The organism is Streptomyces scabichelini, from assembly GCF_011045015.1.
Lineage (GTDB): Bacteria > Actinomycetota > Actinomycetes > Streptomycetales > Streptomycetaceae > Streptomyces > Streptomyces scabichelini.
The window spans coordinates 1-43,946 of sequence record NZ_JAAKZY010000077.1; the positions used below are offsets into that span (position 1 = coordinate 1).

A 43,946-nucleotide genomic window follows, 5' to 3' on the forward strand; every position below is an offset into this window, starting at 1 on the left:
CGCCGCCCTCTCCCTCGCCGAAGTCGAACCACACGGTGACGACGGCCCCGCGCGGCACCTCGGCGCCGGGCAGCGGGTACTGGCGTACGACGTAGTCGACGACGGTCAGATGGAAGTCGGGCCGGTCGGGCGCGGCGAGCAGCACGCCACGAGCCTCGGCCGTCTCGCGCGCGTCCACGGCCATCAGACCGACGAGCCGCGGCACACGCACATCGGGTGGTTTGCGCACAGACGTCACCCCCCAGCGGTACCGGAAGAGTAAGCCCTGCCGCGCGCCGCCGGAAGCGTCAGGGCTTCAGAGGTCGAGCCGGTAGCAGTGCCCCGTCTGCTCCGAGGCAGGCGAGGTGAACCTCTCGACCAGTGTCATGCCGAGCCGCCTGGTCACCGCTATGGAGCGTTCGTTGCGGGAGTTGACCATCGCCACGACGCTGGAGACGCCCGCCGCACGCAGCCGGTCGAGCGTGATCCGCGCGGCCGCCGTCACGTACCCCTTGCCCCAGTACGCCCGTCCGAGCCGCCAGCCGATCTCGATCTCGCCCTTGGGACCCCAGTCGTACGGCCACGGCTGGGCGCCCGTGAAGCCGATGGCCTCGCCCTCCTCGTCGAGCATGGTCCAGAAGCAGAACCCGCGCTCGGCGTCGTGCCGGCGCTGCCGCGCGGTCAGTTCCTCGTAGACGGACAGCTCGGCCGGCTTTCCGCCGTGGAACTCCATCACATCCGGGTCGTCGAACACCCGGTGCCAGGCGAAGGCGTCCTCTTCGGTGGGGACGCGCAGCCGTACCACGGGGAAAGGTCGGTTCATCGGGCAGCCCTTCAGCAGGGTGATCAGTACCGCTGAATAGACTGCCCATGTCCCGTGCCCGTCAGCACGCAGATTTCGAGACTTCGCGCCTTCGAGACTTGGGGAGAACCCGCCGTGACCGAACCCCAGCCCCTCTCCGAAAACACCGCCGATGTCATCGTCGTCGGGGCCGGGCCAGCCGGTTCGACCACCGCGTACTACCTGGCGAAGGCGGGACTGGACGTCCTGCTGCTGGAGAAGACCGCGTTCCCGCGCGAGAAGGTCTGCGGCGACGGGCTGACGCCCCGGGCGACCAAGCAGCTCGTCTCGATGGGCATCGACATCTCGGAGGAGGCCGGCTGGCTGCGGAACAAAGGCCTCCGCATCATCGGCGGCGGTGTCCGCCTCCAGCTGGACTGGCCGGATCTCGCCGCCTACCCCGACTACGGACTCGTACGAAAGCGGGACGACTTCGACGAGCAACTGGCCCGGCAGGCGCAGAAGGCGGGCGCGCGGCTGTACGAGCGGTGCAATGTGGGCGCCCCGGTCATCGACGACCGTACGGGCCGCATCACGGGCGTGCACGCCAAGCTCGGCGACTCCGGGGAGAAGCGGGACGTCACCTTCCACGCCCCGCTGGTCGTGGCGGCCGACGGCAACTCGACCCGGCTGTCCCTTGGCATGGGCCTGCACCGGCGCGACGACCGGCCGATGGGAGTGGCGGTGCGTACGTACTTCACGTCGCCGCGCCACGAAGACGACTACCTGGAGTCCTGGCTGGAGCTGTGGGACCGGCGCGGCCCCGGCGAGGACCGGCTGCTGCCCGGCTACGGCTGGATCTTCGGCATGGGCGACGGCACGAGCAACGTGGGCCTGGGCGTGCTGAACACCTCCACCTCCTTCAAGGAGCTGGACTGGCGCGAGGTCCTGAAAGCGTGGTGCGCCTCGATGCCCGAGGACTGGGGCTACACCCCGGACAACATGACGATCCCGATCCGCGGCGCCGCCCTCCCCATGGCCTTCAACCGCCAACCGCACTACACGAAGGGCCTGTTGCTCGTCGGCGACGCGGGCGGCATGGTGAACCCCTTCAACGGCGAGGGCATCGCGTACGCCATGGAGTCCGGCCAGATCGCCGCCGACGTCATCGTCCAGGCACACGCCCGCTCGACCCCCGCCCAGCGCGAACTCGCCCTCCAGCGCTATCCGAAGGTCCTCAAGGACACCTACGGCGGCTACTACAACCTCGGCCGCGCCTTCGTGAAGCTCATCGGCAACCCGAAGGTCATGAAGATCGCTACCCAGCGCGGCCTCACCCATCCGATCCTGATGAAGTTCACGCTGAAGATGCTCGCGAACCTGACCGACCCGACGGGCGGCGACGCGATGGACCGGATCATCAACGGGCTGAGCAAGGTGGCCCCGAAGGCGTAACTCCTGGAGTCGCTGAGCGCGCCTGAGGGCCGCCTCCCCGGTGGGGAGGCGGCCCTTTGAGCAAGCGCGGCGGAAAGCCGGTCAGAGGACGCGTACCGCGCCGTCCGCCGGGTAGCCCGACAGGTCCTGGATGACGACGCCCTTGCCGGGGTTCGCGGCGTCCAGGTACTGGCCGCCGCCGATGTAGACACCGGTGTGGTACGCCGAGCCCTTGCCACCCCAGTACAGGATGTCGCCGACCTGGATGTCGGACAGCGGGACGTCGGTGCCGACCGTCGACTGGTCCTGCGAGACGCGCGGCAGGTCGACGCCGACCTGCTTGAACGCGGCCTGGACCAGGCTGGAGCAGTCCCAGGCATTGGGGCCCGTGGCGCCCAGGACGTACGCGTCACCGACCTGCGCCTTGAGGAAGTTGATGACGGTGCCGACGCTGCCGCTCGCCGGAGCGGGGACGTCGGTGTCGGTGCTCGGGGCGGAGGCGGTGAGGGTGGTCCGCTCGGCGGACCGCGAGGCGGCGGACTCCGCGGCGGCCCTGCGCTCGGCCTCGGCCTTCTTCTTGGTCTCCGCCTTCTTCTTCGCCTCGGCGAGGTCGGCCTTGGCCTGCTTGGCGGCCTTGGCGGCGGCCGCGTCACGCTCGGCCAGCAGTTCGTAGTCGGCCGCGGCCTGCTGGGTGGCGGCTGCGGACTCGGCGACGGTGGCGGACAGGTCCGCCGTGAGCGCGGGCAGTTCCATGGTCTGGGTCACGGGCTCGGCCGCGTTCGCCGATCCGGCCGCAGCGCCCACTGCCAGGGTGCTGAGGACGCCACCGGCAACTCCGGCGCGCATCGCGAGCGTCGAGCTGCTGCGAGGCCGGGGTTTCCGGTGGCTGCGTATGTGAGCGGTGTGGGACATGAGTCCAACCGGTATCAGGGGCTCCTCCATATCTTCAAGAAACGTGTGGTGCGCCACAGTTGTTCAATGGGCTGCCCGAATCCCGGGCGTGGCGTTTCTTATTGACGCCGTATCGGGCATTGCGGACACCGCCCATCAGGCCTGTGAACAAGGCCTTTCCGTATTACGTCCGAATTGCCCGCCGCCTACCACCCGTTGGGACCGATGGCCAAGCCCTGCTTATGCGTGCCCGTTTTGGGTGTGACGCAGGTCACGGAACGGTCACTGTGGCGGACGCGTCGCGGGCGCGGGTCTCGTTCGTGTCTCGGTGCTGTGCGTCGCTCGTGAAGGCCGCGCCCCGCTCATGCCCTGCTCGTGAACGAATGCACGCGCTCGCGTCCGTCCACACCGGAGGCCCAACTCCCCCCGAAGTGTGAACGAGTTCCTCTATCAAGCGTGGGTGTCCAGCGCCAATTTGCCCGCGAGCGCCGCCTCTTGGTAAGGGGCCGCACTGCCGGACCTGCGTTAACGAGCGAAATTGTCACTTCTGGTGATCACTCGGACGCTTCCCGAGCGGAGATCACCGATCATTCGACTTCATGATCCTCAGCCGGGTGGTGGAGATCACAAAGTCGTTGTCGTACCCCGTGTCGCAGATCACAGACCGGCAGGCATAAGATGCGTGGCAGTTGGGCTTGTGACCTGCTTCACATGTACGCGATCTTCGTGAAGCCGCACGAGGCTTGTGAGCCTCGTAAGGCGTACGAAGCTTGCGGGCTTCGTGAGGCAGGAGTAGTCCGACGTAACCGCCAGCAGTCAATGCCGACTGAGAGGAGCGAGGAGCGGTGAACGCGTATGCGCCCATCCTCGTACTGGGAGCCCTCGGGGCAGGCTTTGCGATCTTCTCCGTGGTCATGGCCACGCTTACCGGTCCAAAGCGGTACAACCGGGCCAAGCTCGAAGCCTACGAGTGCGGTATCGAGCCGACCCCCACGCCGGCCGGCGGCGGGCGGTTCCCCATCAAGTACTACCTGACGGCGATGCTCTTCATCATTTTCGATATCGAGATCGTCTTCCTCTATCCCTGGGCCGTCACCTTCGACGCCCTTGGGGTATTCGGGCTCGTGGAGATGTTGCTCTTCGTGCTCACCGTCTTCGTCGCGTACGCGTACGTATGGCGGCGCGGCGGCCTGGAATGGGACTGAACCCCGGATGGGACTTAACCCCGGATAGGGGACAGAGGAGCCACTGAGCATGGGACTCGAAGAAAAGCTGCCGAGCGGTTTCCTGCTGACCACCGTCGAGCAGGCCGCGGGATGGGTGCGCAAGTCATCCGTCTTTCCCGCCACCTTCGGCCTCGCCTGCTGCGCCATCGAGATGATGACGACCGGCGCGGGCCGTTACGACCTGGCGCGCTTCGGCATGGAGGTCTTCCGCGGCTCGCCGCGTCAGGCAGACCTGATGATCGTCGCCGGACGCGTCAGCCAGAAGATGGCGCCGGTCCTGAGGCAGGTCTATGACCAGATGCCGAACCCCAAGTGGGTGATCTCCATGGGGGTCTGCGCGTCCTCGGGCGGGATGTTCAACAACTACGCGATCGTGCAGGGCGTCGATCACATCGTCCCTGTCGACATCTATCTGCCCGGCTGTCCGCCGCGGCCCGAAATGCTGATGGACGCCATTCTCAAGCTGCACCAGAAGATCCAGAGCTCGAAGCTCGGCGTGAACGCCGAGGAGGCGGCCCGCGAGGCGGAGGAAGCGGCGCTCAAGGCGCTCCCCACCATCGAGATGAAGGGCCTGCTGCAGTGAGCGACGCGAACGGCACGAACGGCAACGGCACGAACGGGGTCAACCCCGAGAAGGACCTCAGCGCCTCCAACCTCCCCGGTCGGCCGGGCGAGGCGGGCGAGGAGATCCGCGTCCAGCGCGGCATGTTCGGCGCCAACAACGGCGGCGACACTTCCGGCTACGGAGGCCTGGTCCGCTCGGTCCGGCTGCCCGGCCCTGCCACCCGCCCGTACGGCGGCTGGTTCGACGAGGTCGCCGACGAGCTGGAGGGCGCCCTGGAGGAACAGGGACTCGTCCCCGGGAACGCGATCGAGAAGACGGTCGTCGACCGCGACGAGATCACCTTCCACATCGAGCGCGAGTACCTGGTCCAGGTCGCCCGGACCCTGCGCGACGACCCGGCCCTCCGCTTCGAGCTGTGCACGGGGGTGAGCGGCGTCCACTACCTCGGCGACAAGGGCCGCGAGCTGCACGCCGTCTACCACCTGCGCTCGATCACGCACAACCGGCTGATCCGCCTGGAAGTCAGCGCCCCGGACGCCGATCGCCACATCCCGTCGCTGGTCTCCGTCTATCCGACGAACGACTGGCACGAGCGCGAGACGTACGACTTCTTCGGCATCGTCTTCGACGGTCACCCGGCCCTGACGCGGATCATGATGCCGGACGACTGGCAGGGCTTCCCGCAGCGCAAGGACTACCCCCTCGGCGGCATCCCCGTCGAGTACAAGGGCGCACAGATCCCGGCTCCGGACCAGCGGAGGTCCTACTCATGAGCACGCAGTCAGCATCCGCCCGCGAAACCACCGAGGGCACCGTCTACACGGTCACCGGTGGCGACTGGGACGAGGTCGTGCAGACCGCGGCCAGGGCCGACGACGAGCGCATCGTCGTCAACATGGGCCCGCAGCACCCGTCCACCCACGGCGTGCTCCGCCTGATCCTGGAGATCGAGGGCGAGACGGTCACCGAGGCCCGCTGCGGCATCGGCTATCTGCACACCGGTATCGAGAAGAACCTCGAGTTCCGTACGTGGACACAGGGCACGACCTTCGTGACGCGCATGGACTACCTGACGTCGTTCTTCAACGAGACGGCGTACTGCCTCGCCGTCGAGAAACTCCTCGGCATCGAGGACCAGGTCCCCGACCGCGCCTCCGTCATCCGCGTGCTCCTGATGGAGCTGAACCGGCTCTCCTCGCACCTGGTGTGCATCGCCACCGGCGGCATGGAGCTCGGCGCCACCACGATCATGATCTACGGCTTCCGTGATCGTGAACTCGTTCTCGACATCTACGAGTTGATCACCGGCCTGCGCATGAACCACGCGTACATCCGGCCCGGCGGTCTCGCCCAGGACCTGCCTCCGGGCGCGGTGGACCAGATCCGCGAGTTCGTGAAGAAGATGAAGAAGAACCTTCCCGAGTACGACAAGCTCGCCACCGGGAACCCCGTCTTCAAGGCCCGTATGCAGGACATCGGCTACCTCGACCTGGCCGGCTGCATGGCCCTCGGCGCCACCGGCCCGGTCCTCCGCTCGGCCGGTCTCCCGCACGACCTGCGTAAGGCGCAGCCGTACTGCGGCTACGAGACGTACGACTTCGACGTCCCGACCGCGGACACCTGCGACGCGTACGGCCGCTTCCTGATCCGCCTGGAGGAGATGCGCCAGTCGCTGCGGATCATCGAGCAGTGCCTGGACCGGCTGCGGCCCGGACCGGTCATGGTCGCCGACAAGAAGATCGCCTGGCCCGCCCAGCTCGCCCTCGGCCCGGACGGCCTCGGCAACTCCCTCGATCACATCAAGGAGATCATGGGCACCTCCATGGAGGCCCTGATCCACCACTTCAAGCTGGTGACCGAGGGCTTCAGGGTCCCGCCCGGCCAGACGTACGCCGCCGTCGAGTCGCCCAAGGGCGAGCTCGGGGTGCACGCCGTGTCCGACGGCGGCACCCGTCCCTACCGGGTCCACTTCCGCGACCCCTCGTTCACCAATCTGCAGGCCATGGCGGCGATGTGCGAGGGCGGCCAGGTCGCCGACGTCATCGTCGCCGTCGCGTCCATCGACCCCGTGATGGGAGGCGTCGACCGGTGACCACCACTCCTTCCGAGCAGGGCGTACAGGCACAGGGTGTACAGGCAAAGGGCGTCGGCCTTGGCATGCCCCAACTGCCCGCGCCCGACTACCCGGACGACGTTCGAGCCCGGCTCGAGACAGACGCGCGCGAGATCATCGCCCGCTACCCGGACTCCCGGTCCGCCCTCCTTCCGTTGCTGCATCTCGTGCAGTCGGAGGAGGGACATGTCACGCGCACCGGCATGCAGTTCTGCGCCGACATGCTGGACCTGACCACGGCCGAGGTCACCGCCGTCGCCACCTTCTACACGATGTACCGGCGCAAGCCCTCCGGTGACTACCAGGTGGGCGTCTGCACCAACACCCTGTGCGCGGTCATGGGCGGCGACGCGATCTTCGAGTCCCTCCAGGACCACCTCGGTGTCGGCAACGGCGAGACCACCGACGACGGCAAGGTCACCCTGGAGCACATCGAGTGCAACGCGGCCTGCGACTTCGCACCGGTCGTGATGGTCAACTGGGAGTTCTTCGACAACCAGACCGTGGAATCCGCGAAGCGCCTCGTGGACGACCTGCGCCGGGGAGCACAGGTCGCACCGACGCGCGGCGCCCCCTTGTGCACGTTCAAGGAGACCGCACGGGTCCTGGCCGGCTTCCCCGACGAGCGCCCCGGCGCCGTGGAGGCGGGCGGCAGCGCGGGCCCGGCCTCACTGACCGGCCTCCGGCTGGCGAAGGGCGAGATGACTCCCGCGCGCGTGGTGCACCCGCGGGGTTCCGGCGGTCCGCAGGACCAGCCGCCCGCCGAGCACCTCAGCTCGCACGACGCGCCGCAGCAGACCTCGGCCTCCGACCCCGCGCATCCCGCGGGCCCGGTTTCCGAGGAGGGGGAGTGATGACCTTGGCAGCCGAGATCAAAGACACCAGCCCGGAGAAGCTGCTCGCACCCGTGCTGTCGGCCTTCTGGGACGAGGACAAGTCCTGGACGCTGGACGTCTACCGAAGGCACGAGGGGTACGAGGGGCTCCGCAAGGCCCTCGCCATGTCGCCGGACGACCTCATCGCGTACGTGAAGGAATCCGGTCTGCGCGGGCGCGGCGGCGCGGGATTCCCCACGGGCATGAAATGGCAGTTCATCCCGCAGGGCGACGGCAAGCCTCACTATCTAGTTGTCAACGCCGACGAATCGGAACCGGGTACCTGCAAGGACATCCCGCTCCTCTTCGCGAACCCGCACAGCCTCATCGAGGGCATCGTGATCGCCTGTTACGCGATCCGCTCTTCGCATGCCTTCATCTATCTGCGTGGCGAAGTGGTCCCCGTACTGCGGCGGTTGCACGAGGCAGTCCGGGAGGCGTACGCGGCGGGATACCTCGGCGAGAACATCCTGGGCAGCGGACTCGACCTCCAGGTCACCGTGCACGCGGGCGCGGGCGCGTACATCTGTGGTGAGGAGACCGCACTGCTCGACTCGCTCGAAGGCCGCCGTGGCCAGCCGCGACTTCGTCCCCCCTTCCCTGCTGTCGCGGGGCTCTACGCGTGCCCGACTGTTGTGAATAACGTCGAGTCGATCGCGTCAGTTCCCTCGATTCTGAACAAGGGAAAGGAATGGTTCAGGTCGATGGGCAGCGAGAAGTCCCCGGGCTTCACGCTCTACTCGCTCAGCGGCCACGTCACGAATCCCGGCCAGTACGAGGCACCGCTCGGCATCACACTGCGCCAGCTCCTCGACATGAGCGGCGGAATGCGGCCGGGGCACCGGCTCAAGTTCTGGACGCCGGGCGGCTCTTCGACCCCGATGTTCACCGCCGAGCACCTCGACGTCCCGCTGGACTACGAGGGAGTGGGCGCCGCGGGATCCATGCTCGGCACCAAGGCGCTGCAGTGCTTCGACGAGACGACGTGTGTCGTCCGGGCGGTGACGCGGTGGACCGAGTTCTACGCCCATGAGTCCTGCGGCAAGTGCACACCCTGCCGCGAAGGGACGTACTGGCTCGTGCAGTTGCTGCGCGACATCGAGGCAGGCAAGGGCGTCATGTCCGACCTCGACAAGCTGAACGACATCGCCGACAACATCAACGGCAAGTCCTTCTGTGCCCTCGGCGACGGCGCCGCCTCGCCGATCTTCTCCTCGCTCAAGTACTTCCGTGAGGAGTACGAGGAGCACATCACGGGCCGGGGCTGCCCCTTCGACCCGGCGAAGTCGACGGCCTGGGCCGACCAGGACAAGCACGCGGAGGTGAACGCATGACTGTGACCACCAGCGCTCCCTCCGGGGGCGGAGAGGCGGCGGTTCCGCCGGAAGACCTCGTCTCGCTGACGATCGACGGCGTGGAGATCAGCGTGCCCAAGGGCACCCTGGTCATCCGCGCCGCCGAACAGCTCGGCATCGAGATCCCCCGCTTCTGCGACCACCCGCTGCTCGATCCGGCCGGCGCCTGCCGCCAGTGCATCGTCGAGGTCGAGGGCCAGCGCAAGCCCATGGCGTCCTGCACGATCACCTGCACGGACGGGATGGTGGTCAAGACCCACCTCACCTCTCCTGTGGCCGAGAAGGCCCAGAAGGGTGTGATGGAGCTGCTGCTCATCAACCACCCGCTGGACTGCCCGGTCTGTGACAAGGGCGGCGAGTGCCCCCTGCAGAACCAGGCGATGTCGCACGGCAACGCGGAGTCCCGCTTCGAGGGCAAGAAGCGCACGTTCGAGAAGCCCGTCCCGATCTCCCCGCAGGTGCTGCTCGACCGGGAGCGGTGCGTGCTGTGCGCCCGGTGCACCCGGTTCAGTAACCAGGTCGCGGGTGACCCGATGATCGAGCTGCTGGAGCGGGGCGCGCTCCAGCAGGTCGGCACCGGGGAGGGCGATCCCTTCGAGTCGTACTTCTCCGGGAACACGATCCAGATCTGCCCGGTGGGCGCGCTGACGTCGGCGGCGTACCGCTTCCGCTCGCGTCCCTTCGACCTGGTCTCGTCCCCTTCGGTGTGCGAGCACTGCTCCGGCGGCTGCGCGACCCGTACCGACCACCGGCGCGGCAAGGTCATGCGGCGGCTCGCGCAGAACGACCCCGAGGTCAACGAGGAGTGGATGTGCGACAAGGGGCGGTTCGGCTTCCGGTACGCGCAGCAGCGGGACCGGCTGACCACGCCTCTGGTGCGCGGTGAATCCGGTGAGCTGGAGCCCGTTTCGTGGCCCGAGGCCCTGGAGGTGGCCGCCGAAGGCCTCCTGGCGGCCCGCTCCAGGACCGGTGTCCTGACAGGCGGGCGGCTCACCGTCGAAGACGCCTACGCCTACAGCAAGTTCGCGCGCGTGGCCCTCGACACGAACGACATCGACTTCCGCGCGCGCGTGCACAGCGGCGAGGAGGCCGACTTCCTGGCCGCCCGGGTCGCAGGACGCGGACGGGACCTCGACGGTACGGGCGTCACGTACACCTCCCTGGAGAAGGCGCCCGCCGTCCTGCTCGCCGGAATCGAGTCCGAGGAGGAGGCGCCCGGCGTCTTCCTGCGGCTGCGCAAGGCCTGGCGAGGGCACGGACAGAAGACGTTCGCGCTCGCCACCCACTCGACACGCGGCCTGGAGAAGGCGGGCGGCACGCTGCTGCCCGCCGCGCCCGGCACCGAGACCGAGTGGCTGGACGCGCTCGCGTCCGGCGTCGGCCTGGAGGGCGACGGCGCGACGGCCTCCGAGGCGCTGCGCGCCGAAGGCGCCGTGATCGTCGTCGGGGAGCGGCTGGCCTCCGTGGCGGGCGGGCTCACCGCCGCCGTACGGGCCGCGTCCGCGACCGGCGCCGAACTGGTGTGGATCCCGCGCCGGGCCGGGGAGCGCGGCGCCATCGAGGCGGGTGCGCTGCCCTCGCTGCTGCCGGGCGGGCGTCCGGCCACCGACTCGCGCGCGCGGGTCGAGGTCGCCGCGGCCTGGGGTGTCTCCGAACTGCCGCTCCGGTACGGCCGCGACACCGGCCAGATCGTCGAGGCCGCCGCCGCCGGTGAGCTGTCCGCGCTCGTGGTGGCCGGCGTCGAGGTCGCGGACCTGCCGGATCCGGCACGCGCGCGTGCGGCACTGTCCGAAGTGGGCTTCCTGGTGTCGCTCGAACTGCGGCCCGGTGAGGTCACCGAGCACGCGGATGTCGTACTGCCCGTCGCCGCCGTCGCGGAGAAGGCGGGCACCTTCCTCAACTGGGAGGGACGGGCACGGCTCTTCGAGGCGGCGCTCAAGCCCGACCAGATGACCCGCCGTGTGGCGCCGACCGACGCACGCGTACTGCAGATGCTCGCGGACGCCATGGACGTACACCTGGGGCTGCCCGATCTGCGCACCGCGCGCGTGGAACTCGACCGGCTCGGCGCCTGGGACGGCGCACGGGCCACCGCGCCCCTCGAAACCGCGGCCACGCTGCCGCGGCCCGCCGCCGGGGAGGCCGTGCTCGCCGGGCACCGGCTGCTGCTCGACCAGGGCCGCCTCCAGGAGGGCGACGAGGCGCTCGCCGCGACCCGGCACGCCGCACGCGCGCGCGTGTCACCCGCCACGGCGGCCGAGTCGGGCGTCAAGAACGGCGACGTGCTGTCCGTGACCGGCCCCTCCGGAGTGGTCGAACTCCCGCTGCAGATCACGGAGATGCCCGACCGCGTGGTCTGGCTCCCGCTGAACTCCGCCGGGGGAGGCGTCGCCTCCGACACGGGCGCGCTGCCCGGTGACCTCGTCCGCATCGGCCCGGCGACGCTCGCCACCGAGGCCCCCAAGGAGGTGGAGGCATGACTCCGGACCTCACCGCGACGTCGTACCTGGCCGCGGAGGACCTCTCCATGTTCGGCCGCGACCCCTGGTGGCTGGTCGTCATCAAGGCGGTCTTCTGCTTCGCCTTCCTGATGATCACCGTGCTTTTCTCCATCGTGTGGGAGCGCAAGGTCGTCGCCTGGATGCAACTGCGCATCGGCCCCAACCGGCACGGCCCCTGGGGCATGCTCCAGTCGCTCGCCGACGGCATCAAGCTGATGCTCAAGGAAGACATCATCGTCAAACGCGCGGACAAGGTCGTCTACGTCCTCGCGCCCATCGTCGCCGCCATCCCGGCCTTCATGGCGATCGCCGTGATCCCCTTCGGACCGGCCGGCAACGAGATCTCGATCTTCGGCCACCGCACCACGATGCAGCTCACCGACCTGCCGATCGCGATGCTCTACATCCTCGCGGTCGCCTCGGTGGGCATCTACGGGATCGTGCTGGCGGGTTGGAGTTCTGGATCCACCTACCCGCTGCTGGGCGGCCTGCGTTCCTGCGCACAGATGATCTCGTACGAGATCGCCATGGGCGCCGCCTTCGCGTCGGTGTTCCTCTACTCCGGGTCCATGTCGACGTCGGAGATCGTCGCCCAGCAGCAGGACCGCTGGTACATCATCCTGCTGCCGGTGTCGTTCCTGATCTACATCGTCACGATGGTCGGCGAGACCAACCGGGCGCCGTTCGACATGCCGGAGTCCGAGGGCGACCTGGTCGGCGGCTTCAACACCGAGTACTCGTCCATCAAGTTCGCGATGTTCATGCTCGCCGAGTACGTGAACATGGTGACGGTCTCGGCGGTCTCCGTGACGCTCTTCCTGGGCGGCTGGCGGGCCCCGTGGCCGATCAGCACCTTCTGGGAGGGCGCCAACCACGGCTGGTGGCCGATGGCCTGGTTCGTGATCAAGGTGCAACTGCTGCTGTTCTTCTTCATCTGGCTGCGCGGCACACTGCCCCGCGTCCGCTACGACCAACTGATGAAGCTCGGCTGGAAGGTCCTCATCCCGGTCTCCGTGGTGTGGCTGATGGCCGTCGCGACCGTGCGGACCCTGCGCAACGAGAACTACGACTTCGCCGACATCGCCCTCTACATCGCCGGCGGTGTCATCGCCCTGCTGTTGCTCTCGTTCCTCATCGACATGTTCCGCGACCGGAAGTCCGCCGAGGAGGCGCCGGAGCCACCCGCCGAGGCCGCCGTCTTCGACCCGATGGCGGGCGGATTCCCCGTACCACCGCTGCCGGGACAGACCCTGCCGCCGGTGCCGCGGCGACGCCCGCGCCGGGAGCGGGAGTTGATTGTCAGTGGTGGGGTCGATACTGCCAGTGACGGATCTGATGGATCTCGTGACGGAAAGGAGGCGTCCGATGGCTGATGAGCAGAAGGAGACCAAACCCGGTTTCCAGAACCCCGTCGCAGGCTTCGGTGTGACCTTCAAGGCCATGTTCAAGAAGCGGCTGACCGAGCAGTACCCCGAACAGAAGAAGACCACCGCACCGCGATTCCACGGCCGGCACCAGCTCAACCGCCATCCGGACGGCCTGGAGAAGTGCATTGGCTGCGAGCTGTGCGCGTGGGCCTGCCCGGCGGACGCCATCTATGTGGAGGGCGCGGACAACACCGACGAGGAGCGCTACTCGCCGGGCGAGCGGTACGGCCGCGTCTACCAGATCAACTACGCCCGCTGCATCCTGTGCGGACTGTGCATCGAGGCGTGCCCCACGCGCGCGTTGACGATGACGAACGAGTTCGAGCTGGCCGACAGCAGCCGCGCCAACCTCATCTACACCAAGGAGCAGCTGCTCGCCGGCCTCGAAGAGGGCATGGTCGACAGCCCTCACTCGATCTTCCCCGGGACGGACGAGCAGGACTACTACCGGGGCCTGGTCACCGAGGCCGCGCCCGGTACGGAGCGCCAGGTGGCCCTCTCCAAGGGCGAGGTCCCGCAGGAGGCCGCCTCGACCTCCGGCGAGGACGAGCCGACGTCGGGGAAGGTGATCGGCCGATGATGGATCTCGCCGCCTACTCCACCTCCACCGGAGAGGCCTTCCAGTTCTGGGTCCTCGGCACCGTCGCCGTGATCGGCGCCCTGTGCACCGTCCTCATGAAGAAGGCCGTGCACAGCGCCCTCTGCCTCGCCGGCACCATGATCATCCTGGCGGTGTTCTACCTCGCCAACGGCGCCTACTTCCTGGGCGTCGTGCAGATCATCGTGTACACCGGCGCGATCATGATGCTGTTCCTCTTCGTGGTCATGCTCGTCGGCGTCACCGCCGCCGACTCCCTGAAAGAGACCATCAAGGGCCAGCGCTGGATGGCGCTCCTGTGCGGCCTCGGCTTCGGCATCCTGCTGTGCGCGGGGATCGGCAACGCGTCGCTGAACGATTTCAACGGCCTGAGCCAGGCCAACTCCGCCGGCAACGTGGAAGGCCTCGCGGAACTCATCTTCACGAAGTACGTCTTCGCCTTCGAACTCACCGGCGCCCTGCTCATCACGGCCGCCGTCGGCGCGATGGTGCTCACGCACCGGGAGCGCACCGAGCGGGCCAAGACCCAGCGCGAGCTGGCCGAGCAGCGCGTACGGGAAGGCAAGCAGGTCCCGCCGATGCCCGCCCCCGGCGTCTACGCCCGGCACAACGCGGTGGACATCGCGGGCCTCCTCCCGGACGGCACCGCGTCCGAACTCACCGTCATCAAGACGCTGCGGGAGCGTGGCCAGATCCGCGATGTGTCGAACGAGGCGATCAATGACCTCAAGGCCCTGGAGCGGCGTGCCGAGGAGCGGCTCGGCCGGGAAGAGGAGGCCACGAAGTGAATCCCGTCAACTACCTCTACCTCGCCGCCCTGCTGTTCACGATCGGCGCGACCGGCGTCCTGATCAGGCGGAACGCGATCGTGGTGTTCATGTGCGTCGAGCTCATGCTCAACGCCTGCAACCTCGCGCTCGTGGCCTTCTCCCGGATGCACGGCAATCTCGACGGCCAGATCCTCGCCTTCTTCACGATGGTCGTCGCCGCCGCGGAGGTCGTGGTGGGGCTCGCGATCATCGTTTCACTGTTCCGTACCCGCCACTCGGCCTCGGTCGACGACGCCAGCCTGATGAAGCTCTGAGGGGTCGCTGAATCGTGGAGAACCTGATTGCGCTGCTGGTAGCGGCGCCTCTGCTCGGAGCTGCCGTACTGCTGTGCGGCGGCCGGCGGCTGGACGCCGTCGGCCACTGGATCGGCACGCTCCTCGCGGCCGTCTCCTTCGTGATCGGCGCGATCCTCTTCGCCGACATGCTGGGGAAGGGCGAGGAGGAGCGGGAGATCGGCCAGCACCTGTTCAGCTGGGTCCCGGTCGAGAGTTTCCAGGCTGACGTCGCCTTCCAGCTCGACCAGCTGTCGATGACGTTCGTCCTGCTGATCACCGGCGTCGGCTCCCTGATCCACCTGTACTCGATCGGGTACATGGAGCACGACGAGCGGCGCCGCCGCTTCTTCGGCTATCTGAACCTGTTCCTCGCGGCGATGCTCCTGCTCGTCCTCGCCGACAACTACCTCCTGCTGTACGTCGGCTGGGAGGGCGTCGGCCTCGCCTCGTACCTGCTGATCGGCTTCTGGCAGCACAAGCCCAGCGCCGCGACGGCCGCGAAGAAGGCCTTCCTGGTCAACCGCGTCGGCGACATGGGCCTTTCCATCGCGATCATGCTGATGTTCGCCTGGTTCGGCACCTTCGCCTTCGGGCCCGTGCTGGAGGTGACGGGCGAGACGAGCGAGGGCAAGCTGACCGCCATCGGCCTGATGCTGCTGCTCGCCGCCTGCGGCAAGTCCGCCCAGGTACCGCTGCAGTCCTGGCTCGGCGACGCGATGGAGGGCCCGACCCCGGTCTCGGCCCTCATCCACGCCGCGACGATGGTGACCGCGGGCGTGTACCTGATCGTCCGCTCCGGTGAGATCTTCAACGCCGCACCCGATGCCCAGCTGGCTGTCACCGTCGTCGGCGCCGTCACGCTCCTGTTCGGTGCGATCGTCGGTTGCGCGAAGGACGACATCAAGAAGGCGCTGGCCGGCTCGACCATGTCGCAGATCGGCTACATGATCCTCGCCGCGGGCCTCGGTCCCATCGGCTACGTCTTCGCGATCATGCACCTGGTGACGCACGGCTTCTTCAAGGCCGGGCTCTTCCTCGGCGCCGGTTCGGTCATGCACGGCATGAACGACGAGGTCGACATGAGGAAGTACGGCGGCCTCAGGAAGTACATGCCGATCACGTTCGTCACCTTCGGCCTCGGCTACCTCGCCATCATCGGCTTCCCCGGTCTGTCCGGCTTCTTCTCCAAGGACAAGATCATCGAGGCGGCCTTCGCCAAGGGCGGCACCGAGGGCTGGATCCTCGGCGGCGCGGCCCTCCTGGGCGCGGCCATCACCGCGTACTACATGACGCGCGTGATGCTGCTGACGTTCTTCGGAGAGGAGCGCTGGCGCCATGCGCCGACGCCGTCCCCGGCCGAGCCGAGCGTGGAGCCCGCCGCCGAAACGCGCGGCGAGCACGCGGTGCCGCATCCGCACGAGTCCCCGAAGTCCATGACGATCCCGATGATCGTGCTCGCCTTCGGGTCGGTCTTCGCGGGCGGGTTCTTCGGTATCGGCGACCGGTTCATCCACTGGCTGGAGCCCGTCACCGGGCATGACCACGGACATCCGCCGGTCAGCGCCCTGACGGTCACGCTCTCCACAGTGGCCGTGATGGTCATCGGGGTCGTCTTCGCCTATCTCCAGTACGGTCGCCGGCCCGTCCCGGTCGTCGCCCCGCGCGGCTCCCTGCTCACCCGGGCCGCCCGGCGCGACCTCCTCCAGGACGACTTCAACCACGTCGTCCTCGTGCGCGGCGGAGAGCACCTCACACGCTCCCTGGTGTACGTCGACCACACCCTGGTCGACGGGGTCGTCAACGGCACGGCGGCCTCGATGGGCGGCCTCTCCGGACGACTGCGCAGGCTCCAGAACGGCTACGCGCGCTCGTACGCGGTCTCGATGTTCGGCGGTGCGGCGGTCCTCATCGCCGTGACCCTGCTGATGAGGGCGGTCTGATACCGATGTCCTTTCCACTGCTGACAGCGACGGCGGCGCTCCCGGCCCTCGGGGCGATCGCCACGGCCGCCGTGCCGGCCGCGCGCCGCACCGCCGCCAAGTGGCTGGCGCTGCTCGTCTCGCTCGCCACGCTCGGACTGGCCGTTGCCGTGCTGGTGCGCTTCGACCCGAATCGAGTCGCCGAGGACGGCAACTTCTACCAGCTCACAGAACGGCACTCCTGGATCCCGGACTTCGGAGTGCAGTACGAACTGGGCGTGGACGGCATCGCGGTGGCGCTGATCGCGCTGACCGCCCTGCTGATTCCGTTCATCATCCTCGCGGGCTGGCACGACGCCGACCCGCTGGAGACGAACAGCAGCCGCTGGCGACCGACTCAGGGCTTTTTCGCCCTGATCCTCGCCGTCGAGGCGATGGTGATCCTCTCCTTCGAGGCCACCGACGTCTTCCTCTTCTACATCTTCTTCGAAGCCATGCTCATCCCGATGTACTTCCTCATCGGCGGCTTCGGAGACCGCGCCCACGCCGGCTCGGACGAGAACGCGGCGGCCCAACGCTCGTACGCCGCGGTGAAGTTCCTCCTCTACAACCTCGTTGGCGGCCTCATCATGCTGGCCGCGGTCATCGGCTTCGCCGTGGTGGCCGGGGACTTCTCGCTCCAGACGATCGCCAAGGACGGCTTGCCGGACATGGCGACCAGCACCGAACGATGGCTCTTCCTGGGCTTCTTCTTCGCGTTCGCCGTGAAGGCGCCCCTGTGGCCGCTGCACACCTGGCTGCCCAACGCCATGGGGGAGGCCACCGCCCCGGTCGCCGTACTGATCACGGCGGTGGTCGACAAGGTCGGCACCTTCGCGATGCTCCGCTTCTGCCTCCAGCTCTTCCCGGAGGCCTCGAAGTGGGCGACGCCGGTCATCCTCGTACTCGCCCTGATCAGCATCATCTACGGGGCGCTGCTCGCGGTCGGCCAGCGAGACATCAAGCGACTGGTGGCGTACGCGTCGATCTCGCACTTCGGATTCATCATCATGGGCATCTTCGCGATGACCAGCCAGGGCCAGTCGGGTGCGACGCTCTACATGGTCAACCACGGGATCTCGACCGCCGCCCTGATGCTGGTCGCCGGCTTCCTGATCTCGCGGCGCGGCTCGCGTCTGATCGCCGACTACGGAGGAGTGCAGAAAGTCGCCCCGGTGCTCGCCGGCACCTTCCTGGTCGGCAGCCTCGCGACGCTGTCCCTGCCGGGTCTCGCACCGTTCGTGAGTGAGTTCCTGGTCCTGGTCGGTACGTTCACGCGCTACCCGGCGATCGGGATCATCGCCACCTTCGGCATCGTCCTCGCCGCGCTCTACACGCTCGTCCTCTACCAGCGGACGATGACGGGCCCGGTGAAGGCCGAGGTCTCCGCGATGCCCGACCTCAGGGTGCGGGAGCTCGCGGTCGTCGCCCCCCTGATCGCCCTGCTGATCTTCCTCGGCGTCTATCCGAAGCCGATCACCGACATCGTCAACCCGGCGGTCAAGCAGACCATGTCCGACGTACAGAAGAAGGACCCCAAGCCCGAGGTGGAGGCGGCCAAGTGAGCGCAACAGCCGTCCACAGCCTGTGGACAATGGCGGCCGATCCGATCGACAAGATCGACGCGCCGAAGATCGAATACGGGCAGTTGTCGCCCACCCTGATCGTCATCGGTGCGGCGCTCATCGGCGTGCTCGTCGAGGCGTTCGTGCCGCGCAAGTCGCGTTACTACGCCCAGGTGTTCCTGTCCGTCGTCGCACTCGCCGCCGCCTTCGCCGCGGTCGTGGCGCTCGCGGCCGGCGGGTACGGCACCACGAAGGCGGGCATCGCGGCGATGGGCGCGATCGCCGTCGACGGGCCGGCACTCTTCCTGCAGGGCACGATCCTGCTCGCGGGCGTGCTCGGCGTGTTCACCTTCGCCGAGCGGCGGCTCGACCCCGTGGTGCACGGCAACCGCGTCGACTCGTTCGCGGCGCAGGCCGCGTCCGTGCCCGGCAGCGACAGCGAAAAGGCCGCGGTGAAGGCAGGGTTCGCCACCACCGAGGTGTTCCCGCTGCTTCTCTTCGCGATCGGCGGGATGCTCGTCTTCCCGTCGGCCAACGACCTGTTGACGCTGTTCATCGCCCTGGAAGTCTTCTCGCTGCCGCTCTACCTGCTGTGTGCCGTGGCCCGCCGCAAGCGGATCATGTCGCAGGAGGCCGCGGTCAAGTACTTCCTGCTCGGCGCCTTCGCCTCCGCGTTCACGCTCTTCGGCATCGCCCTGCTGTACGGCTACGCGGGCTCGGTGTCGTACGCGACGATCGCGCAGGTCGTCGACGGCTCGATCGAGAACGTGACGCCGGCACTCGCCGACACCATGGGCAACGACGCGCTGCTGCTGATCGGCGCCGCGATGGTCGTCATGGGCCTGCTGTTCAAGGTGGGTGCGGTGCCGTTCCACATGTGGACCCCGGACGTGTACCAGGGCGCGCCGACCCCGGTGACCGGCTTCATGGCCGCCGCCACCAAGGTGGCCGCCTTCGGGGCGCTGCTGCGTCTGCTGTACGTCGTGCTGCCGGGCCTGCGCTGGGACTGGCGGCCGGTGATGTGGGCGGTCGCGATCGTCACCATGCTGGGCGGCGCGATCGTCGCGATCACCCAGACCGACATCAAGCGACTGCTGGCGTACTCGTCGATCGCGCACGCGGGCTTCATCCTCGCCGGTGTCATCGCGACCACGCCCGACGGCGTCTCGTCCGTGCTCTTCTACCTGGGCGCGTACTCCTTCGTCACGATCGGCGCGTTCGCGGTCGTGACCCTGGTGCGGGACGCGGGCGGCGAGGCCACGCATCTGTCCAAGTGGGCGGGGCTCGGACGGCGTTCGCCACTGGTGGCGGCCGTGTTCGCGGTCTTCCTGCTGGCCTTCGCCGGCATTCCGCTCACCTCGGGCTTCGCCGGAAAGTTCGCCGTGTTCAAGGCGGCGGCAGAGGGCGGCGCGGAGGCGCTGGTCGTGGTCGGTGTGATCTCGTCCGCCATCGCGGCGTTCTTCTACATCCGCGTGATCGTGCTCATGTTCTTCAGCGAGCCGAAGCCGGAGGGGCCGACGGTGGCTGTTCCGTCGCCGCTGACGATGACGGCGATCGGGGTGGGTGTGGCGGTCACGTTGGTGCTGGGTGTGGCGCCGCAGTACTTCCTTGATCTGGCGGGGCAGGCGGGAGTGTTCGTGCGCTGACGCTCCGCCGTCGTACGCAGTCGGCCCGGCTCCCCATCGTGGGGAGCCGGGCCGATGTGGTGAAAGGCGCGTGCTGGTTACTGGCCTTCCGCGAGGCGCGTCCTGATCTTGGTGAGATCCAGGTCCACCGCGAACGGGACGGACATCTTCATACGCTCACGGAAGATGCCCACGCTGGTGTACGTGCCGGTGGTGGGCTCCAGCTCGAAGGCGTGGACCGCCGCGAGGCCCTTCTCGTTCTCGACCCGCCAGTAGTGGGGGATCTTTGCCCGGGCGTACTTCATCGGCTTGGTTTCGCGGTCCCGGGCCTCGGAGTCCGGGGACACAACCTCGACGGCCAGGACGACGGCGTCGGCCGGGAACCGGGTTTGCTCCGCATCCTCCACCACGTCCCCGCGCACCACGACCACGTCCGGCTCAGGCCTGTTCCGGCGGTCGATGTCGATGGTGAACTCGCGGATGACTTCGAAGTCGTGTGGCGCCAAGGACTGGAGCTGCCAGGTGAAGAAGTCGACAGCGCGTGAGTGAAACAGAGTCTGCGGACTCACGAAGACGAGGCTCCCGTCGATCAGCTCCGTGTGTGGAGGCAGGTTCGGAAGCTCGTCCAGGTCGTCGGCGGTCCAGCCGCCCTCCGGCGGGATCGGCCAGGTTGGCTCGGACGCCTTCGGTGCGACGCTCATCAGTGCTCCCATGGGACGGAGTCTCGCCGGTCCATCCAGACTATCGGCCGGAAAACGGGCGCGGCTCCCCCGCACGTGTGAACGAGTGATGCGCCTTGACCTGAGGTGGTGCGAGGCAGCCTGTGGATAACTGCGAGGCTGTCGGTGCGGACCCCTATCGTGGATGCAGTGGTCGAGGCACGGCGTACGACGGGGGACAGGGCGATGAGCGGGACGGGCGGGACGGGTGTGATGACCGAAGAGGACAGGGCCGCGGGGCTGGGCGAGAGCAGGCCCGCGGGGCTCGCGGAGAGCGAGGTGCTGGGCACACTCCGCCGTGTCTTCGGATACGAGGCGTTCCGTGGCGAGCAGGAAGCGGTCGTCGAGCATGTGGTGGCCGGCGGCGACGCCGTGGTGCTCATGCCGACAGGCGCCGGCAAGTCGCTGTGCTACCAGATCCCGGCCCTGGTCAGACCCGGTACGGGTGTGGTCGTCTCGCCACTGATCGCGCTGATGCAGGACCAGGTGGACGCGCTGCGGGCGCTCGGCGTGCGCGCCGGGTTCATGAACTCCACGCAGGACTTCGACGAGCGGCGCGTGGTCGAGGCGGAGTTCCTGGCGGGTGAGCTAGATCTGATCTACCTCGCGCCGGAGCGGCTGCGCCTGGAGTCCACGCTCGACCTGCTCGCGCGCGGCAAGGTCTCGGTCTTCGCGATCGACGAGGCGCACTGCGTGTCCCAGTGGGGCCACGACTTCCGGCCCGACTACCTGGCGCTCTCACTGCTGGGCGAGCGCTGGCCCGACGTACCGCGGATCGCGCTGACCGCGACGGCCACACACGCGACGCACCAGGAGATCACCCAGCGCCTGGGCATGCCGGACGCCCGCCATTTCGTGGCGAGCTTCGACCGGCCCAACATCCAGTACCGGATCGTGCCGAAGGCCGACCCCAAGAAGCAGCTGCTGTCGTTCCTGCGCGAGGAGCACGCGGGCGACGCGGGCATCGTGTACTGCCTGTCGCGCAACTCCGTTGAGAAGACAGCCGAGTTCCTCTCCCGCAACGGCATCGAGGCGGTGCCGTACCACGCGGGTCTGGACGCGGGCACGCGCGCTGCGCACCAGTCACGGTTCCTGCGCGAGGAAGGCCTCGTCGTCTGCGCCACCATCGCCTTCGGCATGGGCATCGACAAGCCGGACGTACGGTTCGTGGCCCATCTCGACCTGCCGAAGTCGGTCGAGGGCTACTACCAGGAGACGGGCCGTGCGGGCCGCGACGGACTGCCGTCCACGGCATGGATGGCCTACGGCCTGAACGACGTCATACAGCAGCGCAAGCTGATCCAGCTGGGCGAGGGCGACGAGGCGTTCCGGCGCCGGGCCGCGATGCACCTCGACGCGATGCTCGCGCTGTGCGAAACGGTCCAGTGCCGCCGTGCCCAACTGCTCGCCTACTTCGGGCAGGACGCCGGGACCACGGCTTGTGGGAACTGCGACACGTGCCTCCTCCCGCCCGAGACCTGGGACGGCACCGTCGCGGCCCAGAAGGTGCTGTCCACGGTGGTGCGGTTGCAGCGCGAGCGGGGGCAGAAGTTCGGGGCGGTCCAGATCGTCGACATCCTGCTCGGGCGCAGGACCGCCAAGGTCATACAGTTCGACCACGACGAGCTGTCCGTGTTCGGCATCGGCGAGGAGCTGTCCGAGGGCGAATGGCGCGGTGTCGTACGGCAGTTGCTGGCTCAGGGGCTGCTCACGGTCGAGGGTGAATACGGGACGCTGGTACTGACCGAGGCGAGCGGGACGGTGCTGCGGCGCGAGCGGGAGGTGCCGCTGCGCAAGGAGCCGAAGAAGCCGGTGACCGCGAAGTCGGCGTCGCCCCGGGGCGAGCGCAAGGCCAAGGCCGCGGCGGCCGAGCTGCCCGACGAGCTGGTCCCCGTGTTCGAGGCCCTGCGATCGTGGCGTGCCGGGCAGGCCAAGGAGCAGGGCGTTCCGGCGTACGTCATCTTCCACGACGCGACCCTTCGGGAGATCGCCATCGCGGGGCCCACGTCCATCGCGGAGCTGGGCGGGATCGGCGGAGTGGGCGAGAAGAAGCTCGCGACGTATGGGGAGGGCGTGCTCGGGGTGCTTGCCTCGCTGTCCCCGGGCTCGGGCTCACCGGCTTCCCCGGCCCCCACGGCCAAGACCGACGACGGGGACTCGGGGGCGCTGGAGGCGGAGCCCGAGCACTGGCCGGAGGCCGAGGAGCCGGACGAGCCGGATGAGCCGGAGGACTGGATATAGACGACCGGTGGATATAGACGACCGGTCGGTGGAGGGCGGGTCGCACGCTCGGTAGGACTGGCGCGCTCGGTACGACTCACACGCTCGGTACGACCTGCCCCGTCACCTCGCCGAGTCCCACGCGGGTTCCGTTCGGCCCAGGTGCCCAGGCCGTGAGGGTCACGACGTCGCCGTCCTCCAGGAACGTCCGCTTGGCGTCGGGGAGTTCGAGGGTGTCGCGTCCGTTCCAGGTCAGCTCGATCAAGGACCCGCGTTCGCGCTCGCCGGCCCCGCTCACGGTCCCCGAGCCGTACAGGTCGCCGGTGCGCAGGGAGGCGCCGTTCACCGTCATGTGGGCCAACTGCTGGGCGGCGGTCCAGTACATGGTGGAAAACGGCGGCTCGGAGACGGCGTGGTCGTTGAGGGCGACGGAGATGCGCAGGTCGTAGCCGCCGGGTTCCTCGGAGGCGTCGTCCAGGTAGGGGAGAAGGGGGTGGGTACGGGACGGGGGTGCGACCCGGGCGTCCTCCAGGGCGTCGAGCGGTGTGATCCAGGCAGACACCGACGTGGCGAAGGACTTGCCGAGGAACGGGCCGAGGGGGACGTACTCCCAGGCTTGGAGGTCGCGCGCGGACCAGTCGTTGAGGAGGCAGAGGCCGAAGACGTGGTCGCGGAAGTCGCTCAGCGGTACCCGCGTGCCCATGGCGGAGGGTGTACCGACCACGAAGCCGACCTCTGCCTCGATGTCCAGGCGGACGGACGGCCCGAAGACCGGCTCCGGGTCCGTGGGGGCCTTGCGCTGGCCGGAGGGGCGTACGACCTCCGTGCCGGACACCACGACGGTGCCGGACCGGCCGTGGTAACCGATCGGCAGGTGCTTCCAGTTGGGGGTCAGGGGGTCCGCGGCGTCGGGGCGGAAGATCTGGCCGATGTTGCGGGCGTGGTTCTCCGATGCGTAGAAGTCGACGTAGTCCGCGACCGTGAAGGGGAGGTGCAGGGTCACCTCGGAGAGCGGGTGCAGCAGGGGTGCGATGGTCTCCCGGTGGGCAGGCACCGTCACCCACGCCGTGATCGCCCGCCGCACGTCCGACCAGGTCGTACGGCCCGCCGCGAGCAGAGGGTCGAGGGAGGGGCGAGCGAGCAGTCTGACGTAAGGCGAGCCCAGAGCCCGGGCCGCACCGCCCGCGTCGAGGACGTGGTCGCCCAGCCGGACACCGACACCGCGCTCCTCGGAGCCGGCCGGGGAGAACACGCCGTACGGAAGGTTGTGGGGACCGAAGGGATCGCCCTCGGGGACCTCGAAGGGGGGCATCGGATGCTGCCTCGCTTTCCGTGTGGGTGGGGCACACGTTACGGGGGAGTTGCTTGCCTGGGCACGGCCTTAAGAGTTCGCAATGTCCGAATAGGTCTTGATAGGTCTTGTCGGAGTAGTTGACTCCGGCTCAGCGCTCTTAAGGAGACATGCTCGGCAGCGTCGCACCGTTCAGCGGGAGCGAGGAGCTTCCCAGGGGTTACGCCTCTCCCGCCGCCGCTCGCTGCCACGCCAGGAAGTCGGCGACGAGTCCGGGCGGGTTGGCGGCCTCGGTCGCCTCCACCTCCCAGCCCGGGCGGTCCATGTCGAAGACCTGAACGGGCACGGGGCGGCCGAGGACCTCCTTGAGCAGGCCGCTGCTGTGGAAATGACGGGCGAGGCCTGTGCAGGCGTCGGCGAAGTGCTCGCCGAGTGCCTCGTACTGGTCATCGCTCGCGTCGTCACCCTCCCCGTCGAACCACAGACCGAGCCGCTTCACCTCGTCGACGTAGAGGGGGCTTCCGACCGGATCCTCAGGCACATTCCCGAGCATCTCGAACCCGTCCAGCAGCCAGCAGGCGTAATTCCAGCGGGCTTCGCCCGGGTCCTCCGGCCGAGACTCCCGCCGGTACTGGCTCTCGGTGTTGTAGCCGATGGCGACGTACGGCCGTCTGGGGTCGTAGTCGATCCGCCAGATATTGAAGGAGACGGCGTAGATCTCGGGCTTGAGTTCGGCCGGGAACCGTTCCAGGATCTCGGCCCCGGCGGTGCGCAGGTGCTGCTGGAACGACTTCATGCGCCTTCCTTCAGGGTCCAGACGGGCCAGTCCCGGGGAGGCGCCGGGCGGACCTCCCACCTGGAGAGGTCGCCGTCCACCTGCTCGTCGCCGCAAGGGAGTCGGAGACCGTCTCCGAGAGGCAGGAAGTAGACGCCGCACGCCCAGTACTCCGGAAGCTCGTGCGTCATGAGTTCCTGTCCCGAGGCCTCGATCTCGACGCCCGCGTACCGTGCGTTGATCCTCGCGACGGCCTCCGCCCGCGAGATCCCGAAGCGCTCCACGAGGACGTCCGCCATCTCGCGGAAGTAGTCGAGCATGCCGGCGTCGAGACGGGTCAGGAACTCCGCGGTTCTCGCCGTCACGTGAGGCATCTCCGTGTCGGGCCGCGGAGGTGACCAGTTCTGGAACTGCTCGCGCAGCCAGTCATGCGCGTCGGTGTCGCTATCGGAGGGCTTGCGGGTCATGGCTCCAGTCTGCCCGCGGGGTGGTCACCGTCGGGCATACGGCCATGTCGGGCATACGGCTGTGTGAGGGATGGTCGAGGTGTCGGACGACGTCCGGTTCGGGCCGGGTCGATGGGCCGTTCGATCCGTATTCTCTGATCATGGCCGCACCGATCGCATATTCACTTATCGCCACTGACCTGGACGGAACGCTGCTCCGCGGCGACGACACCCTCTCCGACCGGTCACGGACCGCGCTGGCGATGGCGGCCACGGCGGGGGCCCGGCACCTCGTGGTGACCGGGCGCCCGGCTCCACGTGTACGACCGCTGCTCGACGAACTGGGCGGTCAAGGGCTGGCGGTGTGCGGGCAGGGGGCGCAGTTGTACGACGCCGGGGCCGACCGCATGGTGTGGTCGGTGACCCTTGACCGTGAGCTGGCCGAGACGGCGCTCGGCAAGATCGAGGCGGAGGTCGGGGAGGTGTACGCGGCCGTGGACCAGGACGGCGTCGACGGGCTCACGCTGATCGAACCGGGTTACGAGATGCCGCATCCGACGTTGCCGGCGGTACGGGTCCTCCACCGCGACGACCTCTGGACCGAACCCATCAGCAAGGTGCTCCTGCGCCACCCCTCCCTCACCGACGACGAGTTGGCGACAGCGGCCCGCGGAGCGGTCGGTTCCCTCGCCTCCGTCACGATGTCCGGTCCCGGCACCGTCGAACTTCAGCCATGCGGAGTGACCAAGGCGACGGGCCTCGCCCTCGCGGCCGCCCATCTCGGTCTCACCTCGACCGCGACGATCGCCTTCGGCGACATGCCCAACGACATCCCCATGTTCGACTGGGCGACCCGCGGCGTGGCGATGGCCAACGCCCACCCCGAACTCAGGGCGATGGCCGACGAGGTGACCCTGTCGAACGAGGAGGACGGCATCGCGGTGGTCCTGGAACGGCTGTTCCGCTAGACGAAAGCCGTGCCCCGGCGTCCAGGGCGAGATCGGAACCTTCCGTGCCATGCGCGTCGTTGTCGTAGCGGTTCCTGGGCCCGGCAGAGAGGTGTGATGCCTCCCTCGTGCTGCGGGACATAACAGCACACTTCGTGGCATGACCGTTATTTTGGGTTGTATGGGTAGATCAAGGATATGCGGTCAGTGATCGGATGGTGTCGGGCCCGGCCCCGTGGGCGCTCACTGTGATCGAAAGGCGACCGGATACGCTGACTTGAGTGCGAGCAGCGACACATCGACAAACACCTACAGCACAGACGGCAAACAGCACACGCGCCGGCACGCGCAGTATCAGAAGTTTCAACAGCTCCCATAGCACCAATAGCACCAATAGCACGCAGAGACCGCCCTTGAGAGCGTCAGCAGACAGGAGACCCTCGTGACCGTCGTCGGGCCGTTCGGGCTGAGCGTGCGGGACCAGGCTCTCGAAGCCGATGTCCAGGCCGGACTGGCGGCCGTCGAGGAGGGCCTGCTCGAGGCCACCAAGAGTGAGGTCCCGTTCATCACGGAAGCCGCCCAGCACCTGGTGCGCGCGGGCGGCAAGCGGTTCCGGCCGCTGCTCGTGATGCTCGCCGCGCAGTTCGGTGACCCGTACGCTCCGGGTGTGGTGCCCTCGGCCGTGGTCGTGGAGCTGACCCACCTCGCCACGCTGTACCACGACGACGTGATGGACGAGGCGGACGTACGCCGCGGGGTGCCCAGCGCGAACACCCGCTGGGGCAACTCCGTCGCGGTGCTCACCGGCGACTTCCTGTTCGCGCGCGCCTCGCACATTCTGGCCGACCTCGGGCCGGAGGCCGTACGGATCCAGGCCGAGGCGTTCGAGCGCCTGGTCACCGGGCAGATCCTGGAGACGGCCGGACCGCGGGACGGGCGCGACCCGATCGACCACTACATGGACGTCCTCAGCGGCAAGACCGGCTCGCTGATCGCCGTGGCGGGACGTTTCGGCGCGATGATGTCGGGCGCCGACGAGACCGTGGTGGACGTGCTCACGCAGTACGGCGAGCGGCTCGGCGTCGCCTTCCAGCTCGCCGACGACGTACTGGACATCGCGAGCGATTCGCGCGAGTCCGGCAAGACGCCGGGTACCGACCTCCGCGAGGGCATCCCCACCCTGCCGGTGCTGCGGCTGCGCGAGCGCGTGGAGCGGCTCGGCCTCGCCGAGGACATCGCGCTGTCCGAGCTGCTCGACTCGGACCTGACGGACGACGCCCGGCACGCGGAGGCGCTCACCCTCCTCCGTGCCCACCCCGCCCTCGACCAGGCCCGACGCGACACCGTGCGGTACGCGGAGGAGGCCCGCGCCACGCTGGTGCCGCTCCCGGAGTGCGATGCGAAGGCGGCGCTGGTGGAGCTGTGCGACGCGGTGGTGCACCGGGCGGGCTGACCTTGCCCGCGCACCCCTGCACCCGCGCCCGCGTGCAGTCTGTAGTGACGCACGTCACATAATTGGATTGAGTCCAGGCTCAGATCTACTCCGTAAATAAGCCCAGAAGCTGACGCAGGGGGTGTCAGCTGATCTACGGGGAGAAAACAGAATCATGGGGACATCCATTACGTCCGCGAAGCGTCGCAAGAGCCTGGTCATCTCCGGTGTCGCGGTGGTCGCCGCGGCCGGTGTCGCCGCCGCCGTCATCCCGGCGGTCGCCGACAGCGGGAGCCAGAGCAAGGGCAAGGGCGCGAGCCACGCGGAGCACGGGGGCCAGTCCATCGAGGTGCAGAGCGGCGTCGCGGGCGGCAGTGGCAGTGGGGGCACCATCCTCGCCGCGAGCCTCAACGGCGCGAACGAGGTGCCCGTGCAGGGCGGTCCGGCCGTCGGTGACCAGGACGGCGCGGCGCTCCAGTTCGTGAAGGTCAAGGGGAACAAGGTGTCCGTCGCGGTCAAGTGGCGCGGCACCGACAAGCCGACCCTGCTCCACATCCACCAGGGCGCCAAGGGCGTCAACGGCGGCATCAAGGTCGACTTCACCAAGCTGCTGGAGAACGCCAAGGGCCGTACGGTCACCGGCACGGTCAAGGTCGAGGACGCCGCTCTGCTCGGCCAGCTGAAGGCGGACCCGGGCGGCTTCTACGCCAATCTGCACACCGCCGAGTTCCCGGGCGGCGCCGTCCGCGGCCAACTCCACAAGGTCACCACGGACTTCGACTTCCGCAACGCGCTGCACAACTTCCAGGCCTCCGTCCTCAAGGGCAAGCAGATCTACGAGTGCAAGAAGGCGGACGACGGCACCACGGCCTTCGCGCAGCGTGACGTGCGCGCCGTGCTCGGCGGCGGCATCGCGCACTCCTTCGTGAAGCCCAACTCCGGTACGCCGCAGTGGATCGCGCCCGACCGCAGCGCGGTCACCGGTTCGGTGATCTCCAGGACCCCGAACGGCGACAAGAACATCCCTGAGCTGGACCTCAAGGCCACTCAGTCCGGCAAGCACCGCGGGCTGTTGGCCGGTACGGCCGAGATCCTTCGGCTGAACACCGTGGGCGGGGTGGCGCCTGCCGGGTCCTGTGACGAGGGGACCATCGTGGGCGTGCCGTACCAGGCGGACTACGTGTTCGTGAACCGGTGACCGACCCTGATCCACCCGCAGTTACCGGTGATCCACCCGCACTTGGTCCGGTGATCCACCCGCAGTCGGACCGGTGATCGACCGGCTCCCAATGGAATCCGGTGGAATCCGGGCTGTTCCGAACGGAATCCGGGCGGCGTCTTCCCCGCATGACCCCTACGGGTCGGGGGAGGCGCCGCCCTCTCGTGTCATACCGCAGCAGTACATGGAGTTGGCTCCGAAGGTTGACGCTTCTCTTAGGCCGATTTGGTCAGATTGGAGACACCACTTCACAGGAGTTCGGGTGACAATGGCGGCCAGGGGTGGACGAGTGCATGACGGTAAGCCGCCGCCGACGACGGAGGTAGGGCACACATGGCACCGTACGAATCCGACGACAACACGAACGAGGACCTGCGAACCGGCCGGCGCAAGGCGGCGCGGTACGTCGTCCCGGTCGCGGTGGTGGGGGTGGCGGCGGCGACCATCGGGCTGGTCCCGGCGTTTGCCGGCTCCGGTGACCCCGAACTGCCGGACATCACCGCGGAGCAACTGATAGAGAAGATCGCCGCGTCGGACGTCCAGCAACTGTCCGGCACGGTGAAGGTCAGCACGAATCTGGGCCTGCCGGACCTCGGCGGCCTGGAGAGCAGTTTCGCTCCGGGCGGCGGCGCCGGCGGTTCCGACGACGGCGAGGGCTCCTCCGCTGATCCGTCGACGAAGCTCATGGAACTGGCGTCGGGCACGCACACGTTGCGAGTCGCGGCCGACGGCCCGGACAAGCACAAGGTGTCGCTGCTGGACAAGGCCGCCGAGTACAGCCTGATCCACAACGGCAACGAGGTGTGGGCGTACGACAGCGCGTCGAACGAGGCGTACCACATGACGGACACCGCCTCCGGCTCCGCCGAGGACAAGAAGGAAGAGGCGCCGAAGGACGTCCCCACCACGCCCAAGGAGATGGCGGACGAGGCGCTGAAGGCGGTCGACGACACGACGTCCGTGACCGTCGACGGCACGGCGCAGGTCGCGGGCCGTGACGCGTACAGGCTGGTCATCAAGCCGAAGGACTCCGGTTCGACGGTCGGGGCGATCTCGATCGCGGTGGACTCCAAGACCGGCATGCCGCTGAAGTTCACGCTGACTCCGGCGAGCGGCGGCGCGGCCGTCGTGGACGCGGGCTTCACGAAGGTCGACTTCGGTAAGCCGGCCGCGTCCACCTTCGACTTCAGCCCGCCGAAGGGGGCGAAGGTCACCGAGGGCGACGAGATGAAGTCCGAGGAGAAGGCGCGTCCGAAGGCCGAGGAGGAGCTGGGCAAGGAACTCGAGGGCGGTCTCGCGGGCGGCCTCGAGGGCCTGAAGACCATAGGTGAGGGCTGGGGCTCCATCGCCCGGTTCGACACCGGCGGCGAGGGCATACCGTCGGGGGCCGGCGGCGACGCGGGCCGCTTCCTCGACTCGCTCGGCACACAGGTGAGCGGCAAGTTCGGCTCGGGCACGGTCTTCTCGACCCGCCTGGTCAACGCGCTCATCACGGAAGACGGCCAGGTGTACGCGGGCGCGGTCACGAAGGACGCGCTGGTGAAGGCGGCCGACGCGGCGCAGTAAGCAGTGCGGTAACAGGCGCAGGACGACAGGAAGTGGCCGCCCGACCAGAGGGATCCGGCCGGGCGGCAACAGGGAGTTGAGGGAGTCGATGGCGGAACTGTCCACCGCGGAGCCGGACACCGGGCTGGAAGCCGGACCGGAAGCCGGGCCGGACACGGTGATCGCCACCCGTGCGCTCACCAAGCGCTTCCGCGGCGGACAGCTTGCCGTCGACGGCCTCGATCTGACCGTCCCGGCGGGCAGCGTCTTCGGCTTCCTGGGGCCGAACGGCTCCGGCAAGACGACCACCATCAGAATGCTGATGGGCCTGATCGAGCCGACATCGGGCACGGCGCGCGTACTGGGACAGCCCATGCCGCGCGCCACGCGCACGGTGCTCCCGCAGGTGGGGGCGCTGATCGAGGGACCGGCGCTGTACGGCTTCCTGTCCGGCCGCGACAACCTCCTGCGGTACGACTCCGCCGACCCGACCGCCGATCCCCGCACCCGGCGTACACGCGTCGCGGCGGCCCTGGACCGGGTCGGACTGACGGCCGCCGCCGGCAAGAGGGCGAAGGCCTATTCGCTGGGCATGAAGCAGCGGCTCGGGCTGGCCGCGGCCCTGCTCCAGCCGCGCCGGCTGCTGGTCCTGGACGAGCCGACCAACGGGCTCGATCCGCAGGGGATGCGCGAAATCCGTTCTCTGGTGCGGGAGTTGGCGTCGGACGGTTCGACCGTCTTCCTCTCCTCGCATCTGCTCGACGAGATCGAGCAAGTGTGTTCGCATGCCGCGGTGATGGCGCAGGGACGACTGATCACGCAGGGGCCGGTGGCCGAGCTGGCGGCCGGCGCCCGCGGCCGCCTGGTCGTCACGACTCCGGACCCGGGCGACGCGGCCCGCGTACTGAAGGAGCAGGGCGTGGCCGACGTCGTGGTCACGGAGGACCGCGTGACCGGTGAGCCACCGGACCGCGACCTCGCCGAGGTGAACGCGGCGCTGGTGTCGGCGGGCGTCCGCGTACGGGGTTTCGGGGTCGAACGGGCTTCGCTGGAGGACGCGTTCGTGGCGCTCACGGGGGAGGGCTTCGATGTCGCGGGCTGAGATCCGGACTGAGATCGCTGACGGCACTGAGGGAAGCGACGGCACCGACATCACTGCTGGTACCGAAATTACTGCCGGTACCGAAATCACTGCCGGTACCGGCACCGCCGAGGTCGTCGACGTACGGAAGCCGAGCCTGCTGTGGACCCTCGGCCTGCTGCGCAACGAGCTGGTGACCACGCTGCGCCGGTGGCGGACGATCGCGCTGCTCGGGGTGCTGGCCGCGGTGCCGGTCCTCGTCGGGATCGCCGTGAAGATCGAGACGAGTGACGGTTCCTCGGCCGGCGGCGGAGGCGGTGCGGGACCGGCCTTCATCGCGCAGATCACCAACAATGGCCTTTTCCTGGTGTTCACCGCGCTGGCCGCCACGCTGCCCTTCTTCCTGCCGATGGCGGTCGGCGTCATCGCGGGCGACGCGATAGCGGGCGAGGCGAATGCCGGGACGCTGCGCTATCTGCTGGTCGCACCGGCGGGGCGTACGCGGCTGCTGCTCACCAAGTACGCGACCACGCTGGCGTTCTGTGTCATCGCGACGCTCGTCGTGGCGGCGTCGGCGCTGATCGTGGGATCCCTGCTGTTCCCACTCGGCGAGCTGACGACGATCTCCGGCACGCGGATCAGTTTCGGGGAGGGGCTGGGACGAGCGTTTCTGATCGCGCTGATCGTCGCCGCGTCACTGATCGGCATTGCCGCGCTCGGCCTGTTCGTCTCGACGCTCACCAACAGCGGCATAGCGGCGATGGCGACGACCGTGGGCCTGCTGATCACCATCCAGATACTTGACCAGATACCCCAACTTCACGCGATACAGCCGTACTTCTTCTCGCACTACTGGCTGTCCTTCGCGGACCTGATGCGTGATCCGGTGTACTGGGACGAGCTGCTGCGTAATCTCGGACTTCAGGGCCTGTACGCGGCGGTGTTCGGCACGGCGGCGTGGGCGCGGTTCACTGCGAAGGACATCGCCGCTTGATCGCCTGATCGTCCTGGGGGCTGCGCCCCCAGACCCCCTCGGGCTGCGCCCCAGATGCCCTCGATGCGGTCGTTTCTCGGCTGCAGGTCCGTTGTGGCTGGTCGCGCAGTTCCCCGCGCCCCTGAAGGGCGCCCCTGACGGGCGCCCCTTCAGGCGACCTGCGTGTCCCTCTCGTCGTAAGCCGCCCGTGCCGCTGCGATCTCCCCCTGGTGCTCCTCCGTCCACATCACCAGTGACCGGATCGTGGTGTGCAACGTCGCCCCGAGCGGAGTGAGTTCGTACTCGACCCGTGGTGGCACCACGGGATGCACCGTTCGCTTTACGAGCCCGTCCCGCTCCAGCTGGCGCAGTGTGACCGTCAGCATGCGCTGGCTGACGCCGTCGATCTCCCGGCGCAGTTCCGTGAAGCGCAGTCGGCGATTGTCGAGCAGGGCGATCACGAGGAGGGACCACTTGTCGGCCACCCGGTCGAGGATCTGGCGCACTTGGCAGTCCTCACGGGTGTCCCACTGGAACGGATCCGTGTCGCCGTAGTCCACGCCCACGGTGCCCGCGCAGTTACTCGGTGACTTCAAAGTGCCTTCTTCCATACCTGTCGATGCTGCCGCAGGCTGGCCATGGTTACAAGAGGGAACCGACCCTCAGTCGAGTAACCGCCTCTGCCTCACCGCCACCTGCCTCGAAGGAGTCCCGCCATGGGCACCCGCGCCTGGGCCCTGCTGCTCGTTCTCTGCGGAACGATCTTTCTGGAGGGCATCGACGTCGCCATGCTTGCGGTCGCGATCCCTTCCATCAGAGCCGATCTCGACCTGTCCACGAACGCGGCGGCATGGGTGATCAGCGCATACGTACTCGGTTACGCCGGCTTCACCCTGCTCGGCGGCCGCGCGGCCGACCTCCTGGGCCGGCGCCGGATGTTCCTCACCTGGCTGACCGTCTTCCTCGCCTTCTCGGGTCTCGGCGGCTTCGCGACGGAGGGCTGGATGCTGATCGTGGCCCGTTTTGTCACGGGCATCTCGGCGGCCTTCATGACTCCGGCCGCGCTGTCCCTCATCACGACGTCGTACGAGGAGGGCCCGCAGCGCAACAAGGCCCTGCTCGTCTTCGCCGGCACGGCGGCCGGCGGCTTCTCCCTCGGCCTGGTCATCGGCGGCCTGCTGACCCAACTGGGCTGGCGCTGGGTCTTCTTCGCACCGGTACTGCTGGCGGCGGCGATCCTGATCGCGGCGGTACGCCTGATTCCGGCCCAGACCGGCGGGGGCCGACAGGAAGAAGCAGACGGGCGCCCTCAGCCGCGTACGACAGAAACGGCCGCAGCCGACCGCCGCGGCTTCGACTTCCTCGGCGCCATCACCGCCGCCGGTGCCATGCTGCTCGCCTCATACGCCGTCATCCGCCTCGAACACGGCCTGGACGGCTGGCAGTTGACGGCCGGAGCGGCGGTCGTGGCCGCGCTCCTCGTCACCGCCTTCGTCTTCGTCGAACGCCGCAGCGCCGCGCCCCTCGTCCGCCTGGGCATCCTGCGCAAGGCGTCGGTCGTACGGGCCGACCTCGGCGCCCTGCTCTTCGTCGGCGCCTTCTTCGGCTTCCAGTTCGTCGTCACGCTCTACCTGCAGGAACTGCGCGGCTGGTCCTCCCTCCAGACGGCGGTCGCCCTGATCGTGATGGGCTGCGACGCGATCCTCGCGCCGACGCTCACACCCCGCCTGGTCAACCGTTTCGGCAACGCCCGGGTGATCCTCGGCGGTTTCGTCCTGGGAATCGTCGCGTACGCACTCTTCCTGCCGGTCGGCATGGACTGGACGTACGCCGCGATGTTCCCGACCCTCCTCATCGCGGGCATCGCCTTCTCCCTGACCTACGGTCCGCTCACGATCGCGGCGACGGACGGCATCACGGAGTCCGAACAGGGCCTGGCGGGCGGCCTGTTGACCACCGCGACCCAGTTCGGCTCTGCGCTCGGCATCTCCGCGGTGACGGCGGTGTACGGCCTGGCCTCCTCCGGCTCGGACCCGGAGTCCGCCCTGTCCGCCTTCCGTACGGCCCTGATCGTGCCCGTGGCGATGGTGACGCTTGGCGCCGTGCTCTCGTCCTTCGGCCTGCGCGGCGGACGAGGGAAGCGGGTGGCCGGAGCGCCTGCCGAGCCGACCGCCAACCCCGCCCGGCAGACGGTGAGTTGAGGATGCGCGGGCACGCCACGCAGCGCGGTGCTCACCGACATAATGTCTTTATGACGGACACCACCGTTCCCTCCTCCATCGAGTCCACCCAATCCACCCGATCCACTCAGTCCATCGACTCCATGGAGCGCACCTCTGTCGTCGTCGTGGGTGCCGGCCCCGCCGGCCTCACCGTCGCCAACATCCTGCGTGCCGCCTCCGTCGACTGCGTGGTGCTGGAGACGGAGAGCAGGGAGTTCATCGAACAGCGGCCCCGCGCGGGCTTCCTGGAGGAGTGGGCGGTCCGGGCCCTGGAGCGGCACGGTCTCGCCGACCGGCTGCTGGAGAACGCCCAGATGCACAGCGAGTGCGAGTTCCGGCTCGCGGGGGAGCGGCACAGGTTCCGGTACGGCGAGGTGTCGGGACACCACCACTTCGCCTATCCCCAGCCGCTGTTGGTGACGGACCTGGTGCGTGTGTATGCGGACGAACGGGGCGGCGACATCCGCTTCGGCGTACGCGACGTGGAGCTGCACTCCATCGACACGGACCGGCCCTCGGTGTCGTACACGGACCCGGACACGGGCGAGCGCGTACGCCTCGACTGCGCGGCCGTCGCGGGGTGCGACGGCGCGCGCGGTGTGACCCGGGACAGTCTGCCGTCCGAGCACGTCACCATCGCCCGGAGCGACTACGGCGTCGGCTGGCTGGCCCTGCTTGCCGAGGCACCGCCGTCGAACGACTGCGTCGCCTTCGGCATCCACCCGCGGGGCTTCGCGGGGCACATGGCCCGCAGCCCGCAGGTCACCCGCTACTACCTGGAGTGCCCGCCCGGCGACGACCCGGAGAACTGGTCGCACGAACGGGTCTGGGCCGAGCTTCACGCGCGGCTCGCGGCGGACGGGGCCCAGCCGCTCACGGAGGGGCGGCTGATCGAGAAGCGGGTCCTCGACATGCACAACTACGTCGTGCAGCCGATGGGGTACGGGCGGCTGTATCTGGTCGGCGACGCGGCCCATCTCCTGGCGCCGATCGGCGCGAAGGGCATGAACCTCGCGATCCATGACGCCCTGCTGCTCGGCGACGCGCTCGTCGCGTACTGCGGCAAGGGCGACGAGCAGGGGCTCAGCGGCTACTCGGCGGCCTGTCTGGGGCGGGTGTGGCAGTACCAGGAGTTCTCGCTGTGGCTTTCGGAGGTCTTCCACGGCGCCTCGTCCGGTAACCCGTTCCAGGCGGGTACCACCGCGGCCCGGCTGCGACGGACCCTCGCCTCGCCTGCCGCCGCGGCCGCTTTCGCCGGGTTGTACATCGGCAAGGACGCCGACTACTGACCACGGGGCGACCGGTCTTCCAGCGGAGGGCTCAGTGCCTGCGGCTTGCTGTCGGTTCCGGGAGTTCGGGGGCGTCCATGTCGGGCTCCGCCGTCAGCAGGGCCTGCCTCGACCGCCGTGAAGTCCGCAGCGCGTCCCACGTCAGCAGTGACAGTGCGGCCCACACCAGCGCGAACCCGGCCCACCGCTCGGCGGGCATGGCCTCGTGGAAGTACAGGACACCGAGCAGGAACTGCAGTACGGGTGCCAGGTACTGGAGCAGTCCGAGCGTCGACAGCGGTACGCGGATCGCCGCCGCCCCGAAGCAGACGAGCGGCGCCGCGGTCACCACACCGGTCGCGGCGAGCAGCGCCGCGTGCCCGGCGCCCTCGGCACCGAACGTCGCGTCACCCTGCCCCGACAGCCACACCAGATAGCCGAGCGCGGGCAGGAACTGGATCGCGGTCTCCGCGGCCAGCGACTCGAGCCCGCCGAGGTTGACCTTCTTCTTCACCAGCCCGTACGTGGCGAAGGAGAAGGCGAGGCAGAGGGAGATCCACGGCGGCTGCCCGTACCCGATCGTGAGCACCAGGACGGCGGCGAAGCCGATGCCGACCGCCGCCCACTGGGCGGGACGCAGCCGTTCCTTCAGGAGCAGGACGCCCATCGCGATGGTGACGAGCGGGTTGATGAAGTAGCCGAGGGACGCCTCCACCACATGGCCGCTGTTGACGGCCCAGATGTAGACGCCCCAGTTGATGGTGATGACGGTCGCCGCGATCGCGATCAGGCCCAGTCTGCGCGGCTGCCGCAGCAGTTCGCCGGCCCAGGCCCAGCGCCGTATCACCAGGAGCGCGACCCCGACGATGCCGAGCGACCACACCATGCGGTGGGCGAGGATCTCGACCGCCCCGGAGGGTTCGAGGAGCGGCCAGAAGAGGGGGACGAGGCCCCACATGCCGTACGCCGCGAAGCCGTTCAGCAGACCTATGCGCTGCTCACCCCTGGACTCCACCGACACGGCCTCTCCCCTCGCGCGCGGCTGCGAGCGCGCAGCCGTCACGACGGTAACGCCGAACACCCCCGCCCGTCATGCCCATATCCACGATACGGTCATTACAAGCGGGGGTGTAGGGGAATGGGGGGAGTCAGCCCTTGAGCGCCGCCGCGATCGACTCCGCGATCGGGGTGGTCGGGCGGCCGGTCAGCCGGGACAGGTCGCCACTCGTGACGACCAGCTCGCCCTTCTCGATGGACGCGTCGACACCGGCCAGGGTCGCGGCGAGCGGCTCGGGCAGCCCGACGCCGGTCAGAATGCCCGTGTAGACCTCGACGGGTACGGGGCTGTACGCGATCTCCTTGCCGGACTGCTTGGCCACCTCGGCCGCGTACTCGGCGAAGTCCCAGGCGGTGTCGCCGCCCAGCTCGTACGTCTTGTTCTCGTGACCTTCACCCGTCAGCACGGCCACGGCGGCGGCCGCGTAGTCCGCGCGGGAGGCCGAGGAGACCTTGCCGTCGCCGGCGGCCTGGACGACGGCGCCGTGCTCCAGGACCGGGGCGAGGTTCTCGGTGTAGTTCTCGTTGTACCAGCCGTTGCGCAGCAGGGCGTACGTCACACCGGACTCGAGGATCGCCGCCTCGGTGCCCCGGTGGTCGTCGGCCAGCGCGGCGGTCAGGCTGCCCGGAGCGCTGGTGTAGGCGAGGAGCGCGACCCCGGCAGCCTTGGCGGCTTCGAGGACGATCTTGTGCTGGCCCACGCGGCCCTTGTCGAACTCGTTGCCGGAGATGAGCAGTACCTTGTCGCCGGCGGAGAAGACGCCGTCGAAGGTCTCGGGAGTGTTGTAGTCGGCGACCGCGAGCTTCACGCCGCGGGCCGCGAAGCCCGCCGCCTTCTCCTCGCTGCGGACGACGGCCGTGATCTGGTCGGCCGGAACCTTCTCCAGCAGCCCTTCGATGACAAAGCGGCCGAGGTGGCCGGTGGCTCCGGTGACGACGATGCTCATGATGTTGCAGCTCCTTGTGGGGTGGGTAGGTCACTAACCCTAGGTGCTGCACTAACTCTGCGAAAGTACCCACTTTGAAGTAAGGTACTGGCATGGCCGTAAGCGCATCCGTCAATGCCTCCGTCAGTGCACCAGTCGCCAAGTGGATGGTCGAGGGTGAGGAGATGTGCCCGCATCGCCTCGTGCTGGAGCACGTCACCAGCCGCTGGGGTGTCCTGGTCCTGATCCAACTCCTGGACCGCCCGCACCGCTTCAGTGAACTGCGCCGTGCCATCGGGCGGGTCAGCGAGAAGATGCTCACGCAGACGTTGCAGACGCTGGAGCGGGATGGCTTGGTCCACCGGGACGCGAAGCCGGTGATCCCGCCTCGCGTCGACTACTCGCTCACCGATCTCGGCCGTGAGGCCGCCGAGCAGGTGCGTGCGCTGGCCGACTGGACGGAGCGGCGCATGGACGCGGTGCTGAAGGCGCGCGAGGTGTACGACGCGGCCAGAGAGTAGCTCTGAGCAGGGATGACGCGTCCGCTTGCCCCGATTGCACGAATGCGGACGGCGCTCGCGGGGCACACCTGAGTCAGGGCGCTGGTCGACGTACGAGGCACGCTTCCGTGCGCCCCCTTCTCCACCTCCACGCCTGCTTGAGCCGCCGGGCACGCTGGGGGCGGGGTGGTTTCGCCCACCGTGCGTCGGCCCAAGCCATGCGGCCGACCGACGCGCGGCCACCGGATCCGGGGGATGTCTTGACATGGCCACACTGACTCTGGCCGCGCGCAGGATCGGTTCTGCGGTGGTGACGGGGCTTGGTCGGATGCGAGTCCCTTTTGCGCGCGACGGCCGCCGTCAGCGACAGGACGAACTCGTCATGGAGCTCTGTCGTCAGGTCGCGCTCGTGGCCGAGGAGCTCCACAGGGCGAACCTGATCCAGCAACATCGCCTGTTTGTGGAGCAGTTGGATCGGGCGATCGACGACCCGTCGCTTGCTGCGGCCCTGAGTACGCTGAGCGGCCTGTCCGAGCGCAGGCGCCGCCAGATGCTCTTCGCGAACCGGGAGTACGGAGTGCTGCTCCTGGCGCACCGCGTCGGCACATACAGCTGGGACGAGTTGCTCGGCCAGTTACGGATCTTGTGTCGCAATGACGTGTTCGCGGAGTACTGGGCAAGTACGGTCGAGCACCGGCGGAGCCTGCCCGGAGGGTCTCTGGAAAAGCAGGTCGGTGGCGTCGTCGACGCGATTCTGGAGGAGCTGGCGGACGACCCCGATGAGTGGTGGGTCGTCGGACCTGAGCCTGAGCCCGAGCCCTCGGGCGAGTAGGTCAGTGTGAGAGGTGTCACATTGAACGTGTAAGATCCACTTCAATGTGAACCCAGGGTCCGGCAGCCAACGGGTGACGCCGCCCTTGAGCGCGGGGCTGTGCCGCCCCGAGAGGGGACGGCTCAGTTGCCCAACGAGTCCTCGTCGGTCTCGTCGGTTTCGTCGGTCTGGATCGCTCGTCGTATAGGAGACCCCCCTCGCCTCAGAGGGAGTGGGACTGGTGAGACCTGCCCGGATCTGTTCGAACTGAGTGACGGAAACTTTGCCGTCATCGGCACCGAAGCCACCGCCGCGCTGGCGCACCGTCTCCCCCCGGGCATCACCCGAGCCGACCATGAACTCATCGTCGTCCTCGACCGTGACACCGTCATCCGCGCCAAGAGGGACATCCCCGACGCCTGACAGCAAGGGCAAAGGGCCTGAGTCCGATACGTAGGGACCCAGGCCCTCAAGCTCACACCTTCGCGTCGGCCGTTCGCGTCGGCCGTTCGCGTCAGCCGACAACCGTCCAGGTGTCCCCACCCGCCAGCAGCGCAGCCAGGTCGCCCTTGCCGTTCTGCTCGATCGCCGTGTCCAGCTGGTCGGCCATCTGCGTGTCGTACACCGGCCGGTCCACCGACCGGAACACACCGATCGGCGTGTGGTGCAGCGTGTCCGGGTCGGCCAGGCGCGACAGCGCGAAGGCCGTCGTGGGGGACGCGGAGTGCGCGTCGTGGACCAGGATCTGCGACTCGTTCTCCGGCGTGACGGTGACGACCTTCAGGTCACCCGTCAGCTGATCCCGTACGACGCCCCGCGAACCGTCCGTGCCGAAGCGGATGGGCTGCCCGTGCTGCAGCCGGATCACGGCCTCCTCGGCCTGCTGCTTGTCCTTCAGTACCTCGAAGGCGCCGTCGTTGAAGATGTTGCAGTTCTGGTAGATCTCGACCAGGGCCGTGCCCGGGTGGGCGGCGGCCTGGCGCAGGACCTCCGTGAGGTGCTTGCGGTCGGAGTCCACGGTCCGGGCCACGAACGACGCCTCCGCGCCGATGGCCAGCGAGACGGGGTTGAAGGGCGCGTCCAGCGAACCCATCGGCGTCGACTTCGTGATCTTGCCGACCTCGGAGGTGGGGGAGTACTGGCCCTTCGTCAGGCCGTAGATCCGGTTGTTGAAGAGCAGGATCTTCAGGTTGACGTTCCGTCGCAGGGCGTGGATCAGGTGGTTGCCGCCGATCGACAGCGCGTCGCCGTCACCGGTGACGACCCAGACGGACAGGTCCTGCCGGGAGGAGGCCAGGCCCGTCGCGATGGCGGGCGCACGGCCGTGGATGGAGTGCATCCCGTACGTGTTCATGTAGTACGGGAAGCGGGAGGAGCAGCCGATGCCGGAGACGAAGACGATGTTCTCCTTCGCCAGGCCGAGCTCGGGCATGAAGCCCTGCACGGCGGCGAGCACCGCGTAGTCACCGCAGCCTGGGCACCAACGCACTTCCTGATCGGACTTGAAGTCCTTCATGGACTGCTTGGCCTCGGCCTTGGGCACGAGAGAAAGTGCCTCGATCGTGCCCGAGCCTTCCGTGGTCGTCTCAGCCATCGATGGCCTCCTTGAGAGCCGTGGCGAGCTGCTCAGCCTTGAACGGCATACCGTTGACCTGGTTGTAGGAGTGGGCGTCCACCAGGTACTTCGCCCGGACCAGCGTGGCGAGCTGACCGAGGTTCATCTCGGGGATCACCACCTTGTCGTAACGCCCCAGCACCTCGCCGAGATTCCGCGGGAACGGGTTGAGGTGGCGCAGATGGGCCTGCGCGATGCTCTCCCCGGCGGCCCGCAGCCGCCGTACCGCCGCGGTGATCGGCCCGTACGTCGACCCCCAGCCCAGCACCAGCGTCCGCGCGGCGTGCGGGTCGTCGACCTCGATGTCCGGTACGTCGATGCCGTCGATCTTCGCCTGGCGCGTACGCACCATGAAGTCGTGGTTGGCCGGGTCGTACGAGATGTTGCCCGTGCCGTCCTGCTTCTCGATGCCGCCGATGCGGTGCTCCAGGCCCGGCGTGCCCGGGACCGCCCAGGGACGGGCCAAGGTCTGCGGGTCGCGCAGGTACGGCCAGAAGACCTCGGTGCCGTCGTCCAGGGTGTGGTTGGGGCCCTGGGCGAACCGCGTGCGCAGATCCGGGAGTTCGTCGATGTCCGGGATGCGCCAGGGCTCGGAGCCGTTGGCCAGGTAGCCGTCGGAGAGCATGAAGACCGGGGTGCGGTAGGTGACCGCGATCCGGGCGGCTTCGAGGGCCGCGTCGAAGCAGTCCGCGGGCGTGCGCGGGGCGATGACGGGCACCGGGGCCTCGCCGTTGCGGCCGAACATCGCCTGCAGCAGGTCCGCCTGCTCGGTCTTGGTCGGCAGGCCGGTGGACGGGCCGCCGCGCTGGATGTCGATGACGAGGAGTGGGAGTTCGAGGGAGACGGCCAGACCGATGGTCTCGCTCTTGAGGGCCACTCCCGGGCCGGACGTGGTCGTCACGGCGAGCGAGCCGCCGAAGGCCGCGCCCAGTGCCGCGCCGATGCCCGCGATCTCGTCCTCGGCCTGGAAGGTGCGTACGCCGAAGTTCTTGTGCTTGGACAGCTCGTGCAGGATGTCCGAGGCCGGCGTGATCGGGTACGAGCCCAGGTACAGCGGCAGGTCCGCCTGTCGGGACGCGGCGATCAGTCCGTAGGACAGGGCCAGGTTCCCGGAGATGTTGCGGTACGTGCCCGTGGGGAACGCCTGCGCCGCGGGAGCGACCTCGTAGGAGACCGCGAAGTCCTCGGTGGTCTCGCCGAAGTTCCAGCCCGCGCGGAAGGCGGCGATGTTCGCCGCCGCGATGTCCGGCTTCTTGGCGAACTTCGACTTCAGGAACTTCTCGGTGCCCTCGGTCGGCCGGTGGTACATCCAGCTCAGCAGGCCCAGCGCGAACATGTTCTTGCTGCGCTCGGCCTCCTTGCGGGAGAGGTCGAACTCCTTGAGCGCCTCGACTGTCAGGGTGGTGAGGGGGACCGGGTGGACGCTGTAGCCGTCCAGGGAACCGTCCTCAAGGGGTGAGACGGCGTATCCCACTTTCTGCATGGCCCGCTTGGTGAACTCGTCCGTGTTGACGATGACCTCCGCGCCGCGCGGCACATCGCCGATGTTCGCCTTCAGCGCCGCCGGGTTCATCGCCACCAGTACGTTCGGTGCGTCGCCCGGCGTGAGGATGTCGTGGTCCGCGAAGTGCAGCTGGAAGGACGAGACCCCCGGCAGGGTGCCTGCGGGGGCGCGGATCTCGGCGGGGAAGTTCGGCAGTGTCGACAGATCGTTGCCGAAGGATGCCGTTTCCGAGGTGAAGCGGTCGCCGGTGAGCTGCATACCGTCACCCGAGTCCCCCGCGAACCGGATGATCACCCGGTCGAGGCGGCGTACGTCCTTCACGCCCGCGCCCGCCGGTCTGCGCTGTTCTCCTACGACGGCTCCGTCGGCCTGTTCCGTTGGACTGACCTGGCTGGTCACTGAACTGGACCTCCCTCGAGGCGGCTGTCTGGGAGCGGCCTTCCCGAAGGCCGTCCCACCTTCAACCCTACGTCTGTAAGGGTCGCCTTCCCTCGGCCATTCGCATGATGGACACCACTTTGAGATGGTGTGACGCACCGGTTTGCCACGCTTTATTCACCCTCGCCCCCTCCTCTGGAGACGCTGCCCGCTCATCCTTTGGTTCTAGGTTTCTGGGTTCTCGGGTTCTCGGGTTCTCGGGTTCTTGGCTTGGTGGTTCATGAGTTCAGGTAGGTGAGGACCGCCAGGACGCGTCGGTGGTCCCCGTCGCTCTGGGACAGGCCGAGCTTCAGGAAGATGTTGCTGACGTGTTTTTCCACGGCGCCGTCGCTGACGACCAGCTGTCGCGCGATCGCGGAGTTCGTCCGGCCCTCGGCCATAAGCCCTAGGACTTCCCTCTCGCGGGGGGTGAGTCCCGCGAGTACGTCCTGCTTCCGGCTGCGGCCGAGCAGCTGGGCCACCACCTCCGGGTCGAGCGCCGTGCCGCCCCGGGCCACCCGCACCACCGCGTCCACGAACTCACGTACCTCGGCTACCCGGTCCTTGAGGAGGTAGCCGACGCCGTGGCTGGAACCGGCGAGGAGTTCTGTCGCGTACTGCTCCTCCACGTACTGCGACAACACGAGTACGCCGAGTCCCGGGTGCTGTTTGCGCAGCTGGACCGCGGCCTTGACGCCCTCGTCCGTGTGGGTCGGCGGCATGCGGACGTCGGCGACGACGACGTCCGGCAGTGTGCCGGCGGCTGCCAGCTCGGTGATGGTCTTGATCAGTGCTTCGCCGTCGCCCACTCCGGCGACCACTTCGTGCCCACGGTCGGTCAGTAGCCGGGTCAGTCCCTCCCTGAGCAGCACTGAATCCTCGGCGATGACCACCTGCACCCTGTCCTCCACGATCCTCGGCCCCCCAGCCTTGCGCGCCCGCTCGTGCGGGCGCGCAAGGCTGGGGGGCCGAGGATCGTGG

Annotated in this window: 40 protein-coding genes; 27 read left to right on the plus strand and 13 right to left on the minus strand. The window is 68.5% G+C overall.

Annotated features, from left to right (window positions below; genetic code table 11):
- On the minus strand, positions 1 to 211 hold a 211-nt coding region (locus tag G5C60_RS23720), incomplete at its 3' end, for a PASTA domain-containing protein (RefSeq protein WP_165262648.1).
- A gap of 84 nt (positions 212 to 295) precedes the next feature.
- The gene (locus G5C60_RS23725; RefSeq protein WP_165262580.1) at positions 296 to 802 is read right to left on the minus strand and encodes a GNAT family N-acetyltransferase; all 507 of its coding nucleotides are present in this window, start codon (positions 800 to 802) and stop codon (positions 296 to 298) included.
- Between the two features lie 114 nt (positions 803 to 916).
- Between G5C60_RS23725 and G5C60_RS23730 the strand changes: the two genes are divergently transcribed.
- Complete coding sequence (locus G5C60_RS23730) at positions 917 to 2,215, plus strand: geranylgeranyl reductase family protein (protein WP_165262582.1); 1,299 nt, start codon at positions 917 to 919, stop codon at positions 2,213 to 2,215.
- An 81-nt stretch (positions 2,216 to 2,296) separates the two neighbouring features.
- Here the strand turns inward: G5C60_RS23730 and G5C60_RS23735 are convergent, their stop codons facing one another.
- Positions 2,297 to 3,136: a C40 family peptidase gene (locus G5C60_RS23735; RefSeq protein ID WP_165262584.1), complete on the minus strand. Its 840-nt coding sequence runs from the start codon at positions 3,134 to 3,136 to the stop codon at positions 2,297 to 2,299.
- A gap of 794 nt (positions 3,137 to 3,930) precedes the next feature.
- On the opposite strand from G5C60_RS23735, the gene G5C60_RS23740 reads away from it, so the two are divergent.
- From G5C60_RS23740 to nuoN, 14 genes are read left to right on the plus strand one after another with little or no spacing between them, the layout of a single operon-like run.
- The gene (locus G5C60_RS23740; RefSeq protein WP_165262586.1) at positions 3,931 to 4,290 is read left to right on the plus strand and encodes an NADH-quinone oxidoreductase subunit A; all 360 of its coding nucleotides are present in this window, start codon (positions 3,931 to 3,933) and stop codon (positions 4,288 to 4,290) included.
- Positions 4,291 to 4,339: 49 nt separating this feature from the next.
- The gene (locus G5C60_RS23745) at positions 4,340 to 4,894 is read left to right on the plus strand and encodes a NuoB/complex I 20 kDa subunit family protein (RefSeq protein ID WP_165262588.1); all 555 of its coding nucleotides are present in this window, start codon (positions 4,340 to 4,342) and stop codon (positions 4,892 to 4,894) included.
- Positions 4,891 to 5,649, plus strand: a complete 759-nt coding sequence (locus G5C60_RS23750) for an NADH-quinone oxidoreductase subunit C (protein ID WP_165262590.1) — start codon at positions 4,891 to 4,893, stop codon at positions 5,647 to 5,649. Before G5C60_RS23745 ends, G5C60_RS23750 begins: the two co-directional genes overlap by 4 nt.
- Positions 5,646 to 6,968, plus strand: coding sequence for an NADH-quinone oxidoreductase subunit D (locus tag G5C60_RS23755; RefSeq protein WP_165262592.1), 1,323 nt, complete (start codon positions 5,646 to 5,648; stop codon positions 6,966 to 6,968). The genes G5C60_RS23750 and G5C60_RS23755 overlap by 4 nt, the downstream gene beginning before the upstream one ends.
- Positions 6,965 to 7,843 carry an NADH-quinone oxidoreductase subunit NuoE gene (gene nuoE / locus G5C60_RS23760; protein ID WP_420907401.1) on the plus strand — a complete coding sequence of 293 codons (879 nt, stop codon included), beginning with the start codon at positions 6,965 to 6,967 and terminating at the stop codon, positions 7,841 to 7,843. The genes G5C60_RS23755 and nuoE overlap by 4 nt, the downstream gene beginning before the upstream one ends.
- Entirely contained in the window at positions 7,840 to 9,198 is a 1,359-nt protein-coding gene (nuoF, locus tag G5C60_RS23765) for an NADH-quinone oxidoreductase subunit NuoF (protein ID WP_338145902.1), read from the plus strand. The genes nuoE and nuoF overlap by 4 nt, the downstream gene beginning before the upstream one ends.
- Complete coding sequence (locus G5C60_RS23770) at positions 9,195 to 11,699, plus strand: NADH-quinone oxidoreductase subunit G (protein WP_165262596.1); 2,505 nt, start codon at positions 9,195 to 9,197, stop codon at positions 11,697 to 11,699. The genes nuoF and G5C60_RS23770 overlap by 4 nt, the downstream gene beginning before the upstream one ends.
- Positions 11,696 to 13,093, plus strand: a complete 1,398-nt coding sequence (gene nuoH / locus G5C60_RS23775; RefSeq protein ID WP_165262598.1) for an NADH-quinone oxidoreductase subunit NuoH — start codon at positions 11,696 to 11,698, stop codon at positions 13,091 to 13,093. Before G5C60_RS23770 ends, nuoH begins: the two co-directional genes overlap by 4 nt.
- The gene (gene nuoI, locus G5C60_RS23780) at positions 13,086 to 13,727 is read left to right on the plus strand and encodes an NADH-quinone oxidoreductase subunit NuoI (RefSeq protein ID WP_165262600.1); all 642 of its coding nucleotides are present in this window, start codon (positions 13,086 to 13,088) and stop codon (positions 13,725 to 13,727) included. Before nuoH ends, nuoI begins: the two co-directional genes overlap by 8 nt.
- Positions 13,724 to 14,533 (plus strand): NADH-quinone oxidoreductase subunit J, encoded by an 810-nt coding sequence (locus tag G5C60_RS23785; RefSeq protein WP_165262602.1) that lies wholly within the window; start codon positions 13,724 to 13,726, stop codon positions 14,531 to 14,533. The genes nuoI and G5C60_RS23785 overlap by 4 nt, the downstream gene beginning before the upstream one ends.
- The gene (gene nuoK, locus G5C60_RS23790) at positions 14,530 to 14,829 is read left to right on the plus strand and encodes an NADH-quinone oxidoreductase subunit NuoK (RefSeq protein ID WP_165262604.1); all 300 of its coding nucleotides are present in this window, start codon (positions 14,530 to 14,532) and stop codon (positions 14,827 to 14,829) included. Before G5C60_RS23785 ends, nuoK begins: the two co-directional genes overlap by 4 nt.
- 14 nt (positions 14,830 to 14,843) lie before the next feature.
- On the plus strand, positions 14,844 to 16,790 hold the full coding sequence (gene nuoL, locus G5C60_RS23795) for an NADH-quinone oxidoreductase subunit L (RefSeq protein WP_165262606.1): 1,947 nt from the start codon (positions 14,844 to 14,846) through the stop codon (positions 16,788 to 16,790).
- Between the two features lie 5 nt (positions 16,791 to 16,795).
- Positions 16,796 to 18,373 (plus strand): NADH-quinone oxidoreductase subunit M, encoded by a 1,578-nt coding sequence (locus G5C60_RS23800; protein WP_165262608.1) that lies wholly within the window; start codon positions 16,796 to 16,798, stop codon positions 18,371 to 18,373.
- Complete coding sequence (gene nuoN, locus G5C60_RS23805; protein WP_165262610.1) at positions 18,370 to 20,019, plus strand: NADH-quinone oxidoreductase subunit NuoN; 1,650 nt, start codon at positions 18,370 to 18,372, stop codon at positions 20,017 to 20,019. The genes G5C60_RS23800 and nuoN overlap by 4 nt, the downstream gene beginning before the upstream one ends.
- Before the next feature lie 77 nt (positions 20,020 to 20,096).
- Here the strand turns inward: nuoN and G5C60_RS23810 are convergent, their stop codons facing one another.
- Positions 20,097 to 20,699, minus strand: a complete 603-nt coding sequence (locus tag G5C60_RS23810) for a Uma2 family endonuclease (RefSeq protein WP_165262612.1) — start codon at positions 20,697 to 20,699, stop codon at positions 20,097 to 20,099.
- A 204-nt stretch (positions 20,700 to 20,903) separates the two neighbouring features.
- Between G5C60_RS23810 and recQ the strand changes: the two genes are divergently transcribed.
- Positions 20,904 to 22,958 (plus strand): DNA helicase RecQ, encoded by a 2,055-nt coding sequence (gene recQ, locus G5C60_RS23815; RefSeq protein WP_165262652.1) that lies wholly within the window; start codon positions 20,904 to 20,906, stop codon positions 22,956 to 22,958.
- 76 nt (positions 22,959 to 23,034) lie between these two features.
- Here recQ and fahA read toward each other — a convergent pair whose 3' ends face one another.
- The 3 genes from fahA to G5C60_RS23830 form a co-directional block, all read right to left on the minus strand.
- Positions 23,035 to 24,249, minus strand: coding sequence for a fumarylacetoacetase (fahA, locus tag G5C60_RS23820; protein WP_165262614.1), 1,215 nt, complete (start codon positions 24,247 to 24,249; stop codon positions 23,035 to 23,037).
- A 199-nt stretch (positions 24,250 to 24,448) separates the two neighbouring features.
- Positions 24,449 to 25,024 (minus strand): hypothetical protein, encoded by a 576-nt coding sequence (locus G5C60_RS23825; protein WP_165262616.1) that lies wholly within the window; start codon positions 25,022 to 25,024, stop codon positions 24,449 to 24,451.
- The gene (locus tag G5C60_RS23830; RefSeq protein ID WP_241267016.1) at positions 25,021 to 25,470 is read right to left on the minus strand and encodes a hypothetical protein; all 450 of its coding nucleotides are present in this window, start codon (positions 25,468 to 25,470) and stop codon (positions 25,021 to 25,023) included. The genes G5C60_RS23825 and G5C60_RS23830 overlap by 4 nt, the downstream gene beginning before the upstream one ends.
- A gap of 140 nt (positions 25,471 to 25,610) precedes the next feature.
- Here G5C60_RS23830 and G5C60_RS23835 point away from each other — a divergent pair, with 140 nt between their 5' ends.
- The 6 genes from G5C60_RS23835 (at position 25,611) to G5C60_RS23860 (ending at position 32,667) form a co-directional block, all read left to right on the plus strand.
- Positions 25,611 to 26,417: a Cof-type HAD-IIB family hydrolase gene (locus G5C60_RS23835; protein WP_165262618.1), complete on the plus strand. Its 807-nt coding sequence runs from the start codon at positions 25,611 to 25,613 to the stop codon at positions 26,415 to 26,417.
- A gap of 421 nt (positions 26,418 to 26,838) precedes the next feature.
- The gene (locus tag G5C60_RS23840) at positions 26,839 to 27,849 is read left to right on the plus strand and encodes a polyprenyl synthetase family protein (RefSeq protein WP_165262620.1); all 1,011 of its coding nucleotides are present in this window, start codon (positions 26,839 to 26,841) and stop codon (positions 27,847 to 27,849) included.
- Positions 27,850 to 28,003: 154 nt separating this feature from the next.
- A complete protein-coding gene (locus G5C60_RS23845; RefSeq protein WP_165262622.1) occupies positions 28,004 to 29,026 on the plus strand; it encodes a CHRD domain-containing protein in 1,023 nt (340 codons plus the stop codon).
- 354 nt (positions 29,027 to 29,380) lie between these two features.
- Entirely contained in the window at positions 29,381 to 30,613 is a 1,233-nt protein-coding gene (locus tag G5C60_RS23850; RefSeq protein WP_165262624.1) for a LolA family protein, read from the plus strand.
- Positions 30,614 to 30,701: 88 nt separating this feature from the next.
- The gene (locus G5C60_RS23855; protein ID WP_165262626.1) at positions 30,702 to 31,694 is read left to right on the plus strand and encodes an ABC transporter ATP-binding protein; all 993 of its coding nucleotides are present in this window, start codon (positions 30,702 to 30,704) and stop codon (positions 31,692 to 31,694) included.
- Positions 31,681 to 32,667, plus strand: a complete 987-nt coding sequence (locus G5C60_RS23860; RefSeq protein WP_165262628.1) for an ABC transporter permease — start codon at positions 31,681 to 31,683, stop codon at positions 32,665 to 32,667. Before G5C60_RS23855 ends, G5C60_RS23860 begins: the two co-directional genes overlap by 14 nt.
- 149 nt (positions 32,668 to 32,816) lie before the next feature.
- On the opposite strand, the gene G5C60_RS23865 is transcribed toward G5C60_RS23860, so the two are convergent.
- A complete protein-coding gene (locus G5C60_RS23865; protein WP_165262630.1) occupies positions 32,817 to 33,257 on the minus strand; it encodes a winged helix-turn-helix transcriptional regulator in 441 nt (146 codons plus the stop codon).
- Between the two features lie 105 nt (positions 33,258 to 33,362).
- Here G5C60_RS23865 and G5C60_RS23870 point away from each other — a divergent pair, with 105 nt between their 5' ends.
- A complete protein-coding gene (locus tag G5C60_RS23870) occupies positions 33,363 to 34,847 on the plus strand; it encodes an MFS transporter (protein WP_165262632.1) in 1,485 nt (494 codons plus the stop codon).
- A gap of 122 nt (positions 34,848 to 34,969) precedes the next feature.
- Positions 34,970 to 36,157: a 4-hydroxybenzoate 3-monooxygenase gene (locus G5C60_RS23875; protein ID WP_241267018.1), complete on the plus strand. Its 1,188-nt coding sequence runs from the start codon at positions 34,970 to 34,972 to the stop codon at positions 36,155 to 36,157.
- 31 nt (positions 36,158 to 36,188) lie between these two features.
- On the opposite strand, the gene rarD is transcribed toward G5C60_RS23875, so the two are convergent.
- A complete protein-coding gene (rarD, locus tag G5C60_RS23880; RefSeq protein WP_165262656.1) occupies positions 36,189 to 37,151 on the minus strand; it encodes an EamA family transporter RarD in 963 nt (320 codons plus the stop codon).
- 133 nt (positions 37,152 to 37,284) lie between these two features.
- Positions 37,285 to 38,139: an SDR family oxidoreductase gene (locus G5C60_RS23885; RefSeq protein ID WP_165262636.1), complete on the minus strand. Its 855-nt coding sequence runs from the start codon at positions 38,137 to 38,139 to the stop codon at positions 37,285 to 37,287.
- Between the two features lie 92 nt (positions 38,140 to 38,231).
- Between G5C60_RS23885 and G5C60_RS23890 the strand changes: the two genes are divergently transcribed.
- The 3 genes from G5C60_RS23890 to G5C60_RS52260 all read left to right on the plus strand — a co-directional run bounded on the left by G5C60_RS23890 (position 38,232) and on the right by G5C60_RS52260 (position 39,852).
- The gene (locus tag G5C60_RS23890) at positions 38,232 to 38,639 is read left to right on the plus strand and encodes a winged helix-turn-helix transcriptional regulator (protein ID WP_165262638.1); all 408 of its coding nucleotides are present in this window, start codon (positions 38,232 to 38,234) and stop codon (positions 38,637 to 38,639) included.
- 244 nt (positions 38,640 to 38,883) lie between these two features.
- Positions 38,884 to 39,450, plus strand: coding sequence for a DUF6082 family protein (locus G5C60_RS23895; protein WP_165262640.1), 567 nt, complete (start codon positions 38,884 to 38,886; stop codon positions 39,448 to 39,450).
- A 171-nt stretch (positions 39,451 to 39,621) separates the two neighbouring features.
- Positions 39,622 to 39,852: a hypothetical protein gene (locus tag G5C60_RS52260; protein WP_165262658.1), complete on the plus strand. Its 231-nt coding sequence runs from the start codon at positions 39,622 to 39,624 to the stop codon at positions 39,850 to 39,852.
- 91 nt (positions 39,853 to 39,943) lie between these two features.
- Here G5C60_RS52260 and G5C60_RS23905 read toward each other — a convergent pair whose 3' ends face one another.
- The 3 genes from G5C60_RS23905 to G5C60_RS23915 form a co-directional block, all read right to left on the minus strand.
- Positions 39,944 to 41,023: a 2-oxoacid:ferredoxin oxidoreductase subunit beta gene (locus G5C60_RS23905; protein ID WP_165262642.1), complete on the minus strand. Its 1,080-nt coding sequence runs from the start codon at positions 41,021 to 41,023 to the stop codon at positions 39,944 to 39,946.
- Complete coding sequence (locus G5C60_RS23910) at positions 41,016 to 42,947, minus strand: 2-oxoacid:acceptor oxidoreductase subunit alpha (RefSeq protein ID WP_165262644.1); 1,932 nt, start codon at positions 42,945 to 42,947, stop codon at positions 41,016 to 41,018. The genes G5C60_RS23905 and G5C60_RS23910 overlap by 8 nt, the downstream gene beginning before the upstream one ends.
- A gap of 257 nt (positions 42,948 to 43,204) precedes the next feature.
- Positions 43,205 to 43,864, minus strand: a complete 660-nt coding sequence (locus tag G5C60_RS23915) for a response regulator (protein ID WP_338145904.1) — start codon at positions 43,862 to 43,864, stop codon at positions 43,205 to 43,207.
- Positions 43,865 to 43,946: the final 82 nt, after the last annotated feature.

Excerpts from the sequence above, each read along its gene's own strand:
- fahA (WP_165262614.1), bottom strand. The coding sequence starts at position 24,249 with ATGCCCCCCTTCGAGGTCCCCGAGGGCGATCCCTTCGGTCCCCACAAC.
- G5C60_RS23745 (WP_165262588.1), top strand. The coding sequence starts at position 4,340 with ATGGGACTCGAAGAAAAGCTGCCGAGCGGTTTCCTGCTGACCACCGTC.
- G5C60_RS23875 (WP_241267018.1), top strand. The coding sequence starts at position 34,970 with ATGGAGCGCACCTCTGTCGTCGTCGTGGGTGCCGGCCCCGCCGGCCTC.
- G5C60_RS23835 (WP_165262618.1), top strand. The coding sequence starts at position 25,611 with ATGGCCGCACCGATCGCATATTCACTTATCGCCACTGACCTGGACGGA.
- G5C60_RS23895 (WP_165262640.1), top strand. The coding sequence starts at position 38,884 with ATGGCCACACTGACTCTGGCCGCGCGCAGGATCGGTTCTGCGGTGGTG.
- G5C60_RS23845 (WP_165262622.1), top strand. The coding sequence starts at position 28,004 with ATGGGGACATCCATTACGTCCGCGAAGCGTCGCAAGAGCCTGGTCATC.
- G5C60_RS23865 (WP_165262630.1), bottom strand. The coding sequence starts at position 33,257 with ATGGAAGAAGGCACTTTGAAGTCACCGAGTAACTGCGCGGGCACCGTG.
- G5C60_RS23785 (WP_165262602.1), top strand. The coding sequence starts at position 13,724 with ATGATGGATCTCGCCGCCTACTCCACCTCCACCGGAGAGGCCTTCCAG.
- G5C60_RS23825 (WP_165262616.1), bottom strand. The coding sequence starts at position 25,024 with ATGAAGTCGTTCCAGCAGCACCTGCGCACCGCCGGGGCCGAGATCCTG.
- G5C60_RS23855 (WP_165262626.1), top strand. The coding sequence starts at position 30,702 with ATGGCGGAACTGTCCACCGCGGAGCCGGACACCGGGCTGGAAGCCGGA.
- G5C60_RS23755 (WP_165262592.1), top strand. The coding sequence starts at position 5,646 with ATGAGCACGCAGTCAGCATCCGCCCGCGAAACCACCGAGGGCACCGTC.
- G5C60_RS23735 (WP_165262584.1), bottom strand. The coding sequence starts at position 3,136 with ATGGAGGAGCCCCTGATACCGGTTGGACTCATGTCCCACACCGCTCAC.
- G5C60_RS23860 (WP_165262628.1), top strand. The coding sequence starts at position 31,681 with ATGTCGCGGGCTGAGATCCGGACTGAGATCGCTGACGGCACTGAGGGA.
- G5C60_RS23800 (WP_165262608.1), top strand. The coding sequence starts at position 16,796 with ATGTCCTTTCCACTGCTGACAGCGACGGCGGCGCTCCCGGCCCTCGGG.
- G5C60_RS23725 (WP_165262580.1), bottom strand. The coding sequence starts at position 802 with ATGAACCGACCTTTCCCCGTGGTACGGCTGCGCGTCCCCACCGAAGAG.
- G5C60_RS23810 (WP_165262612.1), bottom strand. The coding sequence starts at position 20,699 with ATGAGCGTCGCACCGAAGGCGTCCGAGCCAACCTGGCCGATCCCGCCG.
- G5C60_RS23850 (WP_165262624.1), top strand. The coding sequence starts at position 29,381 with ATGGCACCGTACGAATCCGACGACAACACGAACGAGGACCTGCGAACC.
- G5C60_RS23770 (WP_165262596.1), top strand. The coding sequence starts at position 9,195 with ATGACTGTGACCACCAGCGCTCCCTCCGGGGGCGGAGAGGCGGCGGTT.
- nuoI (WP_165262600.1), top strand. The coding sequence starts at position 13,086 with ATGGCTGATGAGCAGAAGGAGACCAAACCCGGTTTCCAGAACCCCGTC.
- G5C60_RS23885 (WP_165262636.1), bottom strand. The coding sequence starts at position 38,139 with ATGAGCATCGTCGTCACCGGAGCCACCGGCCACCTCGGCCGCTTTGTC.
- recQ (WP_165262652.1), top strand. The coding sequence starts at position 20,904 with ATGAGCGGGACGGGCGGGACGGGTGTGATGACCGAAGAGGACAGGGCC.
- G5C60_RS23905 (WP_165262642.1), bottom strand. The coding sequence starts at position 41,023 with ATGGCTGAGACGACCACGGAAGGCTCGGGCACGATCGAGGCACTTTCT.
- nuoH (WP_165262598.1), top strand. The coding sequence starts at position 11,696 with ATGACTCCGGACCTCACCGCGACGTCGTACCTGGCCGCGGAGGACCTC.
- G5C60_RS23890 (WP_165262638.1), top strand. The coding sequence starts at position 38,232 with ATGGCCGTAAGCGCATCCGTCAATGCCTCCGTCAGTGCACCAGTCGCC.
- G5C60_RS23830 (WP_241267016.1), bottom strand. The coding sequence starts at position 25,470 with ATGACCCGCAAGCCCTCCGATAGCGACACCGACGCGCATGACTGGCTG.
- G5C60_RS23870 (WP_165262632.1), top strand. The coding sequence starts at position 33,363 with ATGGGCACCCGCGCCTGGGCCCTGCTGCTCGTTCTCTGCGGAACGATC.